This window comes from Frigoribacterium sp. PhB160 (assembly GCF_003751785.1).
Taxonomy (GTDB): Bacteria; Actinomycetota; Actinomycetes; order Actinomycetales; family Microbacteriaceae; genus Frigoribacterium.
In genome coordinates this window covers 228,138-284,200 of the sequence record NZ_RKIE01000002.1, presented here as the reverse complement: position 1 = coordinate 284,200, position 56,063 = coordinate 228,138, and the positions used below count along the sequence as shown (strand labels likewise).

Annotated in this window: 53 protein-coding genes (2 of these 53 cut by a window edge); 29 read left to right on the top strand and 24 right to left on the bottom strand. The window is 73.5% G+C overall.

Features of this window, described 5'->3' with window-relative positions:
* From EDF38_RS10330 to EDF38_RS10315, 4 genes are all read left to right on the top strand, one after another.
* Window positions 1–141, top strand: partial view of a hypothetical protein gene (locus EDF38_RS10330; protein ID WP_123355352.1) — the 3' portion only. It extends 141 nt beyond the left edge of the window; only the last 141 of its 282 coding nucleotides appear in the window; its start codon lies beyond the left edge, outside the window; its stop codon occupies window positions 139–141.
* A gap of 319 nt (window positions 142–460) precedes the next feature.
* Window positions 461–1,423 (top strand): 3-oxoacyl-ACP synthase III, encoded by a 963-nt coding sequence (locus EDF38_RS10325; protein WP_233572437.1) that lies wholly within the window; start codon window positions 461–463, stop codon window positions 1,421–1,423.
* A 5-nt stretch (window positions 1,424–1,428) separates the two neighbouring features.
* Window positions 1,429–4,263, top strand: coding sequence for an alpha/beta fold hydrolase (locus EDF38_RS10320; RefSeq protein ID WP_123355923.1), 2,835 nt, complete (start codon window positions 1,429–1,431; stop codon window positions 4,261–4,263).
* On the top strand, window positions 4,260–5,243 hold the full coding sequence (locus EDF38_RS10315; protein WP_123355350.1) for an NAD-dependent epimerase/dehydratase family protein: 984 nt from the start codon (window positions 4,260–4,262) through the stop codon (window positions 5,241–5,243). Before EDF38_RS10320 ends, EDF38_RS10315 begins: the two co-directional genes overlap by 4 nt.
* Window positions 5,244–5,292: 49 nt before the next feature.
* On the opposite strand, the gene EDF38_RS10310 is transcribed toward EDF38_RS10315, so the two are convergent.
* A complete protein-coding gene (locus EDF38_RS10310) occupies window positions 5,293–8,910 on the bottom strand; it encodes a bifunctional proline dehydrogenase/L-glutamate gamma-semialdehyde dehydrogenase (RefSeq protein WP_123355349.1) in 3,618 nt (1,205 codons plus the stop codon).
* A 169-nt stretch (window positions 8,911–9,079) separates the two neighbouring features.
* On the opposite strand from EDF38_RS10310, the gene EDF38_RS10305 reads away from it, so the two are divergent.
* Both EDF38_RS10305 and EDF38_RS10300 read left to right on the top strand, forming a co-directional pair.
* On the top strand, window positions 9,080–10,123 hold the full coding sequence (locus tag EDF38_RS10305; RefSeq protein ID WP_123355921.1) for an ATP-binding cassette domain-containing protein: 1,044 nt from the start codon (window positions 9,080–9,082) through the stop codon (window positions 10,121–10,123).
* On the top strand, window positions 10,120–10,968 hold the full coding sequence (locus EDF38_RS10300; protein WP_123355348.1) for an ABC transporter permease: 849 nt from the start codon (window positions 10,120–10,122) through the stop codon (window positions 10,966–10,968). The genes EDF38_RS10305 and EDF38_RS10300 overlap by 4 nt, the downstream gene beginning before the upstream one ends.
* On the opposite strand, the gene EDF38_RS15735 is transcribed toward EDF38_RS10300, so the two are convergent.
* Window positions 10,955–11,716, bottom strand: coding sequence for a TetR/AcrR family transcriptional regulator (locus EDF38_RS15735; RefSeq protein WP_158613353.1), 762 nt, complete (start codon window positions 11,714–11,716; stop codon window positions 10,955–10,957). The genes EDF38_RS10300 and EDF38_RS15735 overlap by 14 nt on opposite strands.
* Window positions 11,717–11,771: 55 nt before the next feature.
* On the opposite strand from EDF38_RS15735, the gene EDF38_RS10290 reads away from it, so the two are divergent.
* Window positions 11,772–13,022, top strand: coding sequence for an MFS transporter (locus tag EDF38_RS10290; protein ID WP_123355347.1), 1,251 nt, complete (start codon window positions 11,772–11,774; stop codon window positions 13,020–13,022).
* Window positions 13,023–13,097: 75 nt separating this feature from the next.
* On the opposite strand, the gene EDF38_RS10285 is transcribed toward EDF38_RS10290, so the two are convergent.
* The 4 genes from EDF38_RS10285 to EDF38_RS10270 all read right to left on the bottom strand — a co-directional run bounded on the left by EDF38_RS10285 (window position 13,098) and on the right by EDF38_RS10270 (window position 15,113).
* Complete coding sequence (locus EDF38_RS10285; protein ID WP_123355346.1) at window positions 13,098–13,337, bottom strand: hypothetical protein; 240 nt, start codon at window positions 13,335–13,337, stop codon at window positions 13,098–13,100.
* Between the two features lie 11 nt (window positions 13,338–13,348).
* Window positions 13,349–13,558 (bottom strand): DUF2945 domain-containing protein, encoded by a 210-nt coding sequence (locus tag EDF38_RS10280; RefSeq protein ID WP_123355345.1) that lies wholly within the window; start codon window positions 13,556–13,558, stop codon window positions 13,349–13,351.
* Window positions 13,559–13,631: 73 nt separating this feature from the next.
* Entirely contained in the window at window positions 13,632–14,366 is a 735-nt protein-coding gene (locus tag EDF38_RS10275; protein ID WP_123355344.1) for an SDR family NAD(P)-dependent oxidoreductase, read from the bottom strand.
* A gap of 24 nt (window positions 14,367–14,390) precedes the next feature.
* The gene (locus tag EDF38_RS10270) at window positions 14,391–15,113 is read right to left on the bottom strand and encodes a LysR family transcriptional regulator substrate-binding protein (protein ID WP_123355343.1); all 723 of its coding nucleotides are present in this window, start codon (window positions 15,111–15,113) and stop codon (window positions 14,391–14,393) included.
* 56 nt (window positions 15,114–15,169) lie between these two features.
* On the opposite strand from EDF38_RS10270, the gene EDF38_RS10265 reads away from it, so the two are divergent.
* From EDF38_RS10265 to EDF38_RS10255, 3 genes are all read left to right on the top strand, one after another.
* Entirely contained in the window at window positions 15,170–15,595 is a 426-nt protein-coding gene (locus tag EDF38_RS10265) for a DUF5997 family protein (protein ID WP_123355342.1), read from the top strand.
* Between the two features lie 77 nt (window positions 15,596–15,672).
* The gene (locus EDF38_RS10260) at window positions 15,673–16,569 is read left to right on the top strand and encodes a neutral zinc metallopeptidase (protein ID WP_123355341.1); all 897 of its coding nucleotides are present in this window, start codon (window positions 15,673–15,675) and stop codon (window positions 16,567–16,569) included.
* Window positions 16,570–16,659: 90 nt separating this feature from the next.
* On the top strand, window positions 16,660–17,661 hold the full coding sequence (locus EDF38_RS10255; protein ID WP_123355340.1) for an NADP-dependent oxidoreductase: 1,002 nt from the start codon (window positions 16,660–16,662) through the stop codon (window positions 17,659–17,661).
* A gap of 17 nt (window positions 17,662–17,678) precedes the next feature.
* Here EDF38_RS10255 and EDF38_RS10250 read toward each other — a convergent pair whose 3' ends face one another.
* A complete protein-coding gene (locus EDF38_RS10250) occupies window positions 17,679–18,599 on the bottom strand; it encodes a carbohydrate kinase family protein (protein ID WP_123355339.1) in 921 nt (306 codons plus the stop codon).
* A 54-nt stretch (window positions 18,600–18,653) separates the two neighbouring features.
* On the opposite strand from EDF38_RS10250, the gene EDF38_RS10245 reads away from it, so the two are divergent.
* Together EDF38_RS10245 and EDF38_RS10235 are read left to right on the top strand one after the other, a co-directional pair.
* Window positions 18,654–19,607 (top strand): ROK family protein, encoded by a 954-nt coding sequence (locus EDF38_RS10245; RefSeq protein WP_123355338.1) that lies wholly within the window; start codon window positions 18,654–18,656, stop codon window positions 19,605–19,607.
* 243 nt (window positions 19,608–19,850) lie between these two features.
* The gene (locus EDF38_RS10235) at window positions 19,851–21,314 is read left to right on the top strand and encodes a hypothetical protein (protein WP_148061487.1); all 1,464 of its coding nucleotides are present in this window, start codon (window positions 19,851–19,853) and stop codon (window positions 21,312–21,314) included.
* A gap of 81 nt (window positions 21,315–21,395) precedes the next feature.
* Here the strand turns inward: EDF38_RS10235 and EDF38_RS10230 are convergent, their stop codons facing one another.
* The gene (locus tag EDF38_RS10230; RefSeq protein ID WP_123355335.1) at window positions 21,396–21,908 is read right to left on the bottom strand and encodes a DUF2975 domain-containing protein; all 513 of its coding nucleotides are present in this window, start codon (window positions 21,906–21,908) and stop codon (window positions 21,396–21,398) included.
* 332 nt (window positions 21,909–22,240) lie between these two features.
* A complete protein-coding gene (locus tag EDF38_RS10220; RefSeq protein WP_123355334.1) occupies window positions 22,241–23,077 on the bottom strand; it encodes an ornithine carbamoyltransferase in 837 nt (278 codons plus the stop codon).
* A gap of 284 nt (window positions 23,078–23,361) precedes the next feature.
* On the opposite strand from EDF38_RS10220, the gene EDF38_RS10215 reads away from it, so the two are divergent.
* From EDF38_RS10215 to EDF38_RS10205, 3 genes are all read left to right on the top strand, one after another.
* Window positions 23,362–24,411 carry an NAD(P)-dependent alcohol dehydrogenase gene (locus EDF38_RS10215; protein WP_123355333.1) on the top strand — a complete coding sequence of 350 codons (1,050 nt, stop codon included), beginning with the start codon at window positions 23,362–23,364 and terminating at the stop codon, window positions 24,409–24,411.
* Window positions 24,412–24,577: 166 nt separating this feature from the next.
* On the top strand, window positions 24,578–26,173 hold the full coding sequence (locus tag EDF38_RS10210) for an APC family permease (RefSeq protein ID WP_123355332.1): 1,596 nt from the start codon (window positions 24,578–24,580) through the stop codon (window positions 26,171–26,173).
* The gene (locus EDF38_RS10205; RefSeq protein WP_123355331.1) at window positions 26,170–27,435 is read left to right on the top strand and encodes a saccharopine dehydrogenase family protein; all 1,266 of its coding nucleotides are present in this window, start codon (window positions 26,170–26,172) and stop codon (window positions 27,433–27,435) included. Before EDF38_RS10210 ends, EDF38_RS10205 begins: the two co-directional genes overlap by 4 nt.
* An 18-nt stretch (window positions 27,436–27,453) precedes the next feature.
* Here the strand turns inward: EDF38_RS10205 and EDF38_RS10200 are convergent, their stop codons facing one another.
* The 3 genes from EDF38_RS10200 to EDF38_RS10190 form a co-directional block, all read right to left on the bottom strand.
* A complete protein-coding gene (locus EDF38_RS10200) occupies window positions 27,454–27,963 on the bottom strand; it encodes a MarR family winged helix-turn-helix transcriptional regulator (RefSeq protein WP_123355330.1) in 510 nt (169 codons plus the stop codon).
* Entirely contained in the window at window positions 27,944–29,908 is a 1,965-nt protein-coding gene (locus EDF38_RS10195) for an MDR family MFS transporter (protein ID WP_123355329.1), read from the bottom strand. The genes EDF38_RS10200 and EDF38_RS10195 overlap by 20 nt, the downstream gene beginning before the upstream one ends.
* 290 nt (window positions 29,909–30,198) lie before the next feature.
* Window positions 30,199–31,341, bottom strand: coding sequence for an AI-2E family transporter (locus EDF38_RS10190; protein ID WP_123355328.1), 1,143 nt, complete (start codon window positions 31,339–31,341; stop codon window positions 30,199–30,201).
* Window positions 31,342–31,517: 176 nt separating this feature from the next.
* Between EDF38_RS10190 and EDF38_RS10185 the strand changes: the two genes are divergently transcribed.
* Window positions 31,518–32,108 (top strand): metallophosphoesterase, encoded by a 591-nt coding sequence (locus EDF38_RS10185; RefSeq protein WP_123355327.1) that lies wholly within the window; start codon window positions 31,518–31,520, stop codon window positions 32,106–32,108.
* A gap of 48 nt (window positions 32,109–32,156) precedes the next feature.
* Here EDF38_RS10185 and EDF38_RS10180 read toward each other — a convergent pair whose 3' ends face one another.
* Window positions 32,157–33,140: a thioredoxin domain-containing protein gene (locus EDF38_RS10180; protein WP_123355920.1), complete on the bottom strand. Its 984-nt coding sequence runs from the start codon at window positions 33,138–33,140 to the stop codon at window positions 32,157–32,159.
* A 309-nt stretch (window positions 33,141–33,449) separates the two neighbouring features.
* Here EDF38_RS10180 and EDF38_RS10175 point away from each other — a divergent pair, with 309 nt between their 5' ends.
* Together EDF38_RS10175 and EDF38_RS10170 are read left to right on the top strand one after the other, a co-directional pair.
* Window positions 33,450–34,550 carry an ABC transporter ATP-binding protein gene (locus EDF38_RS10175; RefSeq protein WP_123355918.1) on the top strand — a complete coding sequence of 367 codons (1,101 nt, stop codon included), beginning with the start codon at window positions 33,450–33,452 and terminating at the stop codon, window positions 34,548–34,550.
* A 154-nt stretch (window positions 34,551–34,704) separates the two neighbouring features.
* The gene (locus tag EDF38_RS10170) at window positions 34,705–35,994 is read left to right on the top strand and encodes a DUF4032 domain-containing protein (RefSeq protein WP_123355326.1); all 1,290 of its coding nucleotides are present in this window, start codon (window positions 34,705–34,707) and stop codon (window positions 35,992–35,994) included.
* Window positions 35,995–36,084: 90 nt separating this feature from the next.
* Here the strand turns inward: EDF38_RS10170 and rlmB are convergent, their stop codons facing one another.
* The 4 genes from rlmB to EDF38_RS10150 are packed head-to-tail and all read right to left on the bottom strand — an operon-like array spanning window position 36,085 to window position 40,322.
* A complete protein-coding gene (rlmB, locus tag EDF38_RS10165; RefSeq protein WP_123355325.1) occupies window positions 36,085–37,128 on the bottom strand; it encodes a 23S rRNA (guanosine(2251)-2'-O)-methyltransferase RlmB in 1,044 nt (347 codons plus the stop codon).
* A complete protein-coding gene (gene cysS, locus EDF38_RS10160) occupies window positions 37,125–38,543 on the bottom strand; it encodes a cysteine--tRNA ligase (RefSeq protein WP_123355324.1) in 1,419 nt (472 codons plus the stop codon). Before cysS ends, rlmB begins: the two co-directional genes overlap by 4 nt.
* Complete coding sequence (ispD, locus tag EDF38_RS10155) at window positions 38,540–39,850, bottom strand: 2-C-methyl-D-erythritol 4-phosphate cytidylyltransferase (RefSeq protein ID WP_370275621.1); 1,311 nt, start codon at window positions 39,848–39,850, stop codon at window positions 38,540–38,542. Before ispD ends, cysS begins: the two co-directional genes overlap by 4 nt.
* A complete protein-coding gene (locus tag EDF38_RS10150) occupies window positions 39,840–40,322 on the bottom strand; it encodes a CarD family transcriptional regulator (RefSeq protein ID WP_043597211.1) in 483 nt (160 codons plus the stop codon). Before EDF38_RS10150 ends, ispD begins: the two co-directional genes overlap by 11 nt.
* 132 nt (window positions 40,323–40,454) lie before the next feature.
* On the opposite strand from EDF38_RS10150, the gene EDF38_RS10145 reads away from it, so the two are divergent.
* Window positions 40,455–41,063 carry a hypothetical protein gene (locus EDF38_RS10145; protein ID WP_148061486.1) on the top strand — a complete coding sequence of 203 codons (609 nt, stop codon included), beginning with the start codon at window positions 40,455–40,457 and terminating at the stop codon, window positions 41,061–41,063.
* A 95-nt stretch (window positions 41,064–41,158) separates the two neighbouring features.
* On the opposite strand, the gene EDF38_RS10140 is transcribed toward EDF38_RS10145, so the two are convergent.
* Both EDF38_RS10140 and EDF38_RS10135 read right to left on the bottom strand, forming a co-directional pair.
* Window positions 41,159–41,845 carry a response regulator transcription factor gene (locus EDF38_RS10140; protein WP_123355321.1) on the bottom strand — a complete coding sequence of 229 codons (687 nt, stop codon included), beginning with the start codon at window positions 41,843–41,845 and terminating at the stop codon, window positions 41,159–41,161.
* Window positions 41,842–43,023, bottom strand: a complete 1,182-nt coding sequence (locus tag EDF38_RS10135) for a cell wall metabolism sensor histidine kinase WalK (RefSeq protein WP_123355320.1) — start codon at window positions 43,021–43,023, stop codon at window positions 41,842–41,844. The genes EDF38_RS10140 and EDF38_RS10135 overlap by 4 nt, the downstream gene beginning before the upstream one ends.
* A gap of 205 nt (window positions 43,024–43,228) precedes the next feature.
* Here EDF38_RS10135 and phoU point away from each other — a divergent pair, with 205 nt between their 5' ends.
* Together phoU and EDF38_RS10125 are read left to right on the top strand one after the other, a co-directional pair.
* Entirely contained in the window at window positions 43,229–43,882 is a 654-nt protein-coding gene (gene phoU / locus EDF38_RS10130) for a phosphate signaling complex protein PhoU (RefSeq protein ID WP_123355319.1), read from the top strand.
* A gap of 106 nt (window positions 43,883–43,988) precedes the next feature.
* Window positions 43,989–44,522 (top strand): AAA family ATPase, encoded by a 534-nt coding sequence (locus tag EDF38_RS10125; RefSeq protein WP_123355318.1) that lies wholly within the window; start codon window positions 43,989–43,991, stop codon window positions 44,520–44,522.
* Window positions 44,523–44,583: 61 nt separating this feature from the next.
* Here the strand turns inward: EDF38_RS10125 and EDF38_RS10120 are convergent, their stop codons facing one another.
* Complete coding sequence (locus EDF38_RS10120; RefSeq protein ID WP_123355317.1) at window positions 44,584–45,327, bottom strand: phosphoglyceromutase; 744 nt, start codon at window positions 45,325–45,327, stop codon at window positions 44,584–44,586.
* A gap of 41 nt (window positions 45,328–45,368) precedes the next feature.
* On the opposite strand from EDF38_RS10120, the gene EDF38_RS10115 reads away from it, so the two are divergent.
* Complete coding sequence (locus EDF38_RS10115) at window positions 45,369–46,145, top strand: class I SAM-dependent methyltransferase (RefSeq protein ID WP_123355316.1); 777 nt, start codon at window positions 45,369–45,371, stop codon at window positions 46,143–46,145.
* Window positions 46,146–46,230: 85 nt separating this feature from the next.
* Here the strand turns inward: EDF38_RS10115 and EDF38_RS10110 are convergent, their stop codons facing one another.
* From EDF38_RS10110 to EDF38_RS10095, 4 genes are all read right to left on the bottom strand, one after another.
* Complete coding sequence (locus tag EDF38_RS10110; RefSeq protein ID WP_148061485.1) at window positions 46,231–47,343, bottom strand: aromatic acid exporter family protein; 1,113 nt, start codon at window positions 47,341–47,343, stop codon at window positions 46,231–46,233.
* 6 nt (window positions 47,344–47,349) lie between these two features.
* Window positions 47,350–48,546 carry a folate-binding protein YgfZ gene (locus EDF38_RS10105; RefSeq protein WP_123355314.1) on the bottom strand — a complete coding sequence of 399 codons (1,197 nt, stop codon included), beginning with the start codon at window positions 48,544–48,546 and terminating at the stop codon, window positions 47,350–47,352.
* The gene (locus EDF38_RS10100) at window positions 48,539–49,174 is read right to left on the bottom strand and encodes an FABP family protein (RefSeq protein WP_123355313.1); all 636 of its coding nucleotides are present in this window, start codon (window positions 49,172–49,174) and stop codon (window positions 48,539–48,541) included. The genes EDF38_RS10105 and EDF38_RS10100 overlap by 8 nt, the downstream gene beginning before the upstream one ends.
* A gap of 267 nt (window positions 49,175–49,441) precedes the next feature.
* The gene (locus EDF38_RS10095) at window positions 49,442–49,735 is read right to left on the bottom strand and encodes a hypothetical protein (protein ID WP_123355312.1); all 294 of its coding nucleotides are present in this window, start codon (window positions 49,733–49,735) and stop codon (window positions 49,442–49,444) included.
* Between the two features lie 98 nt (window positions 49,736–49,833).
* Between EDF38_RS10095 and EDF38_RS15905 the strand changes: the two genes are divergently transcribed.
* The 7 genes from EDF38_RS15905 to EDF38_RS10065 all read left to right on the top strand — a co-directional run.
* On the top strand, window positions 49,834–50,517 hold the full coding sequence (locus tag EDF38_RS15905) for a winged helix-turn-helix domain-containing protein (RefSeq protein WP_199734690.1): 684 nt from the start codon (window positions 49,834–49,836) through the stop codon (window positions 50,515–50,517).
* The gene (mshD, locus tag EDF38_RS15900; RefSeq protein ID WP_158613351.1) at window positions 50,514–51,350 is read left to right on the top strand and encodes a mycothiol synthase; all 837 of its coding nucleotides are present in this window, start codon (window positions 50,514–50,516) and stop codon (window positions 51,348–51,350) included. The genes EDF38_RS15905 and mshD overlap by 4 nt, the downstream gene beginning before the upstream one ends.
* A 168-nt stretch (window positions 51,351–51,518) precedes the next feature.
* Window positions 51,519–51,737, top strand: a complete 219-nt coding sequence (locus tag EDF38_RS10085; RefSeq protein WP_123355311.1) for a hypothetical protein — start codon at window positions 51,519–51,521, stop codon at window positions 51,735–51,737.
* Between the two features lie 25 nt (window positions 51,738–51,762).
* Window positions 51,763–52,419 carry a DUF418 domain-containing protein gene (locus EDF38_RS10080; protein ID WP_123355310.1) on the top strand — a complete coding sequence of 219 codons (657 nt, stop codon included), beginning with the start codon at window positions 51,763–51,765 and terminating at the stop codon, window positions 52,417–52,419.
* Between the two features lie 89 nt (window positions 52,420–52,508).
* Window positions 52,509–54,677 carry an RNA degradosome polyphosphate kinase gene (locus EDF38_RS10075; protein WP_123355309.1) on the top strand — a complete coding sequence of 723 codons (2,169 nt, stop codon included), beginning with the start codon at window positions 52,509–52,511 and terminating at the stop codon, window positions 54,675–54,677.
* Window positions 54,674–55,615, top strand: a complete 942-nt coding sequence (locus EDF38_RS10070) for an NUDIX domain-containing protein (protein ID WP_123355308.1) — start codon at window positions 54,674–54,676, stop codon at window positions 55,613–55,615. The genes EDF38_RS10075 and EDF38_RS10070 overlap by 4 nt, the downstream gene beginning before the upstream one ends.
* 234 nt (window positions 55,616–55,849) lie before the next feature.
* Window positions 55,850–56,063 carry the 5' portion of a phosphate ABC transporter substrate-binding protein PstS gene (locus tag EDF38_RS10065; protein ID WP_233572384.1) on the top strand. The gene runs 881 nt beyond the window's last position, so 214 of the gene's 1,095 nt are visible here — the first part of the coding sequence; the start codon lies at window positions 55,850–55,852; its stop codon lies off the right edge, out of view.

Below are 56,063 nucleotides of genomic sequence, written 5' to 3'. Positions count from 1 at the left end.
GGCGGCTCGTTCACCGTGGTCGCGGCGCTGGTCGTGCTGGCCGGCGTGGCGGGCGTCGTGTGGGCGGTCGTGGACCTGGCGTGGTGGTCGCGCGGCGACCGTCGTCGCATCGTGAAGCTGCCCCGCGAGCCCGGTGCGTGAGCTCCGCGGGTCGCCGCCCCGCGCCTCCGGCGCCGGCGCCCCCGTGGGTCGCGCGGCCCGGACGGGGCGACGCATGCCGAGCGGGGCATGGCTGTGCCCCGCCGACCTGGCAACCTGCCAGACGACGGGGCCGTAAACTCGGTAGATGCACCACACCGGTGCCCACGCTCTCCCGGCTCCCGAACGTACGGATCGTTCGGCCGCGCCGGCCCCCGCATCCGAGACAATTCGACAGGGAGTCCCGTTGACCGGACACGCCACGATCGGCAACGCCACGACCCGCCACCAGAACGTGGCGCTGTTGTCGGTCGCCAGCACGATGGCCGAGCGCGTGACGACGTCCGCCAGCATCGACGAGAAGCTCCGCCCGGTGCTCGAGCGCCTCAAGCTGCCGACGGGCCTGCTGCAGCGCGTCGCCGGCGTCATGGAGCGCCGCAACTGGAGCGAGGGCCAGAGCTTCGACGAGGCCGCCATCGACGCGGGCCGTCGCGCGCTCGCCGAGGCGGGCGTCCGCCCCGACCAGGTCGGCCTGCTCATCAACACCTCGGTCACGCGTCCCCACCTCGAGCCGTCGGTCGCCGTGCGCCTGCACCACGGCCTCGGACTGCCGTCGTCGGCCACGAACTTCGACATCGCCAACGCCTGCCTCGGCTTCGTCAACGGCATGACGCTCGCGGCCCAGCTGATCGACGCGGGCCAGATCGAGTACGCCGTCATCATCGACGGCGAGGACGCCGACGACGTGCAGGTCAACACGATCGACCGCCTGCTCACCAAGGGCTACGAGCGCGACGACTTCATGAGCGAGTTCGCGAGCCTCACCCTCGGCTCGGGCGCCGCGGCCGCCGTCATCGGCCGGGCCGACCGCCACCCCGAGGGCCACCGCATCCTCGGCGGCGTCACGCGCGCCGCGACCGAGAACTACGACCTCTGCGTCGGCAGCGTCGACGGCATGTTCACCGACGCCAAGGCCCTGCTCAAGCGCGGCATGGAGCTCGTCGTCTCGGCCTGGAAGGAGGCGAAGCGCGACTGGAACTGGCAGCGCATGGACCGATACATCATGCACCAGGTCAGCGACGTGCACACCGGCGCCTTCGTCAAGGCCGCCGGCATCGACCGCAAGCGCGTCCCCCTCACCTACCCGACGCTCGGCAACGTCGGCCCGGCGTCGATCCCGATCACCCTCGTCGAAGAGTCCGCGAGCCTCTCGAAGGGCGACCGGGTGCTGCTCATGGGCGTCGGCTCGGGCATCAACACCGCGATGATGGAGCTCGCCTGGTGAGTCGGCTGCCCTCGGCCGCGCGGGCGACGTCGCCCGCGACGCTCCCCCCGGCCGGGCTCGACGGCCTCGACCCGAGCTGGTCGCGGCTCGTCACCGTCCCGGCCGGAGGCGCGGAGCCGGTCGACCGCACCTGGCACCTCCTCGACACCGCGGCCGCGCTCGCCGCGCTCGGCGTCGAGCCCGTCGGCACCGTGCTCTGCGTGCACGGCAACCCCACGTGGTCGTACCTCTGGCGCCGCCTCGCGACGCAGGCGACCGAGGCCGCGGCGGCCGGGCGTCCCGCCTGGCGCGTCGTCGCCGTCGACCAGCTCGACATGGGCTTCTCCGAGCGGACCGGCACGACGCGCGGCCTGCCGCAGCGCGTGGCCGACCTCTCGGCGCTCACCGACGAGCTCGGCCTCGAGGGGCCGGTCGTCACCCTCGGCCACGACTGGGGCGGCGTCGTCTCGTCGGGCTGGGCCGTCGACCACCCCGAGGTGCTCGCCGGGCTGATGCTGCTGAACACGGCCGTGCACCAGCCGGCCGACGAGCCGATCCCGGCGCCCCTGCGCCTCACCCTCGCCCGCGGCGTGCTCGGCCGGGCCACCGTCGCGACGACCGGGTTCCTCGACGTGACGCTCGCGCTGGGCCACCCGCGCCTGCCCGCCGCCGTCAAGGCCGGGTACCGGGCCCCGTACCGCACCGCCGAGCGCCGGGGAGGCGTGGGCGGCTTCGTCGCCGACATCCCCGTCGACGAGGCGCACCCCAGCCGGGCCGAGCTCGACCGCATCGCCGGCGGCCTCCGCGAGCTGAGCGTGCCCGCGCTGATGCTCTGGGGCCCCCGCGACCCGATCTTCGGCGACCGGTACCTCGACGACCTCCGCGACCGCCTGCCGCACGCCGACGTCCACCGCTTCGAGGGCGCGGGCCACCTCGTCGCCGAGGACGTCGACACAGCCTCCGCCGTGCTGACCTGGCTGGGCGACCGCCTCGGGTCGGCGACGGGCGTCGACGGGCCGGCCCGCGCCTCCGGTGCGGCGTCCGTCACGGCCGACGAGGGACCGCAGGAGGCGCGGGTCGACCCCGCCGCCCGCCGTCCCCTCTGGTCGCACCTCGACGAGCTCGTCGGCAGTCGCGACACCGCGCTGATCGAGATGGTGCCGTCGGGCTCCCGGGGCTCGGGCGCCGGGCCGCGCCGGGTCTCGTGGGGCCTGCTCTCGCGTCGCGTGACCGAGATCGCGCTCGGGCTGAGGAAGCACGGCGTGCGGCCCGGCGACCGGGTGTCGCTGCTCGTGCAGCCCGGGGCCGACCTGACCGCCGTGCTGTACGCGTGCCTCCGCCTCGGGGCCGTCGTGGTCGTCGCCGACGCCGGGCTCGGCGTCCGCGGGCTGACCCGGGCCGTGCGCGGCTCGTGGCCCGACCACGTCATCGGGCAGCTGCCCGGGCTCACTGCGGCCCGCGCGCTCGGCTGGCCGGGCCGGGTCGTGTCGACGCAGACGCTGTCGCCCGTGCTCGCGCGGGCCCTCGGGGTCGAGGCGTCGCTGCCCGAGATCGCCGCCCTCGGGCGCCGGGCCGCCGCCGCGCTGGCCGAGCTGCCCCCCGTGCCGTCGGAGGACGCCCCGGCCGCGATCCTCTTCACGTCGGGGTCGACGGGCCCCGCCAAGGGCGTCGTCTACCGGCACGGCCAGCTCGAGGCGCTCCGCGACGCCCTCGCGGCGCAGTACGGCATCGGTCCGGGCACCGGGCTCGTCGCCGGGTTCGCGCCGTTCGCCCTGCTCGGGCCCGCCCTCGGCGCCACGAGCGTCACGCCCGACATGGACGTCACGGCGCCCCGCACGCTGACCGCCCGCGCGGTCGCCGCCGCGACCGCCGCCGTCGACGCCACGGTGGTGTTCCTCTCCCCCGCGGCGCTGACGAACGTCGTCGCGACGTCGGCCGCCCTCGACGACGCCGACCGGCGGGCGCTGGCCGGGGTCGAGACGTTCCTGTCGGCGGGGGCTCCGGTGTCGGGGTCGCTGCTCGCCGCGGCCGGCGAGCTCATGCCGAGCGCGACCCCGCACACCCCGTACGGCATGACCGAGGGGCTGCTGATGACCGACGTGACGCTCCAGGGCGTGCGGGCGGCGGCGGTGGACGCGGCGGCCGACACCGCGGCGGACGACGGCAGCACGGCCGGGAGCAGCACCACCGCCGGCAGCACCACCGTCGGCAGCACGGGCCGCGCGGCGGCGGGCGGCGTCTGCGTGGGGCTGCCCACGGCGACCACTCGCGTGCGGATCGCCGGCCTCGACGAGCGGGGCCGCGCCTCCGACGCGTCCACCGACGCCCCCGGCGTCACGGGCGAGATCGTCGTCTCGGCGCCGCACCTCAAGACCGGCTACGACGCCCTGTGGCTGACCGACCGCGAGACGGTGCGCGGCGTCCCCGCCGGCGAGCGGTGGCACCGCACCGGCGACGTCGGCCACCTCGACGCCGCGGGGCGGCTCTGGGTCGAGGGACGCCTGCCGCACGTCGTGACGACGGCCTCGGGTCCGCTCACGCCCGTCGCCCCCGAGCAGGCCGTCGAGCGCGTCTCCGCCGTGGCCCGGGCGGCCGTCGTCGGGGTCGGCCCCGCCGGCACGCAGCAGGTCGTCGTGGTGGTCGAGACGGCGCCTCGCTCGCGTCGGCCCGGGCTCGCGGGGCCCGACCTCGCCGCCGACGTGCGCGACGCCGTGCTCGCCGCGACGGGCCGCCGCGTCGCCGCCGTGCTCGTCGTGCCCGACCTGCCGACCGACGTGCGGCACAACAGCAAGATCGACCGGGCCCGGCTCGCCCGCTGGGCGACGTCGGTGCTCTCGGGCGGGCGGATGGTGCGCCCGTGAGGGTGCTCGTCACGGGGGCCAGCGGTCTGCTCGGCGGAGCCGTCGCGCGGGCCGTCGCCGCCGCGGGGCACGAGGTCACGACGATGCAGCGCCGCCGCTCGGGCGTCGCGGGCGCGACGGACGTGCTCGGCTCGGTGACGAACCCCCGCGCCGTCGCGGCCGCGGTCGCCGGCCAGGACGCGGTCGTGCACCTCGCCGCCAAGGTGTCGCTCGCCGGCGACCGGGCGGACTTCGAGGCGGTCAACGTCGAGGGGACGCGGTCGCTCGTCGCCGAGATGCGGCGGGCCGGGGTGCCGCGGCTCGCGTTCGTGTCGTCGCCGTCGGTGGCCCACTCGGGGTCGTCGATCGTCGGGGCGGACGCCGAGCCCGCCGCCCCCGGCCACGCCCGCGGGCACTACGCCCGCACGAAGGCCGCCGCCGAGCGGATCGCCCTCGGCGCCTCGGACCCCGAGCTGCGGGTCGTCGCGGTGCGCCCGCACCTCGTCTGGGGCCCGGGCGACACGCAGCTCGTCGAGCGCATCGTCGACCGTGCCCGCTCGGGGCGCCTGCCGCTGCTCGACCACGGCGCGGCCCTCATCGACTCGACCTACGTCGACAACGCCGCCGACGGCATCGCCGCCGCCCTCGAGCGCGTCGACGCCGTGGCGGGGAACGCCTACGTCGTCACCAACGGTGAGCCGCGGACCGTCGCCGACCTGATGGGCGGGATCTGCGCCGCCGCCGGGGTCGCGGCCCCGCGCCTCCGGGTGCCGTCGGGGGTCGCGCGCGCGGCGGGGTCGCTCGTCGAGCGGGCCTGGGCCGTGCGGCCGGGGCAGGACGAGCCGCCGATGACGCGCTTCCTGGCAGAGCAGCTCTCGACCGCCCACTGGTTCGACCAGCGGCGGACGCAGCGCGACCTCGAGTGGACCCCCGCGGTCAGCCTCGACGAGGGCCTGCGGCGGCTCGCCGCCTGGTACGCGGCGGGCCAGCCCGCCGTCTGAGCCGCCGCGGCCCGCGCCCGCAGCCGCGGCCCGCAGCCACACCCGCGAGCTAGATGACGCCCTCGCTCCACGGGTCGGGGTTGCCGAAGCGGTGCGCCGTGATGGCGACGGCCTGCTCGCGCAGGAACGGCAGCAGCTCGAGCCGTCCGGCCGGCGTCACCGGCGCCGCGAACACGGCCACCGACGGGTCGCCGCCGAGTGCCGCAGCCAGCCCCGAGGAGGCGCCCCCCGCGTCGCCCTCGCCGGTCACGAGGCGCACGCGCTCGGTCCGCACCGCGCCGGCACGCACCCGGCCGTGCCAGGCCGCGTCGTCCTCGACGACGAGCGAGCCCGAACCCAGGGCGGAGCCCGACGAGCCCGCACCGGCACCGGTACCCGCAACCGCCGGAGCGGCGCCGACCCGCAGCCGCAGCGCCGACGCGAACGCGGCCGGCAGCTCCACCGAGCTCGACACCGTCAGCGGCGCCCCCGAGCGGAGCCCCGCCACGAGCACGCGCACGACGTCGGCCGGGTCGGCCCCGTCGGCCACGCGCACCGTCACCGGCAGCGGCCGGTAGCGCAGCAGGTCGCGCTCGAGCCCGAGCGCGCTGACGTCCCTGGCCACGCCGAACTCGTCGTCCCACGCCTGCTGGTCGGTGGCGGCCGCAGCGGCCACGCGACCGGCCGCGCCCGGCGCCCCGAGCAGCGGCGTCGCCACCTGGAGGGCGGCCGCGACGGCGGCGCCGACCCGCGCCTCCGGCACGCTCGCCAGCTCGGTGGCGCGCCACGACCCGAGGTGCACGAGGTAGTTCGGCCCGCCGGCCTTGGCCCCGGCGCCGACCGACGACTTCTTCCAGCCGCCGAACGGCTGACGCCGCACGATCGCCCCGGTGATGCCGCGGTTGACGTAGAGGTTGCCCGCCTCGACCTGCTCGAGCCAGGTGCCGAGCTCGCCCGCGTCGAGCGTGTGCAGCCCGGCGGTGAGGCCGTAGTCGGTGGCGTTCTGCAGCTCGATCGCCTCCTCGAGGGTGTCGGCGGTCATGACGCCGAGCACGGGCCCGAAGTACTCGGTGAGGTGGAACTCGCTGCCCGGGCGCACGCCGGTGCGGACGCCGGGCGACCAGAGGCGGCCGGCCTCGTCGAGGCGACGCGGCTCGACGAGCCACGACTCGCCCTCGCCGAGGGTCGTCAGGGCGTCGAGCAGCTTGCCCGCGGCCGGCTCGACGATCGGGCCCATCTGCGTCGTGGGGTCGGTCGGCCAGCCGACGCGGAGGCTCGACACGGCGTCGACCAGCTGGCGGCGGAAGCGCTCCGACGTGCCGACCGAGCCGACGAGGATCACGAGGCTCGCCGCCGAGCACTTCTGCCCCGCGTGCCCGAACGCCGACTTGACGACGTCGGAGGCGGCGAGGTCGAGGTCGGCGCTCGGCGTCACGACGAGCGCGTTCTTGCCGCTCGTCTCGGCGAGCAGCGGCAGGTCGTCGCGCCACGAGCGGAAGAGCGCCGCGGTCTCGAACGCGCCGGTGAGGATCACGCGGTCGACCGCGGGGTGCGAGATGAGCCGGCGGCCGAGGTCGCCTTCCTCGACGTCGACGAGGCGCAGCACGTCGCGCGGCACGCCCGCCTCCCACAGGGCCTCGACCAGGACGGCGCCGCAGCGCCTCGCCTGGCCAGCCGGCTTGATGACGACGCTGCTGCCCGCGGCGAGCGCCGACAGCACCGACCCGGCGGGGATCGCGACGGGGAAGTTCCACGGCGGGGTGACGACGGTGAGGCGCACGGGCACGAAGTCGGCCCCGTCGACGCCGTCGAGCTCCTCGGCGAGGTGCGCGTACCAGGTGGCGAAGTCGACGGCCTCGCTCACCTCGACGTCGCCCTCGGCGACGGTCTTGCCGGTCTCGCTCGCGGCGACCTCGATCAGGTCGGCCCGGTGGGCCCGCAGCGAGTCGGCGGCGCGGCGCAGCACCTCGGCCCGGCCCGCGCCCCCGAGGGCGGCCCACGAGGAGGCGCTGGCCACCGCGCCCTCGACCACCGCGTCGAGCGTCGCCTCGTCGGTCACGGCGGCGGCGGTGATCGCCTCGACGCCCAGCGTGCTCGCCTCGGCCCGGCGGAGGATCTCCCGGCCCCAGGCACGGTTCGCGGCGAGGGCGGGGTCGGTGTCGGGCTCGTTCTCGAACGGGTGCCGGGCGAGCGACCCGGCGCCGAGGTGCCCGGCGGTGAGGGCGGTCGGCGCGAGGGGGCCCGCGGACGCGGCCCGCGCCTCCTCGGGTCGGCTCTGGACGCGGTGCGGCGCGGGCACGACGTCGTCGACGTCGGCGAGCGAGGCGAGGAAGCGGCCCTTCTCGCGCTCGTACATGGCCTCGTTCGACGCGAGCTCGAAGACGGCCGACATGAAGTTCTCGCTCGAGGCGTTCTCCTCCAGGCGGCGGATGAGGTAGCTGATGGCGACGTCGAACTCGCGCGGGTGCACGACCGGCGTGTAGAGCAGGAGGCCCCCGACGTCGGCCGCGACGAGGGCGGCCTGCCCCTCGGCCATGCCGAGCAGCATCTCGAACTCGACGCGGTCGTGCACGCCCCGCGCCTCGGCGAGCAGGTGGGCGAACGCGATGTCGAAGAGGTTGTGGCCGGCGACCCCGATCTTCACGGCGCGGGCCCGCTCGGGCGTGAGGGCCCAGGCGAGCACCCGCTTGTAGTTCGTGTCGCTCTGCTGCTTGGTGCCGTAGGTGGCGAGGGGCCACTCGTGCAGGGTCGCGTCGACGGTCTCCATGGCGAGGTTCGCGCCCTTGACGACGCGCACCTTGATCGCGGCGCCGCCCGCGTCGACGCGCTCGGTCGCCCAGGCCGTGAGGTGCTGCAGCGCGCCGAGGGCGTCGGGCAGGTAGGTCTGCAGCACGATGCCGGCCTCGAGGCCGCGCAGCCGGGGCTGGTCGAGGAGGCGCGTGAAGACCTCGACGGTCAGGTCGAGGTCGCGGTACTCCTCCATGTCGAGGTTGATGAACTTGGGCGTCGCGGCCGAGGCGGCGAGCTCGTAGAGCGGCGTGAGCTTCTCGACGACGCGCTCGACGGTCTCGTCGAAGGCCCACATCGAGAGCTGGCTGACGATCGACGACACCTTGATCGAGACGTAGTCGACGTCGTCGCGGGCGAGCAGGGCGCGCGTGCCGGCGAGGCGGTGCTCGGCCTCGGCGTCGCCCAGCACGGCCTCGCCGAGCAGGTTGAGGTTGAGCCGCGTGCGGGTGCCCGACCCGGAGCCCTTCTCCTGGATGGCGCGGATGGCGGAGCCGAGCTTCGCGGGGCGGGCGTCGGCGATGAGGTGGCCGACCATGCCGCGCAGCACGCGGCGGGCGACGGGCACGACGACGCCGGGCAGCACGGGCGCGAGCACGCCGCCGCAGCGCACGGCTGCGCGCATGTACCAGGGCAGGAAGGCCGGCACCTGCGACGCGAGGCCGGCGAGCTCGTGCGCGGCGACGCGCAGGTCCTCCGGGCGGACGACGCGGTCGACGAACCCGATCGTGAAGGCCAGGCCCGACTCGTCCTTGAGCACCTGGGCGAGCAGCTGGGCCGAGCCGGTGCTCGGGGCGCCGGAGGCGTCGTGCGCCCAGCGGCGGGCGAGGGCGACGGCGGCGTCGCCGATTCCGTCGGGGAGGGCGGTGGCCGGGGCGGCCGTCTGCTCGATGTCGGTCATGAGGCTCACGGTACGACCGAACTTGCCACGCGGCAAGGTTTGACATCTGACCGTAACAAGGGGTGCGTGGACAGGACGGTCGCCCCTGGTGCCGGGACCGTGGTGCTGCTACTTTCTGCGCAACCGCACCGTCTGGTCCGGTGACGACGTCGACGGCCCGGAGGCCCTCATGGCGATGATCGAGGCTCGCGGCCTGACCAAGGCCTACCGCTCGAAGTCGGGGCCGGTGCACGCCCTGACGGGGCTCGACCTCACCGTGCCCGAGGGCACCGTGAAGGCCCTGCTCGGGCCCAACGGCTCGGGCAAGACGACGACCGTCAAGATGCTGACGACGCTCGAGCGCCCCGACGAGGGCTCGGCGGCCATCGCCGGCATCGACGTGCTGGCCGACCCGCAGGCCGTCCGCCGCACCATCGGCGTCTCGGGCCAGTACGCGGCCGTCGACGAGAACCTCACCGGGTTCGAGAACCTCGACATGATCGGACGGCTCTACCACCTCGGCGCGAAGGTCTCGCGCGACCGGGCGCGCGAGCTCATCGACGTCTTCGACCTCACGGCCGCGGGCGACCGGCCGGTCAAGGGCTTCTCCGGCGGCATGCGGCGACGCATCGACCTCGCCGGGGCGCTCGTGACGAACCCGCGCGTGCTCTTCCTCGACGAGCCGACGACGGGCCTCGACCCGCGCAGCCGACTCGCGCTCTGGGAGATCATCACCTCGCTCGTCGCCGGCGGCACGACCGTGCTGCTGACGACGCAGTACCTCGAGGAGGCCGACCGGCTCGCCGACGACATCTCCGTCATCGACGAGGGCCGGGTCATCGCCGAGGGCACGGCCGACCAGCTCAAGGCCCAGGTCGGCGGTCACCGCCTCGTCGTCGCGCTGGTCGACGAGGCCCGGGCGGCGCAGGCCCTCGAGATCCTCGGCCGGCACGGCGACGGGCACCCCGTGCTCGGCACCGACGGCCGCCAGGTCGAGGTGGCCGTCACCGACGGGCCGACCGCCCTGCAGCGGTCGCTCGCCGACCTCGGCGCGGCCGGCATCGAGCTGCACGACGCCGGCATGCGGCGCCCCACCCTCGACGACGTCTTCCTGCAGCTCACCGGGCGCAAGGCGGTCGAGGACGCCGACGACGACGACCCCGCCGCCCCGACCGACAAGAAGAAGACGAAGCACAAGACCACGAACGACACGACGGAGGAGGCACGGCGATGACCGCGACCGCGACCGCCCTGACGCAGACCCTCGTCCCCACGACCGACACCGGGCTCGGCACCTGGGCCTCCGACGGCTGGACCGTGACGAAGCGCAACCTGATCAAGGTCAAGCGCTCCCCCGACATGCTGATCTTCGCCGTGCTGCAGCCGATCATGTTCGTGCTGCTGTTCAGCCAGGTCTACGGCGGGGCGATCGCGGTCGAGGGCACCGACTACACGCAGTTCCTCATGGCGGGCATCTTCGCGCAGACCGTCGTCTTCGGCTCCACCTTCTCCGGCGCCGCGATGGCGCAAGACCTGAAGGAGGGCATCATCGACCGCTTCCGCACCCTGCCGATGAGCCCGTCGGCGGTGCTGGTCGGCCGCACCGCGAGCGACCTCGTGCTCAACGGCATCTCGGTGGTGATCATGATGCTGACGGGCCTGCTCGTCGGGTGGCGCGTGAACACGTCGCCGCCCGAGTTCCTCGCCGGCGTCGGCATGCTGCTGCTGTTCAGCTACTCGTTCAGCTGGGTCATGGCCCTGCTCGGCATGAGCGTGGCGACCCCGGAGACGATCAACAACGCCTCCTTCATGATCCTGTTCCCGCTGACGTTCATCTCGAACGCGTTCGTGCCGAGCGACACCCTGCCGACCGTGCTGCGCGTGATCGCCGAGTACAACCCGGTGTCGGCGCTCGTGCAGGCCGTCCGCGAGTCGTTCGGCAACGTCGGCACGACCCCCGTGCCCGACGTCTGGACCCTGCAGAACCCGCACCTCACGGTCGCGATCGGCATCGCGGTGATGCTGGTCGTCTTCGTGCCGCTCTGCGTCCGCAAGTTCCAGCGGATCAGCGCGAAGTAGCACCCGGCACGGGCTCCGCCGTGCCCTCCCCCGCGGGAGGCGCGCCCCGGCCCCGCCCCCCGACCTCGGCCCGCACGGCGGCGTCGAGCTCGTCGGTGGGCACCGTCAGCACGCTCGCCACGACGAGGCGCATCAGCTCGGCCACGTGCACGACGTCGCGGCGGTAGAGCCACTGCAGCTGCAGGCCGTCCTGCACGGCGAGCACCACGCGGGCGGCGGCCTCGGCCGTGAACCCGTCGCGGAGCCAGCCCCGGCGCTCGGCGACGCCGAGGTAGGCCGAGGTCGAGGCGATGATGCGGTCGTAGTACTCGGCGTAGTAGTCGTGCGCGGGGTGGTCGCCCGAGGTCGCCTCGGCCGACGCCGTGATGAACAGCGAGATGACCTGCGGCACGTCGACGTTGTACTCGGCCAGCTTGACCAGCTCGGCGAGGCGCATGCCGCCGACGTCGTCGAAGTGCTGCCGCAGCCGCTCGTCGCGGCGGCGGAGCACGGCCATGAGCAGCTCGTCCTTCGTGGCGAAGTAGTGCATCAGCGACTGGTGCGAGACCCCGCACTGCCGGGCGATCTCGCGCAGCGACGCCCCGTGGAACCCGACCGTGCCGAAGACCGGCAGCGCGGCGTCGAGGATCGCCTCCCGCTTGGCCACGCCCTTGCGGTACCGGCCCGGACGACCGGCCGGCGGGCTCGCGGACGCGCCCCGCGCCTCCTCGGCGGGGGTCGTCGTCGGCTCGGCGGGCTCGTGGGTCATCGGGGCCAGCCTAGGTCGGGGCGGGCCCGCATCGTCACGCGCGTAGGCTGCGCCGGTGAGATGGTCGCTGCTGCGCATCCCGGCGTTCCGTGCGCTGTGGCTCGGTCGGCTGCTGTCCTGGGTCGGCAGCGGGCTCGCCCCGCTCGCCCTCGTCTTCGCCGCGATCGACCTCGGGGCCGACGCGCTCGGGGTCGCCCTCGTCGTCGCGGCCCGCTCGGTGCCGAACGTCGCGCTCGTGCTCGTCGGCGGCGCGCTCTCGGACCGGTGGCCCAAGCGGGTCGTCGCCGTGGCCTCGTCGGCCCTGTCGTCGGCGGCGCTCGTCGTCGCGGCGACCCTGCTGCTGCTCGACCGCGAGACGCTCGCCGCCCTCGCGGCCGCGGCCGCGGTCAACGGCGCGGCGGCGGCCTTCTTCGGACCGGCGACGAGCGCCCTCCTGCGCGACGTCATCCCGCCGAGCGCGATCCGCGACGGCACCGTGCTCGCCCGCACGAGCATGAACGTCGGCCTCATCGTCGGCACCGCGCTCGGCGGCGCGGTCGTCGCGACGCTCGGCACCGGCGTGGGGCTCGCGGTCGGCGCGGCGCTGTTCGCGGCGGCGGGGTTGGTCTTCCGGGGCGTGCCCCGGGGGCTGCCCCGCGCCTCCGCCGGGGGCTCGCTGCTGCGCGACCTCGGGTCGGGGCTCGCGTTCGTCGGCCGCTCGCGCTGGCTGACGGCGACGCTGACGCTGGCCTTCGCCTTCCAGTTCGCGTTCGCGGGCGGGGTGCAGATCCTCGGGCCGCTCGTCGCCGACGAGTCGTTCGGCCGCCTGCTCTGGGGGCTCGCCGGCGCCGTGCAGACCCTCGGGCTCGTGGTCGGCGCGGTCTGGGCGGGTCAGCTGCGCGGGCGCCTGAGGCTCGCCGTCGCGAGCCTCGGGACCACCGCGCTCGTGGCGCCGCTGCTGCTGCTCGCCGGCGCCCACGTCGACGTGCCGGGGGTGCTCGACCCGCCGCTCGTCGACCCGTTGCACTGGTTCTTCTGGCTGAGCGTCGGCCTCTTCGTCGCGAGCGTCGGCCTCGAGGTCTTCACGGTGCCGCTCGACGTGACGATCCAGCTGCAGGTGCCGCCCGCCTACCTCGGCCGCGTCTTCGCGTGCCTGACCCTCGCCTCGCTCGCGGGCATGCCGGCGGGCGAGCTCGTCGTCGGGCCGGTCGCCCGCGCGGTCGGGGCGCCGGTCACGCTGCTCGGGCTCGCGGCGCTCGTCGTCGTCGTGGCCGTCGCGGTGGCGCTCACGCCACGCGTGCGGAAGGTCGACGCGCTGCAGGCCTGACCCGCCCCGCGCCCGGACGCGACGACGCCCCGGCCCCCGCGGAGAGCGGGCGGACGGGGCGTCGGGAGGCGCGGGTCAGGAGTAGTCGCCCCGCACGATGGCCTCGGCGTACTTCCGCACGTCCGGCCCGGGCTCGTAGTCGATGAAGCGGTCCTTGAGCTTCTCGTTGAGGGCCGCGAAGGCGTCCTCCCACGGGGTGCCCTCGGCGGTGCTGCCGGCCACGTCGCGGACGGCCTCCTGCAGCACACGGTCGGCGTCCGTCAGGATCTTGTCTCGGGCCTCGTCGTTCCAGGCCACGTCGGTCAGGTCTGCCACGGTGCTCCCCCCTACTTCTTCGCCGCGGTGAGGGCGGACTCCTTGTGAGCCGCCTCCGCGTCGGACTTGTCGGACTTGACGATGAAGTACGGCTCGTCGCCCGAGGCCTTGAAGGTCTGGCCGTCGAACTCGAACTCCTTCACGCGCTTGTCCTGGACGGTGCCGTGGGTCTCGCCCTGCGGCGTGTTCCACGTCACGTGGTCGCCCTTGCTGAACGTCATCGTGCCTCCTCGGTGATGGGTGCGCTGGACGCTACGCCGCACCCGCCCCGGCCCCGCCGGGAGGGGTACACCGTCAGGAGGAGAAGCCGCCGTCGCTCCCGATCAGCTGGCCCGTCACCCAGCGGCCCTCCGGCGCGAGGAGGAACCGCACGAGCGACGCGGCGTCGCCCGGGGTGCCGAGGCGGCCGGTGGGCTGCATGGCGGTGAGCGTCGCGCGGGTCTCGTCGTCCATCCAGCCGGTGTCGACCGGGCCGGGGTTGATCGCGTTCGACGAGACGCCGAGGGGCGCGAGCTCGCGGGCGGCCGCGATGACGATGCGGTCGAGCGCGCCCTTGCTCGCGCCGTAGGGCAGGTTGCCGACGGTGTGGTCGCTCGTCATCGCGACGACGCGCGCGCCGTCGGCCAGCTCGGCCACGGGCGGCAGGCGCTCGGCGAACGCTTTCATCAGGAGCCAGGCCGCCCGGGTGTTCACCGCGACGTGCCGGTCGAACGACTCGAGCGTCGTGTCGAGGATGGTCGAGTCGGACTGCACCGCGTGCGAGAGCACGAGCGCCGTGACCGGGCCGAGCTCGGCGGTCGCCTCGGCCACGAGGCGCTCGGGGACGGCCGGGTCGGCGAGGTCGCCGACCTGCACGAGGGCACGGCGGCCGCGCTGCTCGATCTCGGCCGCGAGCGCGGCCACGTCGTCGGTCGGCTCGAGCGCGACGATCGCCAGGTCCCAGCCGTCGTCGGCGAGGGCGAGGGCGACGCCGTGGGCGATGGAGGCGGCGCGGCCGACGCCGGTGAGCGAGCACGTCTTCGTGGGCATGCCCGTCAGCGTAGCCCGGGGCGGTCAGCGACCGCGGCGGGGGCGGCTGCGGCCGGTGCCGCGCTGCGGCCCGCGGCCCTTCGTGGGCGTGCGCTTCGCCGGGCCCGAGCCCCGCGGGTCGGGAGCCGACCCCTTGCGGACCGGGGCGGCGGGCGCGTCGTCCTCGCGCCTCCTCGACCGGCTGCTGTTGCGGGTGCGGCCGCGGACCACGCCGATGAAGTCGTCGATGTCGTCGTCGAGGCGCCCCTCGGGCCAGACCAGCGCGATCGTCGTCGGCTCGAGGTCGGAGACGAAGCGGTGGGTCGTGCCCTTCTGCCCGTGCAGGCGGGCGAGCGACTGCGGCATGACGGCGACCCCGGCGCCGGTGGCGACGACCCCGACGGCGTCGGCGAGCGAGAGGGCGGGGTCGAGGTCGTGGCGGGCCTCGTCGGCGAGGTCGGCGACCGAGACCTCCTCCTCTTTCCCGAGGGCGGCGACCGGGTGGTCCTTCGAGACGACGACGACGATGCGCTCCTCGTAGAGCGGGATCGCCGAGAACTCGTCGCCGGTCGGCAGGGGCAGCCGGGCGAGCAGCATCTCGACGGCGCCGTCGCCGCGGAGGGCGTCGAGCGGGGCGGGCCCGTCGACCTCGACGACGTCGAGCGGCAGGTCGGCGCGGCGCTCGTCCCACAGGCGCGACCACTTCGAGAGGGTCACCCCGGGCACGAACCCGATGCGGAAGGAGGCGCGGGCCGGCTCGGTCGTCATCGCCCCAGGCTACCGGTGGCCCGCTCCCGCACCGCGGGGGCCGGTACCCTGGGCGGATGAGCGACGACACCCCGCACGGCAAGACCCCGCAGACCCTCAAGCCCTTCACGGCCGCCAAGAAGCTCGGGGTGCACCTGCCGGCGACGCCCGAGTCGTTCCAGCAGGCACCGATCACGCGCGACGAGTTCGCCGCGCTGCAGTCCGACCCGCCCGAGTGGCTCGCCGAGCTGCGCCGCACCGGCCCCCACCCGCGACCCGTCGTGGCCCAGAAGCTCGGCGTCACGATCTCGGGCCTCGCCCGCGCCGGCGTCGACGACGCCCTGACCACCGCCGAGATCCAGGCGCTGCTCGAGCAGAAGCCCGAGTGGCTCGTCGTCGAGCGCGCGAACATGGCCGAGGTGCGCGACGAAGAGCAGCGCGTGAAGGACCGCGACGCAGGACGCGCCGCCCTGAGGGCCGAGCGCGAGCGCGAGGGCAGCTGAGGCTCGTCGCGACTCCGGCCGCGTCGGTCGTGGGCCGCGCGGACCCCGGGGCGGCCCGGTCGCGTAGGTTCTGAGCCATGTCCTTCAACGACGACGCGCGCCTCGACAGCAGCAAGGTCAAGCGGCGCGGCCGCGGCCGCACGACCGGCATCGCCGCGGGCGGGGTGGGCATCGTCGGCATCATCGTCGTCGCGCTGGTGCAGCAGTTCACCGGCGTGAACCTGAGCGGGCTGCTCGACGGAGGATCGGTCGGCGCGCCCCAGCAGATCGAGTCGACCGCGGTCGCCGGCTGCACGACCGGCGCCGACGCCAACGCCGACGTCGACTGCCGCATGGTCGGCGCGGCGAACTCGCTCGACGCCTACTGGGCGGGCGCGGCGCCCGAGATCGGCGTGGCCGACTACCGCACCCCCGACTTCTTCCTCTTCACCTCGTCGGTCGACACCGGCTGCGGCGGCGCGACCAGCGCGACGGGACCCTTCTACTGCCCGCCCGACCAGGCCCTCTACGTCGACACCGACTTCTTCGAGCAACTGCGGTCGCAGTTCGGCGCGAGCGGCGGGCCCCTCGCCCAGATGTACGTCGTCGGGCACGAATGGGGCCACCACATGCAGCAGCTGAGCGGCGCGTTCGAGGCCGCCGACCGCAGCGGCACCGGGCCGGCGTCCGACACGGTGCGCCTCGAGGTGCAGGCCGACTGCTACGCCGGGGCATGGATCGGGGCGGCGACGACCGTGCGCGACGACGCGGGCACCACGTTCCTCGAGCCGGTGACCCAGGCCCAGGTCGCCGACGCGCTCGACGCCGCCGCGGCGGTGGGCGACGACCGCATCCAGGCCGCCGGCGGCGGACGGGTCGACCCCGACACCTGGACCCACGGCTCTGCCGAGCAGCGGCAGCGCTGGTTCGAGACCGGCCGTGCCGGCGGCCCGACCGCCTGCGACACGTTCGGCGTGCCCGCCTCCGCGCTCTAGCCGAGTCGGAGCGGTCGAACTCACAGCAACCACGCGACCCGCCGCCGCGCCCCGGGAGCAGACTCAGGTCACGCTGCGAGGAGGCACGACATGGCACGAACGGGCAGGGCGGTCGAGTTCGACCGGTACGGGGACGTCGACGAGCTGCACTTCGTGCCGCAGGAGCTGCCGGTGCCGGCCGACGACGAGGTCGTCGTCGAGGTCGTGGCGGCGGGCCTCAACCACATCGAGAACTTCATCCGCCGGGGCGACTTCGCCGAGCTGCTGCCTCGCGAGTTCCCCGCGCGGCAGGGGTCGTGCTTCGCCGGCATCGTCAAGAAGCGCGGCTCGGCCGTGCGCGACCTCGCGGTCGGGGCCGAGGTCATCGGCCACGCGATCGGCGGCGGCGCCCACGCGACGTGGGTGACGGTGCCCGCCACGGCCGTCGTCAAGAAGCCCCCGCACGTCTCGTGGGAGGTCGCGGGCGGCCTCTTCCTCGCCGGGGCCACCGCCTACGACATCGTCCGCGGCCTGCACCTCGGCGCCGAGGACGTCGTCGTCGTCAGCGCCGCGGCCGGCGGCGTCGGCCACATCGAGTGCCAGCTCGCCCTCGCGGCCGGCGCCCGGGTCATCGGCACCTGCAGCGAGCGGAACCACGACTACCTGCGCTCGATCGGCGTCGTCCCCGTCACGTACGGCGAGGGCATCCGCGAGCGCATCGAGGAGGCCGCGAAGGGCCCCGTCACCGCGTTCATCGACAACCACGGCGGCGACAACCCCGCCCTCGCCGACGAGCTGGGCGTGCCCGCGAGCCGCTTCAGCTCGAGCGAGCACCGCCTCGACGTCGAGGTGCGCTTCATCACCGCCGACCGCGACGACGCCGAGCCGGCGATGATCCTCTCGGCCCTGGCGAAGCTCATCGCCGAGCACAAGGTGCGCGTGCTCATCTCGGGCTTCTACCCGTTCGACTACGTGCAGCAGGCGTTCGCCGACCTCGCCGAGAAGCACTCGCGCGGCAAGGTCGTCATCGGCATGCAGCCCGTCGAGACCGGGCCGCGCTCGCACTGGTATCTCTCGGGCAAGGCCCGCAGCTTCGCCGAGTCGCACGACTGACCGGGCCGCGTCGGCCCCTACCCGGCGGGCCGACGCAGCAGGGCCCCGGGGGCCCGCACGGTCGCGGCGGCGACCCGCATGGCGTCGGTGAGTGCCGCCTCCCAGTCGGTGGGGACCGGCGCGGAGGCGCCGGTCGGCCCCGATCCCGCCGACCCCGCGAGCAGCGAGGCGACGATCGAGGCGAAGGTGGCGTCGCCCGCGCCCATCGTGTCGACGACGGGCCCGTCGGCCACGGCGATGTCGCGGTGGAGCACCTCGCCGCCGGCCAGCTGCAGCTCGGCCCCGGCGGAGCCGCGCGTCGCGAGCACTCCCCCGGCACCGGCGGCGAGCAACGCCTCCTGCCAGCCCTCGAGCGAGGTGCCGGCGACGAGGGCCGCGTCGTCCTCGCCGATCTTCACGAGCAGCGAGACCGCGGCCGCCCGGGCGAAGCCCTCGGCGAAGGCGGCCGCGTCGCGGAGGAACCCGGGGCGCGGGTTGGGGTCGACGACGAGCCGCGGGGGCTCGGCGCCGACCTCGGCCAGCAGGCGCTCGGTGAGGCGCGCGTCGTCGAACGGGTACGAGCTGACGGCGACGAGCGGCGCCACGGCGAGCGCCGCCCGCTGCTCGTCCGAGAAGTCGAGGCCGCGGCCGACCGCGGCGTCGCTGAACGCGTAGGTCGGCTCGCCGTCGACGCGTTCGGAGACCGCGCGCCCGGTGCCGAGGGGGTTGACCGTGGCGGCCAGCTCGACGCCGTGCTCGGCGAGGAAGGCCCGGATCGACCGCCCGTCGGCGTCGTCGCCGACCGACGCGAGCAGCACGGTGGGGACGCCCAGCCGGGCGAGCCCGACGGCGACGTTGAGGCCCGCGCCGCCGACGTGGTCGTCGGAGCCGTCGGGGGTGCGGAGTTCGTCGATGAGGGCGTCGCCGATGACGACGACACGGCCCTGTGCCTGGTCCATGCGGGCAGCCTACCGACGCCGCGCCGCCGGGAGGCGCCGCACTACGCTGGCGGCGTGACCCACTACGTACTGGCCGTCGACCTCGGCGGCACGAAGGTCGAGGCCGCGCTCGTCGACGCCGACGGCACCCTCGCCCCCGGCAGCCGCGAGCGCCGTCCGACCGGCGCCGCGTCCACCTCCGAGCAGCTGGCCGAGGCCGTCCGGCACGTCGTCGAGCACGCGCTGGGGAGCCTCGACGTGGCCGGGGGCGACGACCTCGTCGGCGTCGGCGTCGGCAGCGCGGGCCCCGTCGACCTCGAGCACGGCGCCGTCTCTCCGATCAACCTGCCCGCCTGGCGCGGCTGGCCCCTGCGCGACCAGGTCGCCGAGCTCGTCGCGGCCGCGGGCGTGCTGCCCGCGGGCGCCCCGGTCACCCTGCGGCTCGACGGCGTGAGCCTCGCCCTCGCCGAGCACTGGGTCGGCTCGACGCAGGGCGAGCAGAACGCCCTGGCGATCACCGTCTCGACCGGCGTCGGCGGCGGCCTCATCGTCAACGGCCGCCTGCTCTCGGGCGGCACCGGCAACGCGGGCCACATCGGCCAGATCCAGATCGCCGACCGGCCGGCGGGTCAGAACGCCTCCGAGGCGACCCTCGAGGTCATCGCGTCGGGCCCCAACGTCGTCGCGTGGGCGCGTCGGCAGGGCTGGCAGGGCGAGCGCGGCGAGGACCTCGCGGCGGGCTACGTCGCGGGCGACGAGCTCGCGGTCGCGGCGGTCCGTCGGTCGGCGAACGCGGTCGGCGAGGCGATCTCGTCGGTGACGACCCTGCTCGACCTCGACGTCGTGGCGATCGGCGGCGGCTTCTCGCGCGTCAGCACCGACTACCTCGACCTCGTGAGGCAGACCGTCGAGGAGGCGCCCGTCAACGGCTACGCCCGTCGCGTCCGGGTCGTCCCCTCCGGCCTCAGCGACGAGAGCCCGCTCGTCGGGGCCGCCGCCCTCGTGTGGCAGGCGGACCTGCTCGGCTGACCCCGCGCCTCCCCCGGCGGTCTCCCGGCGCCGGCCCTGTCCGGTCGTCGGCGAAGCTGACACGACCTCGAGATGATCTTCTCTCATGCGTCCGGATGACCTTCCGCAACGAATGCGCAACGGAGGGATCGGGGGCCCGGACCGACTCGTACCGTGAGGTCATCGGCCCCACGACGACACGGTCACCGGGGCCCGCGGAGCGAGCGACAGGCTCGCCCGACCGCATCGTCCGAGGGGAAGAACATGAAGAGATCCGTGCTCACCGCGCTGGTCCTGCCGTCCGTGATCGCCGTGACGCTGGGCGGGACGGCACTGTCGGCGCCGACCGCGTCCGCCGCGCCAGCACCGAGCTCCGCCTCCGCGGCGGCGCCCGATGACGGAGGCGCGGTGACCGACCCGACCGCGGCTCCGGTCCCCGACGCGGCCGCGCCCACGCCCGGCGGGACGCCGGCCGAGGCCACGCCCGGCACCACGCCGGCACCGGTCGGGCCGGCGCCCGCCGAGCCCACGCCGGTCGAGGCCACGCCGGTCGAGGCACCCGCCGGGCCAGCGCCCGTCGAGGCGCCCGCCGAGCCCGCGCCGGACGACGCACCGGTGTCGGACGACGCGGCCGACATCGCCGCCGCGACCGAACCCGGCACGGTGGCGATCTCCGGCACGACGGGGATCGACGACGTGCAGACGGCCGTGACCGAGGGATGGCCCGAGGGCACCACGTTCACGTACCAGTGGACGCGTGACGGCGCCGCCGTCGAGGGCGCCACCGCCGAGACCTACGTCCTCGTCCCCGCGGACGCCGGTCGCGTCGTCGAGGTCGCCGTCACGGGCACCGGGCCCGGCGTCGACGACGAGCCGACGACCGTCACGAGCGAGCGGGGCACCGCCGCGGGCGCCGTCCCGGCGTTCACCGCCCAGCCCGGCACGAGCCTCACCGTCGTCGCGGGCGAGCCGTACTCCTTCACGTGGGAGGCGTCGGGCGACCCCGCGCCGTACGTCGCGATCGTGGCCGACCCGAGGACGCTCGTCTCGACCCTGCCCGTGGGCGCCACGGAGACCCACGCCCCCGGCTCCGTCACGATCGCGGGGACCAGCACGTACGCCGAGTCGACGTCCTTCGGCGTCACCCCGATCAACGAGGCGGGCTACGGCCAGCTCCTCGTCGTCGACCTGCAGGTCGTGCCCGCGGCGGCGGCGAGCATCTTCGTCACGGCCGCCACCACCTCCGGCACGGGCGAGCCGACCTTCGTGGGCGCGGTCGCCTCGTCGCTCGACGGCAGCATCCTGCCGGTGAGCCTCGACGACGGCCAGAGCGTCCTGCTGGCGGCCTACGCCGGCGACGCGTTCGGCAACGCCGTGCCGCGCGAGGCCCTTCCCGCGGGGCTGGACGTGCCCGTCTTCACCAGCAGCGGTGACGCCGACGAGGCCGTCGTCCTGGACACCGGGTTCTCCGGCTTCACGGTCCACGGTCCCGGCACCCGTGTCGTGACCGCCTCGCTGGCGGGCTTCACGGCCTCGTTCCCCGTCGAGGTCCGGAGCACCGCGGTCGTCGTCCCGGTCGCGTCCGGCTCCGGACCGGCCTCCACTGCCGACAGCCTCGCCTACACCGGCGCCGAGTCCACCAGCGGCCTCCTCGCCGTCGCCGCCGGCCTCCTCGCCGCCGGCACGGCCCTGACCGTCGTGCGCCTCCGCCGCCGCGCCCAGCGCTGAGCACTCGCGACGGGCCCGTCGCCCTCCCCCTCCGGGAGGGTGACGGGCCCGTCGTCGTCCGCGGCCTCGCGGCTCCCCCGGTCAGTCCACGCCGGAGCCAGCTCGCGACTCCGACGGACCACGTGCGGGGTCCAGGCGCCCGGCCGCCGCCCTGCGCAGCCACGACCGCAGCACCAGGACGAGCAGGGTGGCCGTCGTCGCGGCGAGCGCGACGCCCAGCACCGCCAGGACCAGCGCGGGCGGGCCCGGCAGGAAGGGCAGCGTGGCGACGGCGACGAGCGTCGCGCCCGTCAGCGCCGCCGCGAGGACGTCGACGAGCCTCGACGCGGGCTGGCGCACGATGCTCCCGTCGTGGATCGCTCCGACGATCAGGGCCGTGACGAGCAAGACCGCCTCGACGCACACGCCGAAGGCGAGGACGGCCGCGAGCAGGGGGCCCTGCACGTGGCGGAACTCGGGATGCTCGACGGCGAGCGTGCCCGCGGTCTCGAGCGCGACGGCCCCGCCGACGACGACCCCGAGGGCGAGCAGGCCCAGGCCCGCCCACGACGCGTGGGTGGCGAGGGAGGACGAATGCCGCGGACCGGGGTTCATGTCTCGATGATCGACGCGCGACGATCGTCGGTCAACGCGCCCGGCCCCATCTAGTCCGCACGTCCGACCTGCGCCGGTCACTCCTCATCCGCTGGTCGCGCGAGATCGCGGACCCACGCCACCTCCCGCGCGAGCTGGCCGCTCTCGACGAAGAGTCGCACCTGGTGCGTCTCGGCGAGGACCACGGCCAGCTACGCCCTCCGCGTCGAGACCGGCGAGCGTGAGGTCCGCCTCGGCCAGGAACGCACGGACGTCGTCGACCTCCGCCGGGGCGACTCGCATCGGTGCCATGGCTCAGCCGCTCCGGCGCGACGAACGCGTCCCGGGCTCGATCACGCCGACACGCCTCCTCCGAGGCCGAGGCAGAACGCCATGACCGCCTGCTGGACCGGCAGCAGCGGCGCCTTGAAGGCATGGCCGACGAACGCCCGGTGCTCCACGGCGTCCGCGCTCACCTCGCGCCCACGCAGGAAGGGCGGGCACGGGGCGAGAAGGACCCCCGGCGGCGCCAGGTCGAGCACGTCCGCCGTCACGCGGTAGGGCTCGAGGAGCTCGGCGTGAGCACCAGGACCGTCGGTGAGGATCACGTCGGCCGACCGGACCGCGGCGCGCAGGTCCTCCGTCCAGGTCGCTCCGGGAGCGGCCAGTCCGGCCGGGCAGCACTGCGTCAGGTCCAGCTGCAGGACGCGGGCAGCCTCCTGCCAGGCCCGGGCGATGTTGCCGTCCTCGCCGACGAACAGCAGGCGCAGCGACGAGATGTCGCCGCGCTGCCGCAACGCGTAGAGGTCGGACAGCACCTCGCAGGGGTGGTTCACGTCGGTCATCGCGTTCACGACGGGGAGCGCCTGGGCCGCGGCCAGGCCCTCGACGACGGAGAGGTCCCGGTGGCGAGCCACGATGATGTCGGCCCAGGCGCTGAGGTACCGCGCGACGTCCGCCAGCGCCTCGGGCTTGTCGAGGGTGGTGTCGGGGAAGACGATCGGCTGGAGTCCCATCATCGCCGCACCACGCTCGAAGGTGACCCGCGTGCGGAGGCTGCTCGGCGGGAAGAACAAGATCGCCGAGCCCTCGACGGTCGGCCCTCGGGCCCCGACGTACGCGTCGGCGAGGTCGAACACGGCCTCCACGTCCGCGCGGGTCCAGTCGTCGAGCGTGATGAGGGATCGCATCCCCCCACCGTAGGGACTCCCGACCGTCGGTCGCCGACCGGTCACGACGGGGAGGCACGCGCCCCGTCGTCGGCGACACCGGACCGACCCTGCCACGGTGACGCGGTCGCACGACCGGCCCCGCGCCTCCTGAGAACCGTTCGCGCTTGGATCCGTCCAGCCTCGCGCGCCTAGCCTGGTGGCATCCCCCACGACGACGTCGGCGATCGACGCGCCCGCATCCGGGCCCGTCACCCGGTCGGCCGCCACAGCGGCCGCACCGACAACCCCTCAACACCGGAGGCATGCCCGTGACCACCACCGTCCCCGTCATCCAGACCCCCTCGGCCGGAGCGCCCTTCGAGCGCTCGACGGTCGAGCTCCGCGACGTCGGCCCGAACGACGTCCAGATCGACATCGCGTTCGCCGGCATCTGCCACAGCGACATCCACCAGGCCCGCGAGGAGTGGGGCAAGGCCATCTTCCCGATGGTGCCCGGCCACGAGATCGCCGGCGTCGTCACCCAGGTCGGCTCCGACGTGTCGAAGCACGAGGTCGGCGACCGTGTCGGCATCGGCTGCTTCGTCGACAGCTGCCGCGAGTGCGAGAACTGTCTCGCCGGCGAGCAGCAGTTCTGCGTCAAGGGCAACGTGCCCACCTACAACGGCCGCCAGTACACCGGCGAAGAGACGTACGGCGGCTACGCCAAGCAGATCGTCGCCGATGAGAACTACGTGCTGTCGATCCCCGAGGGCATCGCGCTCGACGAGGCCGCGCCGCTGCTCTGCGCGGGCATCACGACCTACTCGCCCCTGAAGCACTGGGGCGCCGGCCCCGGCAAGAAGGTCGCCGTCGTCGGCATGGGCGGCCTCGGGCACATGGCCGTCAAGATCGCGCACGCCATGGGCGCCGAGGTCACCGTCATCAGCCAGACGCTGTCGAAGCAGGAGGACGGCCTCAAGCTCGGCGCCGACCACTACTACGCCTCGAGCGACCCCGAGACGTTCAAGGCCCTCCGCAGCTCGTTCGACCTGATCATCAACACGATCTCGGCCGACATGGACATCGACGCCTACGCCCGCACCCTGCGCCTCAACGGCACCATGGTCTTCGTCGGCCTGCCCGAGAACCCGCAGTCGTTCAGCGCCGGCTCGCTCATCGGCGGTCGTCGCAGCCTCGCCGGCTCGAACATCGGCGGCATCCCCGAGACGCAGGAGATGCTCGACTTCTGCGCCGAGCACCAGATCGGCGCCGAGATCGAGACGATCAGCGCCGACGACGTCGACGACGCCTACGAGCGCGTCGTCGCCAGCAAGGTCCGCTACCGCTTCGTCATCGACACGGCCACGATCTAGCACCCCCCGCACCGCCCCGAAGGCCCCTCCGCATCCCGCGGCGGGGCCTTCGTCGTCCTCCGCCGACGACGGGCCGCGAGGAGGCGCGCCGTCCCGCCCGCGCACCGCCCCCCGACCGCCTGCCCCGGTCGTTGACACCCTCCCGGCCCCCCACTAGCTTCTGGACATGAGCGCACCCGACGCTGCACCCGGCCCGGCCGAGCGCGTCACGGCCGCGCCCGGCACCACCTCGCCCGGCGGCACGGCGGGCCCCGGCAAGGGCCTCGCCACCGGCACCCTCGGCCTCTGGGGCTCGACCGTCATCGGCCTCGCCAGCACCGCGCCGGTCTACTCGCTCGTCGCGACGCTCGGCTTCGTCGTCGCCGCGGTCGGCGCGCAGGCCCCGATCGCGTTCATCGTCGCGTTCGTCCCGATGCTGTTCATCGCGTTCGCCTACCGCGAGCTGAACCGGGCCGTGCCCGACTGCGGCACCACGTTCACCTGGGTCACGAAGGCGTTCGGCCCCCGCGCCGGGTGGATGGGCGGCTGGGGCGTCGCCATCGCGGGCATCGTCGTGCTCGCCAACCTCTCGCAGATCGCCGGCCAGTACACCTGGCTCATGGTCGGCGACGGCGCGCTGGCCGAGAACGTGCCGCTCGTCACGGCGACCGGCGTCGCCTTCATCGCCCTCATGACCTGGATCAGCTACCGCGGCCTCGAGCTCGGCGAGCGCGTGCAGAACGTGCTGCTCGGCGTGCAGTACGTCGCCCTCGCCCTCTTCGTCGCCGTCGCTCTCTACAAGGTGGCCACGGGCGACGCCCCGAACGCGACCCCGGTCGAATGGAGCTGGTTCGACCCGACCGCGTTCACCGACTGGTCGGGCTTCATCGAGGCCGTGCTGCTCGCCCTCTTCATCTACTGGGGCTGGGATGCCTGCCTCGCGCTCACCGAGGAGACGAAGGACCCGCAGCGCACCCCCGGCCGCGCCGCGGTGCTCTCGACGGCCATCCTGCTCGTCACCTACGTCGGCGTCACCGTCGTGGCGATGTCGTTCGCGGGCCTCGGCTCGACGGGCATCGGCCTCGCGAACGAGGCGAACGCCGACGACGTCTTCCTCGCCCTGAAGGACCCGGTGCTCGGGCCGCTCTCGGTCGTGCTGGTGATCTCGGTGCTCGTCTCGGCGGTCTCGTCGACGCAGACGACCATCCTGCCGACGGCCCGCGGCACCCTCGCCATGGCCGTGTACGGCGCCCTGCCCGCCCGCTTCGGCCGCGTGCACCCGCGCTTCCGCACCCCGTCGTTCTCGACCTTCGTCATGGGCGTCGTCGCGATCGTCTTCTACGTCGGCGTCACCCTCGTCAGCGACAACGTGCTGCAGGACTCGATCCTCTCGCTCGGCCTCGCCATCGCCTTCTACTACGGGCTGACCGGCTTCGCCTGCGTCTGGTACTTCCGCCGCGAGCTGACGTCGTCGTGGCGCGCCTTCGTCTTCAAGGGGCTGCTGCCGCTGCTCGGCGCGCTCATGCTCGCCTACGCGTTCGTGCAGTCGGTCGTCGACATGCTCGACCCCGACTACGGCTACACGGTGCTGCTCGGCATCGGCGGCACCTTCGTCATCGGCATCGGCTCGCTGCTGCTCGGCGCCGTGCTGATGGTCGCCTGGTCGGCCGTCGCCGCGTCGCGGCCGTTCTTCCGCGGCGAGAGCCTGAACCGTGACACCGAGGTGCTCGTCCCCGACGAGCCCGACCTCTACACCCGCTCGATCGACGGAGGACTGGCATGACCGCGACACCACCCCCGACCCCCGGGCCCGTCCCGTCCCGCGTGCTCGTCGTCGGTGCCGGCGGCGTCGGCTCGGCCGCGGTGCGGATCGCCGTGCGACGCGACTTCTTCGAGCTGCTCGTGGTGGCCGACAACGACCCGGCCCGCCCGCAGGCGCTGGTGGACTCGCTGGCCGACCCGCGCCTCCGGGGGGCGACGGTCGACGCGTCGAGCGCCGACTCGGTCGCGGCGCTCATCGCCGAGCACCGCATCACGCACGTGCTCAACGCCGTCGACCCGCGCTTCGTCATGCCGATCTTCGAGGGGGCGTTCGCCGGCGGCGCCGTCTACCTCGACATGGCGATGAGCCTGTCGAGGCCGCACCCCGAGAAGCCGCACGAGCTGACCGGCGTCATGCTGGGCGACGAGCAGTTCGCGCAGGAGGCGCGGTGGCGGTCGGCAGGACGCCTCGCCCTCGTGGGCATCGGCGTCGAGCCCGGCCTCTCGGACGTCTTCGCCCGCTACGCCGAGGACGAGCTCTTCAGCGAGATCGACGAGCTCGGCGTGCGCGACGGCGCCGACATCACCGTCGCCGGCCACGAGTTCGCCCCGTCGTTCTCGATCTGGACCACCATCGAGGAGTGCCTCAACCCGCCCGTGATCTACGAGGAGGAACGCGGCTGGTTCACGACGGCGCCGTTCAGCGAGCCGGAGGTCTTCGACTTCCCGGGCGGCATCGGCCCGGTCGAGTGCGTCAACGTCGAGCACGAGGAGGTGCTGCTCATGCCCCGCTGGACGAAGGCCAAGCGCGTCACCTTCAAATACGGCCTGGGGCAGGAGTTCATCGACGTGCTGCGCACCCTGAACAAGCTCGGCCTCGACAAGACGGCACCGGTCGACGTGAAGGGGGTCTCGGTCTCGCCCCGCGACGTCGTCGCCGCGGTGCTGCCCGACCCCGCCACCCTCGGCGACGCGATGTCGGGCACGACCTGCGCCGGCCTGTGGGTGCGCGGCACGGGCAAGGACGGCCAGCCGAGGTCGACCTACCTCTACCACCTGGCCGACAACGAGACCTCGATGCGCGAGTACGGCTCGCAGGCGGTCGTCTGGCAGACCGCGCTGAACCCCGTCATCGCGCTCGAGCTGCTCGCCACCGGGGCCTGGTCGGGCGAGGGCGTGCTCGGGCCGGAGGCGTTCCCGGCGCGGCCGTTCCTCGACCTGCTCGCGGCGCCTGCGCCCGGCGGCTACGACGCGCCCTGGGGCCTCGAGGAGAAGCCTGTCTGACGGGCGGCCGCGGCCCTGCTACCGCTGACCGGCCGGCGTGTTGAAGCGGTGCAGCCACCCGGCGAACTCCGCGAGCTCGTCGTCGGTCCAGCCCTCGACGTGGCTGCGGAACACCGCGCGGTTCTCGTGCCGCACCTCGAGCATGCGCACCTCGGCGCGCTCGGTGCTGCCGAGCATCATGACGCGGCCGTCGGCGGCGTCGGGGACGACCTCGACGAAGCCCGCCTCGCGCAGCACGGCGACCTGACGGCTGACCGCGCTCTTGTCGATGGCCATCGCCTTGACGATGTCGCCGGCCGTGCAGGGCTGGTGCTTCATCACGTAGCGCAGCACGTAGAAGGCGGTCGGCGGCACGTCGGGGTCGAACCTCGAGGCGGCGGCGGCGATCGTGCGCTTGGCCTCGACCATCATGGAGCCGATCTCGTCGACGACGCCGGCCATGAGGCCCTCGCGGCCCTCGTCGTCCGGCCCGGGGAGGCGCGGCGCGTCCTGCACCGCGCCTCGCGCCTCAGCGTCGACCGGAGACATCCTTCTCCTCGACCAGGGACGAGAAGACGGGGCTCTCGGCCAGCTCGTCGTCGGTCACGGGGTGCCCGGCGACCTCGGCGGCGTTCGTGGCGAGCACCGTGTCGATGGCGCCGGTGGGGGCTGCCGCGTGGGCGTGGTGCACCGGGGAGGCGCGGCCCGCGTCGACCGGGGACATCGGGGCCGGCTGCGGGGCCGGCACCGTGCCTCCGGCGCTCGGCGCCTCGGGGCTGACGTCGCTCGTGGCGCTCGCGTCCGTCGTGGTGCGCTGCCCGGCGCCGACCGCGTCGCCGCCGTCGACCCGCTCGGTGCTCGTCACCGGCGCGCTCGAGACCGCGGGGGCCAGGGCGGCCGTGGCCGAGACGCCCTTCTCGGCGGCCGAGGCGGACGACGCGGCCGAGCCGTCGGTCGACGCGTCGTCGGGGCCGTCGGTCGCGGCGGCGGCACGCTGGATGCCGGTCTTCGTGCCGAGCTCGACGTTCGGCAGCAGGCAGACGAACACGATGGTGATGACGGCGAGCGGCGCCGCGATGAGGAAGACGTCGGCGACGCCCTGGCCGTAGGCCGACTCGATGATGGTGCGGATCGGGCCGGGCACGGTGCTGAGGTCGGGGATGCTCGTCGAGCCGCCGCTGCCGAGCGCGCTCGGGTCGACCCCGGCGTCGGTGAGGCCGTCGGTGATGTAGCCCGAGACCTTGGTGCCGAGAACGGCGCCCATGACCGAGACGCCGATGGTGCCGCCGAGGCTGCGGAAGAACGCGACGCTCGACGAGGCCGCCCCGACGACGCTCACGTCGACCGAGTTCTGCACGACGAGGACGAGGTTCTGCATCACCATGCCGATGCCGAGGCCCATCATCGCCATGAAGACGGAGACGATGGCGAAGTTCGTGTCGTACTCGATGGTCGACATGAGGAACAGGCCGGCGGCGAGCAGCACGGAGCCCACGATCATGTAGGGCTTCCACTTGCCGTACTTCGAGATGAGCGCACCGGCGACCATCGACGAGATGAGCAGGCCGAGGACCATCGGCAGGGTCAGGATGCCCGCCATGGTCGGCGACTGGCCACGGGCCAGCTGCATGTACTGGCCGAGGAAGACGCTCGTGCCGAACATCGCGACGCCGACGCTGAGCGACGCGACGACCGCGAAGGTGAAGGTGCGGTTCTTGAAGAGCGTCAGGGGGATGATCGGCTCCTTCGAGCGGAACTCCACGACGACGGCGAGCGCGAGCAGCACGGCCGCGCCGACGCCCATCAGCCAGCTGGTGGTCGAGTTCCAGTCGAACTGCTTGCCGCCGAGCGACACCCAGACGAGCAGCAGCGAGACGCCGCCGGCGATCAGGCCCGCGCCCCAGTAGTCGACGACGACGGCCTTCTTGGGCTTCGGGGGCAGGTGCAGGGTGCGCTGGATGACGATGAGCGCGGCGACGCCGACGGGCACGCCGACGAAGAAGTTCCAGCGCCAGCCGATCGAGTCGGTGAGGACTCCGCCGAGCAGGGGGCCGCCGATGGTGCCGACGCTCATCACGGCGCCGAGGTAGCCCATGTACCGACCGCGCTCGCGCGGGCTGATGATGTCGCTCATGACGACCTGCACCAGGGCGGTCAGGCCGCCGGCGCCGAGGCCCTGGAAGACGCGGAACGTGATCAGCGTCGCGGTGTTCTGCGAGAACCCGGCCGCGACCGAGGCGAGCACGAACAGGACGAGCGCGACCTGCAGCAGCACCTTGCGGTTCGTGAGGTCGGAGAACTTGCCCCAGAGCGGCGTGCTGACGGTCGTCGCGAGGAGGGTCGCGGTGATGACCCAGGTGTACGAGGTCTGGCTGCCGTTCAGGTCGCTGACGATGCGCGGCAGCGAGGTCGACACGACGGTCGACGAGAGGATCGCCACGAGCATGCCCATCAGCAGGCCCGACAGGGCCGTGAGGACTTCGCGGTGGCTCATGCCGGGGGCTTCGCCCGGTTCGTGGTGGGCCGTGGGCTTCGTGCCCGCGGCGGTGCTGGTCTGCGACAAGGTGGCTCCGTGGTGGTTCAGCGTGAGGGGGCCCGGACGTCGTCGGCCAGGTAGTTGTAGAACCACAACCATACGCGTCAGTTGACGATCCGCAACCACTTTCGTGCAGATCGCGCAGATTTCTTTCGCCCGGCCCGTCCCGATCCCTCGAGGGCGGGCGGACGCCGGAGGCGCGGGGCCCGTCGGACGGACACCGCGCCTCCCGAGGCTGCGAGCGCTGGCTAGCGCACCTCTTCCGGCCTCTTCTGCCGGAACATCTCGGCAGGCTGGTCGGGACCGCGCCAGACCTGCACGATGCCCCAGGCCACCGCGGTGAGCGGCACGGCGATGACCGCGCCGACGATGCCGCCGAGCACGGTGCCCGCGGTCAGGGCGACGAGGATGACGAGGCCGTGGAGCTTCAGCGTGCGACCCATGAGCACGGGCTGCAGCAGGTTGCCCTCGAGCTGGTTGACCAGCACGACGACCGCGACGACCCAGATGGCCGCGACGGGGCCGTTGGCGACCAGGGCGACCAGGGCGGCGAGGATTCCGGCCGCCGTGGCGCCGACCAGCGGGATGAAAGCGGTGAGGAACACGACGACGGCCAGCGGCACGGCGAGGGGCACGCCGATGATGGCGAGGCCGACGCCGATGCCGATCGCGTCGACGGCGGCGACGGTGGCCGTGCCGCGGACGTAGCCGCCCAGCGTCGAGACCGTCTTGTCGCCGATGCGGCGGGCCCGGGCGTACTGCTCGCCGCGGAAGGGACGGAGCATGAACTCCCAGATGGCGGGCCCGTCCTTGAGGAAGAAGAACAGGACGACGATCATCAGCACGAGGCCGGTCGCGAAGCTGCCGACCGCGCTCGCACCGGCGAGGGCGCCGTTGCCGAACGAGGCGCTGGTGATGAAGTTGACGACCGTGTCGCGGACGCTCTCGATCTGCTCGTCGGTGATCGAGAAGGGCAGCGTCGTGATGAAGTCCTGCAGCTGCGTGATGCCCTTCTGCGCCTGCGAGACGAGCTGGCTGGCCTGGTTCTCGACGGCCCAGACGACGAGCCAGCCGACGAGGCCGAGCACGACGAGCACGCCGATCAGGGCGATCAGGGTCGCGAGCAGCGACGGGACGCGGTGCTTGCGGAGGAACGAGACGACGGGGTGCATCGCCGAGGCGAAGATCAAGGCGAGCAGCACGGGGATGGCGACGAGGCTCAGCGTCTGGATCGCGTAGACCAGCCCGATGAGCACGACGACGACGACGATGATCTGGATCGAGCGGGTCGCGAGCCGCCCGAAGCCGTCGCCCCACTGGTTGGCCTGCGTGGCGACGGCGTCGGCCGCCTCCGCCGCCTTCTGGCTCTCATGACTGCGGAATAGTGCCACGCGTGGTCCTCTTTCTCGGTGCGGGCCCGGGGCGCCTGCTGCTGTGGTCGCCGATCTGGTCGTTCGGCAGACCCCCAGCAAACCCCGTCCGGGCCCCCGAGGCCCGGAACCGCGAGGGCGCGCCGCCGCCCGTGCCGTCTCCGGCCACCCGCAGCGCGGACGCCTAGCGTGGGCGCGTGAGCACCTCCGTCGTCGTCGTGTCCGACACCCACGTCCCGCAGAAGGCGCGCGCCGTGCCGCCGCAGCTGTGGCGCGCGGTCGAGAGCGCGGACATGGTCGTGCACGCGGGCGACTGGACCGGCGTGCCGCTTCTCGACGAGTTCGAGGCCCGGTCGCGCCTCGTCGTCGGGGTCTGGGGCAACAACGACGGCGACGACGTGCGCGCACGGCTGCCCGAGGTGGTCGACACCACGGTCGACGGCGTGCGGCTCGTCGTCGTCCACGAGACCGGGCAGAAGGAGGCGCGCGAGACCCGCCTGGACCGCCTCCACCCCGGCGTCGCCCTCCTCGTCTTCGGGCACAGCCACATCCCGTGGGACACGACCACCCCCGGCGGCATGCGCCTGCTCAACCCGGGCTCGCCGACCGAGCGGCGTCGTCAGCCGTTCCCGACCTACCTGACGCTCACGCTCGACGCCGGCGAGGTGCGCGACGTCGTGCTGCACGACCTGCCGGTGCCGACGCCGCGGCGACGCGGCGGGCTGCCGCCGGCGCGCGGCTCACGGGGCCCCGACGAGGTCGTGCCGCACCCGAGGCGCCGCGACTGACGCGCGACGCCGAACGAGGGCGGCCGAGCGCGGACGGGCGCCCGAGCGCTACTGCGCGGGCGTCTCGGCCGGCGCCGGCTCCTCGGCCGGGGCGGGCGTCGCGCTCGGGGCGGGCGTCGCGCTCGGCGTGGCCGACGGGGTCGGCGACGCGCTGCCGGCGTCGGCGTAGCTGTTGCCGGCAGCGGTGATCACGAAGTTGCGGAACTCCTCGTTCGTGAAGGGGAGGCTCGGGTCGTACTGCTGGCCGTTGACGAGGACGGTCGGGGTGCCGGCGAACGTCTCGACGTCGCTGTTGGGCAGCGGGCCGTCGAGCACGCGCTCGGTCGCCGCGGTGACCCACGACGCGAACTCCTGGTCGTCGATGCACTGGCGGATCTGCGACGCCTGCTGCACGCCGTCGACGCCCGTGGCGATGTCGGCGAGGGCCGAGTCGTCGAGGCCGCGCGTGCCCTCCTCGGGCTGCTGCTCGAACATGGCGGTGTTGAAGTCGAAGAACGAGTCGGGCGAGTAGTTCGCGACGCAGGCCGCGGCGTTCGCGGCCCGGTTCGAGTACTTGGTGCCGAGCGAGCTGTTGGTGAGGATGGCGATCGGGTGGTACTCGACCGTCGCGGCGCCGGACGAGACCAGGCCCGAGATGTACTCGTTGTTGGCGGCCTCGAAGGCGCCGCAGATCGGGCAGAGGTAGTCGAGGTAGACGACGATGTCGACGGTGTCGGAGGAGGCCGTCGTCTCGGTGGCCTCGGGCTCCTCGTCGGCGGCGAGCGCGGGGGTCGTCTCGGCGACGAAGTCCTGGCCGATGCGGATGCCGTCGCTCGCCATGTTCGCGGGGCCGGGGCCCGCCGGGCGGATGCTGTTCGTGATGACGAGCACGACGCCGACGACGATGGCCACGACGACGATCGCGAGGCCGCCCTGGATGAACCACTTGCCGGCGCGCTGGCGGCGCTTCTGCTTCTGACGGGCCAGCTGCGCCTTCTGCCGGGCGGCGGCTCGTCGCTGGTTCTTGCTCAGCGGTGCGTCGTTGTCAGTCATGGCGTGAAGTCCTCGATGCGCGACGGGCGTCGCCGTCACGTCGTGCTGGATGCGCGACATGTGTCGCCGTCGCGTCGTGCTGGGGGGAGCCCCGCGAGTGCCAGGGCCCGAGAGAGCTTAAGAGCGCGGGCTGGGAAAAGTCCAAACGATCGCATCGACGTCGCGAGGCCGGGAGCCGCACGACGGGCTCTCCCCCGCCCGTTCGGGTGCCATACTGTGAGGAGTGGTCACCGTAGACCACCTCGGTTGCGAAACCGTCCATCACAACGGATCGTCCGGCACGTACCTGCCGGTGAAGGAGAAATGATCATGGCATCCGTCACGTTCAGCAAGGCCACCCGCCTCTACCCGGGGTCGACCCGACCCGCGGTCGACGGCATCGACCTCGAGGTCGCCGACGGCGAGTTCCTCGTCCTCGTCGGCCCGTCCGGCTGCGGCAAGTCGACCACCCTGCGCATGCTCGCCGGCCTCGAAGAGGTCAACAGCGGCGACATCTTCATCGGCGACCGCAACGTCACCGACGTGCCCCCGAAGGACCGCGACATCGCGATGGTCTTCCAGAACTACGCGCTGTACCCGCACATGACCGTCGCCGAGAACATGGGCTTCGCGCTCAAGATCGCGGGCGTCGGCAAGGAGGAGCGCGCGAGCCGGGTCCTCGAGGCCGCCAAGCTCCTCGACCTCGAGCCCTACCTCTCGCGCAAGCCCAAGGCCCTCTCCGGCGGCCAGCGTCAGCGCGTCGCCATGGGCCGCGCCATCGTGCGTCAGCCCCAGGTCTTCCTCATGGACGAGCCGCTGTCGAACCTCGACGCCAAGCTCCGCGTCCAGACCCGCACCCAGATCGCGTCGCTCCAGCGCCGCCTCGGCGTCACCACGGTCTACGTCACGCACGACCAGACCGAGGCCCTGACGATGGGCGACCGCATCGCGGTGCTCAAGGACGGCGTCCTGCAGCAGGTCGGCACCCCCCGCGACCTCTACGAGAAGCCGCAGAACGTCTTCGTCGCCGGCTTCATCGGCTCCCCCGCGATGAACCTGCTGCCCGCCGACGTCGTCGACGGCGGCATCCAGTTCGGCACGGCGGTCACCTCGGTCGACCGCGACGTCGTGGGCCAGGCCACCGGCTCGAGCGTCACCGTGGGCGTCCGCCCCGAGGACGTCGTCGTCAACACGACGGGCGAGGGCCTCGCGGTCGTCGTCGACGTCGTCGAAGAGCTCGGTGCCGACGGCTACCTCTACGGCCACACCGAGGTCAGCGGACAGCGCGTCGACATCGTCGTGCGCGTCGACGGCCGCAACCACCCGAGCCTCGGCGACACGATCCACATCACGCCGCAGGCCCACCACGTGCACGTCTTCGACACCGAGACCGGTCTGCGTCTCGGCGACAAGGCCGTCGTCAGCGCGTAGCGACACCCTCGGACCGGCCCGTCGGGACCGCTCGGAGCCACCCGGCTCCCCGCGGCCCCGACGGGCCGCTCTCGTCGGCCCGGCCCCCGCCGAACCGCCGCCGCCCCGTCCCGCCGGCACCGCGCCTCCTCGTCCCCGCACCCCGAAGGCCCCCATGAGCGACTCCCTCAACATCACGTCGGCCACGGCCGACCCCGCGCTGCTCGACCTGCCGTGGGCCCTGCCGCTCGACGAGTGGCCCGACGACGCTATCGCGACCCTGCCCAAGGGCATCTCGCGCCACCTCGTGCGCTTCGCCCACCTCAGCGGCTACGTCATCGCCATCAAGGAGACCTCGGGCGAGATGGCCCGGGGCGAGTACGAGATGCTCCGCACGCTGCAGCGCATGGACATCCCCTGCGTCGACCCGCTCGCCGTCATCACGAACCGCCGCGACGTCGACGGCAGCCTGCTGAACCCCGTGCTCGTCACCCGGCACCTCAAGTTCTCGCTGCCCTACCGGGCCCTCTACTCGCAGACGCTGCGACCCGACACCGCCGCGCGGCTCGTCGACGCGCTCGCGCTGCTGCTCGTGCGGCTGCACATCATCGGCTTCTACTGGGGCGACGTCTCGCTGTCGAACACGCTCTTCCGCCGCGACGCCGGCGCCTTCGCCGCGTACCTCGTCGACGCCGAGACCGGCAAGCTCTACCCGGGCGGCCTGTCGAACGGCCAGCGCGAGAACGACCTCGAGGTCGCCCGCGTCAACATCGCCGGGGAGCTGCTCGACCTCGAGGCCGGCGGCCGCCTCGACGACAACCTCGACGCCGTCGACGTGAGCGCCCGCATCGTCGCCAAGTACCGCAGCCTCTGGACCGAGCTGACCGGCAGCGAGACCTTCGACAGCTCCGAGCGCTGGCGCATCACCGACCGCGTCGAGCGCCTCAACGACCTGGGCTTCGACATCGAGGAGCTCGCGATCAAGACGGCCGAGGGCGGCACCCAGGTGCGCATCCAGCCCAAGGTCGTCGACGCCGGCCACCACTCGCGCCGCCTGCTGCGCCTGACCGGCCTCGACGTGGAAGAGAACCAGGCCCGCCGCCTGCTCAACGACCTCGACGCCTACCGCCTCCGCACCGACGCCCTCGAGGCCGACGAGGAGATGGTCGCGCACGAGTGGGCCGCCCGCGTCTTCGAGCCCGTCGTCCGGGCGATCCCGAAGGAGCTGCGCGGCCGTCTCGAGCCCGCCGAGGTCTTCCACCAGCTGCTCGAGCACCGCTGGTACCAGTCGCAGCAGGAGGACCGCGACGTGCCGATCGCCGAGGCCCTCACCTCGTACATCAACGACGTCCTGCGCCACCGCCGCGACGAGCGCACCGTCATCGCGCCCGCGACCGAGTCGATCACCCTCCCCGAGGCCGACCTGCTCGAGGCCGACGAGGACGACTGGCGCGCCAAGGTCTGACCCGCGCCCCGGGGCGCACGACCCCGGACGCACCGGAGGCGCGGTGCCGGACTGACCGGCACCGCGCCTCCTGCAGGGGGTCGCCCTCCGCTACGCGGAGCGCTCGGCGCGCAGCTTCGAGATCTCGTACAGCGTGACGCTCGCGGCCATGCCGGCGTTCAGCGACTCGACGGCGCCCGTGATCGGGATCGAGACGATGGCGTCGCAGGTCTCGGCGACGATGCGCGACAGGCCCTTGCCCTCGCTGCCGACGACGACGACGAGCGGTCGATCGGCGAGCTCGAGGCCGGGCAGCATGACGTCGCCGTCGCCGTCGAGGCCCAGCACGAACACTCCCTGCTCTTTGAACGACTTGAGCGTCTGGGTCAGGTTCGACGCCATCGCCACGGGGATGCGCGCGGCGGCCCCCGCGGACGTCTTCCACGCCGAGGCGGTCAGGCCCACCGACCGACGCTGCGGCACGATGACGCCCTGCCCGCCGAAGGCCGCGACGGACCGGATGATCGCGCCGAGGTTGCGCGGGTCGGTGATGCCGTCGAGGGCGACGAACAGCGGGTTCTGGCGACGCTTGACCGACGCCTCGAGCAGGTCGATCGGGTGCGCGTACTCGTACGGCGGCACCTTGAGGGCGACGCCCTGGTGCACGCTGTCGGGGCCGGTGAGGCGGTCGAGCTCGGGGCGCATGACCTCGAGCACGGGCAGGCCGCGGCGCGTGGCGAGCCCGAGGATCTCCTTCGTGCGGTCGTCCATCTCGATGCGCGCGGCGATGTACAGCGTCGAGGCGGGGATGCGCGTGCGCAGGGCCTCGAGCACCGAGTTGCGGCCGGTGACCATCTCGCTGTCGTCGGACGACTTCGGCTTGCGACGGGGAGCCTCCGCCCCGCCGCGACCGGCGATGGCCGAGCCGGCGCGCGGGCCGTTGCTGCTGCGGCCGCGGGCGGCGTCGAGGCGCTCGCGCGCGGCCTTCGCCTTGCCGGCCGGGTGGTACGGGCGGTCCTCCGCCGCGGGCGTGGGCTTCTTGCCCTCGAGCGCCTGGCGCCCCTGGCCGCCGCTGCCGACCTGCTTGCCCTTGCTGCCCTTGCGGACGGCGCTGCTGCTCGGCCGCCCCTTGTTCGCTCCGCTGGTGTTCTTCACTGTTCGAGGCTCCAATGCGACCCGCTGGGGGTGTCTTCGATGGTGATGCCGGCGGACGCCAGCATCTCGCGTACTCGGTCGGCCTGCGCGAAGTCTCGTGCGGCCCTGGCTTCGTGGCGTGTGGCGAGGAGGGTCTCGACGATGGTACCGAGCGCGCGGTGCGCGTCGCCCTCGTCTTCTCCGCGCCACTCGGGGGCGAGCGGGTCGACGCCGAGCACCGCGACCATGGCCGCGACGTGCTGCCACTCGCGGGCGGCCGTGTCGAGGTCGCCGTCGTCGAGCGCCGAGTTGCCGGCGCGCACGGCGTCGTGCAGCACGGCCAGGGCCTGCGGCACGTTGAGGTCGTCGTCCATCGCCTCGGCGAAGTCGTCGGGCACGACGCGCGAGCCGACGCTGGCGAAGCGGGTGCCGGTGAGGCGCCGCTCGGCCCGCGACAGGAAGGTCTCGACGCGGTCGAGCGCGGCCTCGGCCTCGACGAGCGCGCCGTCGTGGTAGTCGATCGTCGACCGGTAGTGGGCCGCGCTGAGGAACCACCGGACAACGACGGGCCGCGCGGCGGCGAGGAAGTCGGCGGCGAAGATCGAGTTGCCGAGCGACTTCGACATCTTCTGGCCCTCGACGGCGACGAGGCCGTTGTGCATCCAGTACGAGGCGAAGTCGTCGCCCGCGGCGGTCGACTGGGCGAGCTCGTTCTCGTGGTGCGGGAAGCGCAGGTCGAGACCGCCGCCGTGGATGTCGAAGGCCGCGCCGAGGTAGCGCCTCGACATGGCCGAGCACTCGATGTGCCAGCCCGGTCGACCGTCGCCCCACGGCGACGACCACGACGCCGAGGCCGGCTCGTCGGCCTTCGCGCCCTTCCACAGGGCGAAGTCGCGCGGGTCGCGCTTGCCGCGGGGGTCGGCGTCGGCCGCGGGGGCCATGTCGTCGACGCTCTGGTTGGTGAGGGCGCCGTAGGTCGGCCAGCTGGCGGTGTCGAAGTAGACGTCGCCCGACCCGTCGGGGGCGGCGTAGGCGTGCCCGCGCTCGATGAGCCTCGACACGATCTGCTGCATCTCGCTGACGCTCGCCGTGGCCCGCGGCTCGTAGGTCGGCGCGAGGATGCCGAGCGCCTGGTACCCCGCGGTGAACTCGAGCTCGACGCGGTAGGCGCGCGCCCACCACTCTTCGGGCCCGTCGGCGGCGAGGGCGAGGATCTTGTCGTCGATGTCGGTGACGTTGCGCACCAGCGTGACCTCGAGGCCGCGGTAGGTGAACCACCGGCGCCAGAGGTCGTAGACGAGCGCGCTGCGCAGATGGCCGACGTGCGGCGACGACTGGACGGTGGGGCCGCAGACGTACATGCTGACGCGTCCGGGCTCGAGGGGGACGAAGTCGACGAGCGCCTGGGCCCGGGAGTCGTGGAGTCGGATGGTCACGCGGTCAGCCTATTCACCGGGGGCGACACGACCCGGACGAGCGCGGTCGCGATCGCGGTGAGGCCCTCGGCTCGGCCGGTGAAGCCGAGGCCGTCGGTGGTCGTGGCGGAGACGCTGACGGGTGCTCCGACGACCTCCATGAGCCGCGCCTCCATCTCGAGGCGGCGGGCGGCGAGCCGCGGACGGTTGCCGACGACCTGCACCGCGACGTTGACGACGTCGACGCTCGCGTGGGTGAGGTGCTCGAGGGTCGCGGTGAGGAAGACCTCGCCGCTCGCCCCGGCGTAGCGCGGGTCGGCGGTGCCGAAGAGCGACCCGATGTCGCCGAGGCCCGCGGCCGACAGCAGCGCGTCGACGACGGCGTGCGCCACGGCGTCGCCGTCGCTGTGGCCGGCGAGCCCGGCCTCGCCGTCGAAGCTCAGCAGCCCGAGCCGCATCGGCTGGGCCGCGTCGAAGGCGTGGACGTCGACGCCCAGCCCCGTGCGCAGGTCGGACCCCGGGAGGCGCGCGTCGGCGGCCTGCGCCGCCCCCGTCGCCGAGGCGGTCGCCCCCGCCTCGCGCTGGGCGACGATCGTCTCGGCGCGCGCGAGGTCCCACCCCGTCGTGATCTTGAACGCCACCGGGTCGCCCGGCACGACCACGACGTCGTGGCCCTCCGCGGCGAAGAGGGCGGCGTCGTCGGTGTGCTCGGCGGTCGCGCCGGCGTAGGCGGCGTCGAGCGCGGCCCTCGGGAAGCCCTGGGGCGTCTGCATCGCGACGAGCTCGGCGCGGTCGACGGTCTCGACGACCCGACCGCCGCCCGCCGCGTCGACGCGCTTGATCGTGTCGCTGACGGGCAGCCCGGGGACGACCCCGCCGCCCGTGGCCTCGACCGTCGCCGCGACGAGGTCGAACTGGGCCGTGGGCGTGAAGGGACGCGCCGAGTCGTGCACGAGGACGGTGCCCACCGACGGCCGCACCGCGGCGAGCCCGGCGGCGACGGAGGCCTGGCGACTGGCTCCGCCGGCGACGACGCTGACCCAGGGGGCGGCGTGGCCCGCCGTGGCCGCGGCGAGCTCGGAGGCACGCTCGACGAGCTCGGCCGGCACGACGACGACGACCTGCGTCGGCTGCTCGCAGGCGAGGACGCCCTCGAGCGAGCGCTCGAGGATGGTTCGCCCGGCGACCTCGACGAAGGCCTTCGGGACGCCGAGGGCCAGTCGCGTGCCGCTGCCGGCCGCGACGACGACGACCGCCCGACCGACGCCCGTCACGGCCGGGGCCGCGGTGGAGTCGACCGTGCGGTCGTCAGGGGTGCTAGGACGCAAGGACCTCGTCGAGGACGCTCGACGCCTTCTCTTCGTCCGTCTTCTCGGCGAGCGCGAGCTCGCTGATCAGGATCTGCCGCGCCTTGGCGAGCATGCGCTTCTCGCCGGCCGACAGCCCTCTGTCTTGGTCACGGCGCCACAGGTCGCGGACGACCTCGGACACCTTGATCACGTCACCCGACGCGAGCTTCTCCAGGTTCGCCTTGTAGCGGCGCGACCAGTTGGTGGGCTCTTCGGTGAACGGCGCGCGCAGCACGTCGAACACGCGGTCGAGCCCCTCTTTGCCGATGACGTCCCGGACGCCGACCAGGTCGACGTTGTCTGCGGGTACCTCGATGGTCAGATCGCCCTGGGTGACGCGAAGCTTGAGGTACAGCTTCTCTTCACCCTTGATGATCCGCTTCTTGACTTCAGAGATCGTCGCGGCCCCGTGATGGGGGTAGACGACGGTCTCTCCGACCTCGAACTGCATGAATCAGGCTCCGTTCTGCGGCACCCAGGATACCATGAGCCACCCTTGGTAAGGGCCGACGTGACGCCGGACCCTCCGGGCCCCGCTAGGCTGGACGCACCTTTGCCGTGATCTGCATCCTGGAGGACACCCGTGCGAGTCGCTTCCCTGCCTGCCCGTCGAGGCGCCCGTGCGGGCCTCGCTGCCGCCGTGGGCGTCGCCGTGCTGCTCGTCTCGGCCGGCTGCAACTTCATCAGCCCCCAGGCGACGACCAAGCAGTACGACGCGAGCGACGGCCGCAGCCTCACCATCGGCGACCTCGCGGTGCGCAACGCCATCGCGCTCACCGACGACGGCACCGAGGCCAGCCTCGTCATGACCCTGATCAACAGCGGCGGCGACGACATCTCCGTGACGGTGCAGTACCCGACCGCCGACGGCGACGACCAGACGCAGGTCGTGGAGGTGCCCGCCTCGAGCGAGGTGCGCCGCGGCACCCAGCCCGACCAGCCGCAGCTCGTGATGAGCGACGTCGACCTCACGCCCGGCCAGCTCGTCGAGGTGTTCTTCCAGTACGGCACCGAGACCGGCGACACGCTCGGCGTGCCCGTGCTGACCGGCGCGCTGCCCGAGTACTCGACCCTGCTGCCGACGCCGGTGCCGAGCGGCTCGACCGAGGCACCGAGCGGCGAGTCGACCGGCGAGTCGACCACGCTCCCCTCGCCCGAGGACGGCACGCCCTCGGCCACGCCGACGCCGTAGCGCACCGACCACGATGCCCGAGGGGCCCGGCACCGCAGCTGCGGTGCCGGGCCCCTCTGCATGGGTCGGGCCCGCGTGGGTCGGACCTGCGCGGGTCAGGCCTCGATGCGGTAGCCGAGCCCGCGCACCGTCACGAGCGCCTTCGGCTCGGAGGGCACGGGCTCGATCTTCGACCGGATGCGCTTGATGTGGACGTCGAGCGTCTTGGTGTCGCCGAAGTAGTCGGAGCCCCAGACGCGGTCGATCAGCTGGCCGCGCGTGAGGACGCGACCCGCGTTCCGCATGAGCAGCTCGAGCAGCTCGAACTCCTTGAGGGGCATGGCGACGTCCTGGCCCCGCACCGTCACGACGTGGCGCTCGACGTCCATGCGGATCTCGCCCGCCTCGAGCATGCCGTCGCCGAGGTCGTCGCCGTCGTCGGTGCGGCGTCGCAGCACCGCCCGGATGCGCGCGAGCAGCTCACGCGTCGAGTAGGGCTTCGTGACGTAGTCGTCGGCGCCCAGCTCGAGCCCCACGACGATGTCGACCTCGCTGTCCTTCGCGGTCAGCATGACGATCGGCACCTGCGAGCGCGACCGCAGCACGCGGCAGACCTCGGTGCCCGGGATGCCCGGGAGCATGAGGTCGAGCAGGACGAGGTCGGCGCCGCCGCGGTCGAAGGCGGCGATGGCCGAGGGGCCGTCGTCGGCGACGGTGACGCGGTAGCCCTCGCGCTCGAGGATGAAGGCGAGGGGCTCGCTCAGCGACTCCTCGTCCTCGACGATAAGGATGTGCGTGGTCATCGGGTGTCTCCTCGTGGGGTGGCCGGGACGGGGACGCTGCGGGTGTCGGGGCGGGCCTCGAACTCGGGCAGGCGGATGGTGAAGGTCGAGCCGCTGCCGACCTGCGACCAGACGCGCACGTCGCCGCCGTGGTTCTGGACGACGTGCTTGACGATCGAGAGGCCCAGGCCGGTGCCGCCGGTGCGGCGCGATCGGGCCTGGTCGACGCGGTAGAAGCGCTCGAACACGCGGTCGAGCTCGTCGTCGGCGATGCCCCAGCCCTGGTCGGTGACGGCGATCTCGACCGAGCCGCCGTCGGCGTTCGTGCCGATGCCGACCCGCGACCCGTCGGGCGAGTAGGCGATCGCGTTCGCGACGAGGTTGTCGACGGCGGTCACGAGCATGGTCTCGTCGCCGAGCACCTGCGCGTGCTTGCCGCCGCGCACGACCAGCGAGATGCCGCGGGCCTCGGCCCCCACCCGGTTGCGGTCGACGGCGGTGTCGACGACGCTTCGCACGTCGACGGGCTCCGACGACTCGAGCGCGTCGGTCGCCTGCAGGCGCGACAGCTCGATGATGTCCTGCGTGAGGCGGCCGAGGCGGTCGGCCTCCTTCGTGAGGCGGCCGGCGAAGTGGCGGACGCGCGCCGGGTCGGCCGAGGCCGCGTCGAGCGCCTCGGCGAGCAGGCCGACGGCGCCGATCGGGGTCTTGAGCTCGTGGCTGATGTTGGCGACGAAGTCGCGTCGCATGTCGTCGAGCCGTCGGCCCTCGGTGTGGTCCTCCGCGAGCACGAGCACGTACCGTCCGCCGAGGGGCGCCGCACGGACGCCGAGGGCGACCGTGGCCTCGGAACCGGGGAGGCGCGTGAGGGTGAGCTCCGCCTCCTGCGGTTCGCCGTGCCTCCGCGCCTCCGTCACGAGGTGCTCGAGCTCGGGGTGGACGAGGTGCTCCCCGGCCGAGACCAGGCCGAGCTGGCGGGCGAACGGCGAGGCCTTCAGCACGTTGCCCGACGGGTCGACGACGAGGCCGGCCGAGCGGATCGCGTCGAGCACGGCGTCGATGCCGTCGGGGAGGGTCGTCTCGACCAGCGCGGCCACCCGCGCGGCGCGCTGGTGGGCGGCGACCACGACGAGCACGACCGCGGCGCCCACGAGCGCGCCGAAGGCGAGCGCCGACGGCACCAACCAGGCTGGTTCCATGTCGTTCACGATACTGACCCCCGGACGGCGGCCCCGACCGCGGTCGGCTCATGGGCTGTACTTTGGTGATTGTTCAGGCGAGCGGCACCGTTCGTTAACCTTCACCGATGAGAGTCGTCTGGACTGTGCAGGGCGGCTCCGCCCGACAGGCGGGGCGCGCCGCCCCACCCCGGACACCCGGAACGACGAGAGGCCCGATCACCACATGCGCGAGGTATTCCAGCAGGAGCTGCAAGAGGTCCAGGAGCGCCTGGTCGAGATCGCCTCGCTCGTGGCCGTGTCGATCGAGAACGCCACCACCGCCTTCAACGAGTCGAACGTCACGCTGGCCGAGAAGGTCATCGCCGACGACGACAAGATCGACGCGCGCGCCATCGCCCTCGACGAGCTCGCCATCGACATCCTCGCCCGTCAGAACCCGGTCGCCCGCGACCTCCGCATCGTCGTGAGCGCCCTGCGCATCAGCTCGTCGCTCGAGCGCATGGGCGACATGGCCGAGCACATCGCGCAGCTGGCCCGCTACCGCTTCCCCGAGAAGGTCGTGCCGAAGTCGCTGCGCCCGACCTTCCAAGAACTGGGCCGTCTCGACGTCGCCATCGCCAACAAGCTCACCGAGCTGCTGACGACGGAGGACGCCCGCCTCGCGGAGGAGATCCGCAACGACGACGACCGCATCGACGAGCTGCACCTCAGCGTCTTCGACAAGGTGCTCGGCGAGACCTGGAAGGGCGCCGCCGTCGACACGGTCGACTCGACCCTCGCCTCGCGCTACCACGAGCGCTTCGCCGACCACGCGGTCTCGATCGCCAAGAAGGTGCAGTACCTCGCCACCGGCGACTGGGTCGCCCCCGAGGCCTGAGCCCGGCCGAGCGACGCCCGGGAGGCGCGGGTCCCGAGATCGGGGCCCGCGCCTCCGGCGTCCCCGGGCGTCCGGCGGGCCGGGCGTTCTGCGGGAGGATGGGCGGATGGCTTCAGTCGCGATCCTCGTCAACGGTCTGCCCGGGTCGGGCAAGACCACCGTCTCGGCCACCCTCGCGGGCGTGCTGGGCTGCCCGCTGCTCGCCGTCGACCCCGTGCAGGAGGCGCTGGCCGACCTGGCCGGGCCGATGATCGACCCGGCGGCGCTGGCCCGCATCGCGGCCGACACGGTCTGGGCCATGGCGGGCGAGGTCGAGGCCGGCGTCGTCGTCGACTCGTCGTGGGGACGCACGCGCGACCTCGACCGGGTGCGCCAGGGCATCGCCCGGGCGGGCGCGCCCCGCACCCTCGAGGTGTGGTGCGACGTCGACCCCGAGGTCGCCCTCGCCCGGAGCACGGCCCGCGTCGAGGGCGGCGGCCGCCACCCCGCGCACGGCACGGCCGACGAGCTGCGGGCCGCCTGGCCCGACCGCGTGGCCGACGCCGGGCCGCTCGACGCCTGGCCGGTGCTGCGCGTCGACACGAGCGGCCAGGTCGACGTCGACGACCTCGTCGTGCGGATCAGCCAGCACTTCGTCTAGACGGCACGAGGCCCGCACCTGCTCGACGCAGGTGCGGGCCTCGCTGTAGCTCTGGTCGTCGCTACTTCTTGCCCTGGTTCGCGACCGCGGCAGCGCCGGCCGCGGCGGCCTCGGGGTCGAGGTAGCGGCCCGGGCCGATGGGGCGGAAGTCGTCGTCGAGCTCGTAGACGAGCGGGATGCCCGTGGGGATGTTCAGCTCGGAGATCTCGTCGTCGCTGATGCCGTCGAGGTGCTTGACGAGCGCGCGCAGCGAGTTGCCGTGCGCGACCACGAGCGTGACGTCGCCGGCGGCCAGGCTCTCGGTGATGTCGCTCTCCCAGTAGGGGATCATGCGCTCGATGACGAGGGCGAGCGACTCGGTGCGGGGGGCGTCGACGCCGAGCTCGGCGTAGCGCGCGTCGTGCGCCTGCGAGAACTCGCTGTCGTCGTCGAGCGGGGGCGGCGGCACGTCGAACGAGCGGCGCCAGGTCTGGAACTGCTCGGGGCCGTACTGCTCGAGCGTCTGCGCCTTGTCCTTGCCCTGGAGGGCGCCGTAGTGGCGCTCGTTGAGGCGCCACGAGCGCTTGACGTCGATCCAGAGGCGGTCGGCCTCCTCCAGCGCGATGTCGGCGGTCTGGATCGCGCGGGTGAGGCGCGACGTGTAGAGGACGTCGGGCAGCAGGTCGTGCTCGAGCAGCAGCTCGCCGGCGCGCTTCGCCTCGGCGCGCCCCTGCTCGGTGAGCCGCACGTCGACCCAGCCGGTGAAGAGGTTCTTGGCGTTCCATTCGCTGTTGCCGTGTCGCAGGAGGATGAGCGTCGAAGTCATTGCTCCAGCGTATCGCTGCGCCTCGGTGCGAGACTTGGGCCATGCCCGTCGGATCCGTCACCCGCGGCACCACCGGCACCAACCGCCTCCGTCGCGTCGACCGGTGGATCGCCGCCCACCCGGTCCTGCGCCGCGCCGACGACCCGCTCGTCGTCGACCTCGGCTACGGCGCGAGCGCGACCACTCCCCTGGAGCTGCATCAGCGCCTCCGGCGGGTGCGGGCCGACGTCGAGGTGGTCGGCATCGAGATCGAGCCCGAGCGCGTGCGGCTCGCGTCGCTGTCGGCGCGGCCCGGGGTGTCGTTCCGGCTCGGGGGGTTCGAGGTGCCGCTCGACGGCGGCCGTCGCCCCGCCGTGATCCGCGCGCTCAACGTGCTGCGGCAGTACGACGAGTCGCAGGTGGCCGCGTCGTGGCAGCTCATGACGTCACGCCTGCAGCCCGGCGGAGTTCTCGTCGAGGGGACGTGCAACGAGGTCGGACGCGTCGCGAGCTGGGTCGACGTCACGACCGAGGGCCCGCAGTCGTTCACGATCTCGCTGCGGCTCGCGTCGCTCGAGGTCCCGTCGGTCGTCGCCGAGCGACTGCCGAAGGCATTGATCCACCGCAACGTGCCGGGCGAGCGCGTGCACGACCTGCTCGTCGACCTCGACCGGCAGTGGGCGGTGGCCGCCCCGCTCTCGGTCTACGGGCCGGTGCAGCGCTGGCTGGCGACCGTGCAGGGGCTCCGCGACGCGGGGTGGCCCGTGCAGCACGGACGGAGCCGGTGGCGGCTGGGCGAGCTCACGGTGCCGTGGACGGCGGTGGCGCCGCGCGACTGAGGTCGGCGCGGCCCGGCGCAGCGGGGGTCGGCACGGCGGGGTGGGCGCGGCTGAGGTCGACGCGGCTGAGGTCGGCGCGGCCCGGTCAGACGACCGCGAGGCGTGCCCGGGCCTCCGCGTGGTCGAGGCCGGTGGCCATGAGCAGGTCGATCACGAGCGGTCGCAGCATGAGCACGACGATGGCCTCGGTCACCGGGGCGCCCGGCGCGACGACGGCGGGGTCGAGCCGACGGGCCACGGCCGTAAGCGCGTCGCGGGCGACCGGGCCGCGCTCGACGTCGACGACCGAGCGGCCCAGCTCGTCGACGGCCCGGGCGGTGCTCTCGAGCAGGTCGGCGAGGCCCAGGCGGTCGCGGCCGTCGCCGAGCGACGTGTCGACGCGACGGGCGATGACGCGGAGGTTGCGCACGGCCAGGTCGACCTGCTGCCGGAGGTGCTGCTGCTGCCGGAGCGACGGGAGCCTCGACCGGAGGAACGGCGAGAGGCGCGAGATCGACAGCGCCGACTCGAGCGTCGACGCCCAGTCGTCGAGCAGGGGCTGGGTCGAGCGCAGGCGGCGCAGGGCCTCGTCGGCCCGGCGCACGTCGTCGGTGCGCACCCCGGCGACCAGGGCGGCGAAGGCGGCGTCGACCTCGGCGAACAGCCGTCGGGCGTCGGCCCGGGCCAGCCCGATCGGGTCGCGGGGCACGATCGCCGTGACGGCGAGGGCGACCGCTCCCCCGACGGCGCCGTCGACGCTGCGGACGAACGGCCCGCCGTCGGGGTCGGGCAGCAGCATGACGAGCATCGACTGGGTCGCCGCGGCCGCGACGAAGGCGCTGCTCGGCGACGCGAAGCGCGCGACCGTCAGCACGACGGCGAGCACGACCGCCACCTGCCAGATGCCCTTGCCGAGCACGAGCAGCAGCACCTCGCTCAGAGCGATGCCGATGAGCACGCCGACGGCGTTCTCGAGCACGACCCGGGGCCGGGCGTCGCGGGCGAGCCCGAGCGACGAGATGGTGATCGTCACGGCCAGCAGCGGGATCGCGTGGCCGAGCGCCAGGTGCGTGATCGCGTACGACGCCGACGCCGCGACGACGATCTGCACGACCGCCGGGAACGAGCTGATCGTGCGGCTCGTCGCCGCCCGGGGGTCGAACCGGCCGGAGGCGCGGCTCAGCCCCCGACGCAGCGCGCCCGCACGGCCGGTCGCCACCTCGGCCTAGCGGCGGACGGCCCCCAGGCGCGGCAGCCGGGGCACCCCGGCGGCGGCGCCCGCGGAGGCCGGCACGATCGTCTGCTGGGCGGCGGCGACGACGGTGTCGGCCGAGAGCACCGCGAGGGGCGCGGTCTCGTCGGTGGTGCGCTTGACGAGCGCGAGGGCCACGGGGCCGAGCTCGTGGTGGACGGCGACGCTCGTCACGTGGCCGACCGCGGCGACGTCGTCGAGCCCGGGGCCGGTGGCGCCGGTGGCGCCGCTGGCCCCGTCGAGCGCCTCGCGGGCGACGGCCATCGTCACCACGCGGTCGCCCGGCGACGGCAGGACCGAGTCGGAGCCGTCGAGGTGGAGCATCACCAGGCGCCGCGGCGGGTGCCCGATGTTGTGGACCTTGGCCACGGTCTCTTGCCCGCGGTAGCAGCCCTTCGCGAGGTGGACGGCGCTGCGGAGCCAGTCGAGCTCGTGCGGGATGCTGCGCTCGTCGACCTCGGTCGACAGCCGCGGCCGCCAGGCCTCGATGCGGAGGGCCTCGAGCGCGAGCGTGCCCGCGGCCGGGACGTCGGAGTCGGCCAGCGCCGCGAGGTCGCTGCGCAGCACGAGGGTCTCGCGGTAGGTCCAGGCGCGGCCGGGGTGCGTCTCGGGATCGGCGTAGCCGTGGCCGCCGACGGCGACCTCGTGCCACGGGTCGAGCCAGACGACCGGCACGCCGGCAGGGGCCAGCACGGCGACGGGCAGCGGCACCTCGGCGAGCGAGCCCAGGGTCGCGACGTCGGGCGTGCGGTCGGCGACCTCGACCCGGAGCATGAAGCGCATGCGGTCGAGCCACGCGCGGAGCGGCTCGGTCTCGTCGCGGTCGACGAGCAGCCAGGCGGTCTCGCCGTCGTCCACGACGCGGGCCGCGTGCTCGAGCCGGCCGTTCGCGTCGAGCAGCAGGGTCTCGGCGGAGGCGCCGGGCGCGAGCCCGAGGAGCGCCTGGCTCGTCAGCGAGTTCAGCCAGCTCAGGCGGTCGGGGCCGGATACCGTGACGACCCCCCGGTCGGAGAGGTCGACGATCGCGGCGCCCCGGGCCAGCGCCCGCTGCTCGGCCACGGGTTCGCCGTAGTGCCCGGCCACGCCGCTGCCGTCGTCGACGAAGCCGGGACGGCGGGAGAAGGGGCTCGGGGCGACCCGCGCGACGGGCTCGACCGGGGCGTCAGTCAACGCGCGCCAGCCGACCCGACGCGTGGGTGCGGAGCTCCTGCCCGAGGGCCGCGATGTCCCACGCCCAGAGCAGGTGGTTCTCGACCAGGCCGTACATGCGCGTCGCCGCCGAGTACTCTTTCGCGTTGCTCGACCGGAGCACCGCGTCGGTGGACAGGTCGATGCGCGGGCCCTTGACGCGGCCGAGGTAGAGCTCGTTGACGCCGGTCGGGTGGACGACCTGCACCTCGAGGCCGAAGCCGTCGTCGGGACGCCGGAGGATCTCGACCGTCTGCGCCGACGTGAAGGGCTGGACGCCCTGGCCGGGCAGCATGCCCGGGCCGCGGTCGCCGACCTCGGCCGGACGCTCGAGGCGCCAGTAGCCGCTCTCGCTCGCCAGCGGCGTGCGCTCGTCGTCGAGCAGCCACGTGAACGAGCTGTAGTTGAGGTAGGGCAGCCCGTCGTGGCTGAAGCTGATCCGCTGGCCGAACTCGTGGGTGCGGCGGACGGCCGGAGGCGCGCCGTCGATGGGAGCGTCGGGATCGCCGTCGCCGATCTTGTAGTCGACGACGCCGGTGCCCTCCCACACGCCGAGGAGCCACGACAGCGGGACGATCTCGGCCGGCAGGTCGGTGGGGATGTCGATCACGGGTCTAGCGCTGTCCCTTGAACAGCTTGACCAGGACGACGACGGAGACGAAGGCGATCGACAGCGACGCGAGGCCGAGGAGCCCGATGTAGAACATCTCGAGGGCGAGCAAGGAATCCATGGGGAGAGCCTACCTGCGAGCCCCCGTCGGCGACAGCGGGCCGGGGGCGGTTCCCGGCCGGTCGGGAGCGTCGGGCCGGAGTTGCCGGACGGCGTGACGCGTCTGAACGTGAGGGGTCAGCGCGTGAGGGGTCAGCGCGTGAGGGGTCAGCGCGTGAGGGCGAGGACGAGGGTCGTGACGGCGAGGATGACGAGCGAGCCGCAGAGCGCGAGCATCGTGCGCGAGACGAGGCCGTCCTTCTCGCTGGCGGCGAGCTGCAGCACGAAGGTGACGATGATCGACCCGGCGAGCGCCAGGGGCAGGTAGCCCGCCCAGTCGTCGCCGGCGACCACGCCGATGACGACGGCCGCGACGAGCGTCAGCAGCCAGACGGGCGCGATCGTGAGGGGCTTGAGCCGGGCGAGGCTCGTCGGGGTGCTGGCGTCGACCGGTGCAGTCACTGCGTCGTCCTCGCGTCGGGACCGCCCGTCGCGGGGTGGTCGGTGTGGGTGCCGCTCATGTTTTAGACTGCCGGACAGTACATCAACTGGAGGTCCGTGTGGCGCAGCTGTTGGTCCTGACCTCTGCGGGCGGTCCCGAGGTGCTCCCGGCCCTCGCCCTGCTCAGCCACCGTACCCGGCAGATCCCCGCCGAACCCGCACAGCTGGTGAACGCCCCGTCGTCCGACCTCATCTTCGTCGACGCCCGCGCCGACCTCGCCAGCGCCAAGTCGCTGTGCAAGATCCTGCGCACCACCGGCGTCACCGTGCCGCTCGTGCTCGTGCTCACCGAGGGCGGCCTCACCGCGGTCAACTCGGAGTGGGGCGTCGACGACGTCATCCTCGAGACTGCGGGCCCGGCCGAGGTCGACGCGCGCATCCGCCTCGTGACCGGCCGCCTGGCCCAGTCGCAGGCCGGCTCGAAGATCCACGCCTCCGGCGTCGTCATCGACGAGGCCAGCTACTCCGCCAAGGTGCACGGCCGGCCCCTCGACCTCACCTTCAAGGAGTTCGAGCTGCTCCGCTTCTTCGCGACCCACCCGTCGCGCGTCTTCACCCGCGAGCAGCTGCTCAGCGAGGTGTGGGGCTACGACTACTTCGGCGGCACCCGCACGGTCGACGTGCACGTGAGGCGCCTCCGCGCGAAGCTCGGCGACCTCGAGTCGCTGATCGGCACCGTGCGCAACGTCGGCTACCGCTTCAACGTCTACGACGACGACACGACGCCGGGCCTCAGCTCGTGAGCGACCTCGGCGACGACGGCCCGGCGCTCGTCGAGTCGATCGGACGCGCCGCGCAGGCCGCCGACGGCAGCCCCCCGTTCAACGACCAGGCGATCGTCGACGTGCGCGCCGGCCGGGCCCGCGTCGTCGGCGACCGGCACGCCGTCGCCGTGCTGCGCGCCGCCGATGACGGCACCACCGAGGTCGAGCTCGCCGTGCACCCCGACCATCGCCGCCAGGGCCTCGGCGCCCTCCTCGTGCAGCGCGTGGTCGACGACACCGAGGGGCCCCTGGCGTTCTGGTCGCACGGCGACCTGCCCGGGGCGCGCGTGCTCGCCGCACGGTTCGGGCTCGAGGCGACGCGGCGGCTGCTGCAGCAGCGGGCGCCGGTGCAGGCCCGCACGCCGCGCCTCCGCGACGGCGACCGCGTCTCCGCCTTCCGGCCCGGCACCGACGACGCGGCGTGGCTCGACCTCAACGCCCGCGCCTTCGCCGACCACCCCGAGCAGGGCTCGCTGGTGCAGGCCGACCTCGACGCCCGCATGGCCGAGCCCTGGTTCGACGCCGACGACCTGCTGCTGCTGCGGCGCGGCGACGACCTCGTCGCCTCGTGCTGGCTCAAGGTCGACGCCGACCAACCAGCCGAGTTCTACGCCGTCGCGGTCTCCCCCGACCACCAGGGCGAGGGCCTGGGAGGCGCGGTGGTCGACGCCGGCCTCGCCCGCCTCGCCGAGCGCGGCGCCGACGTCGCGGCGCTCTACGTCGAGGGCGACAACGAGCCGGCGCTGCGGCTGTACGCGGCACGCGGCTTCACCGACCACGCGGTCGACGCGCGGTGGGCCCTGCGGCGCTGACTCCGCGGCACGGCGGGGGCGCGCCTCCTCGTGGGGTACAGATCGTCACCCGATCTGCAGGGCAGGCACGGTTCGCCGTGCCCGCTCCCAGCGAACGGGAGTGGATTGAGGCACCACGTCCTCCCGGGACGATGCTGACCAGCCTCACCACCTCTCAAGGAGCACACCATGAACCCCGTCAAGTTCCTCTCCGACCTCGGCCTGCAGAGCAAGCACGCCTACTGGGGCGGCTTCGCCTCCATCGTCATCGCGCTCGTCGCGTGGCTCGCCTCGCAGGGCAAGGACTCGAGCGACAAGGCCCAGTCCGACCGCTGGGGCATCTTCATCGGCCACTGGGCCCCCACCTTCTTCGCGCTCGGCCTCGCGCTGAAGAACGAGGAGAAGTAGCTCCCGCCGCAGCACCGCACCACCCGTGGTCCCCGAGGACGACGTCGCCGACGCGATGTCATCCTCGGGGACCATCGTCGTGCGGGGCTTCGCCCTGGCCGGCGTCCTCTTCGCCGACGTGCCGAGCATGGTGCTGCTCGGCATCGACGCCGACGGCCAGCGATGCAGCGAGGGCATGCGGGCGAGCGTGCTCGACCGCTGGGTGTTCCCGCTGCTGGTCGACTCCCGCTTCGTGCCGACCTTCTGCTTCGTCTTCGGGCTTAGCCTGCAGCTGATCGTCGACTCCGCCCGGCGGCGCGGGGTCAGGCCGTGGTGGCCGCTGCTGCTGCGCCTGGGGTCGCTGCTCGTCGTCGGCGTGCTGCACGGCCTGCTCTGGGGCGGCGACGTGCTGCGGGTCTACGCCGTCGCGGCGCTCGTGCTGCTGCCCCTCGGCCGCATGGCCCTGACGAACCACCTGGGCGCGACCGTCGTCGTCATGGCCTTCGCGCACCTCGTGCCGGCCGTCGGGTGGCGGCAGATGGTCGACTCGCAGGCGGTGGTGCCGCTCGCGGTCGCGGTGCTGGCGGCGCAGTCGCTGCTCAGCCGCCTGCGGCTGCGGCGCTGCTCGCACGGTCCGGTCGGGTGGGCCTGGCGGAGCGTGACCTGGCGCCGGCGCGCGCCGACGCGGGGCGGGGTGCTCTGACTCCTCCCCAGGCGCATCCACGGGCAGCCGTCACGAGGCGTTCACCGGCGGGGACACCAGCGGGCCACCGCGTAGGGCACGATGTAACGATGGACAGCGAACCACGCGTCGACGGCGCCGGCGTCACCCCCGATTTCCTCGACGACTACGACGAGATCGTCAGCTTCGAGGACGGCACCCTGCCGGCCGAGCGGTACCTCGACCGCGAGCTGAGCTGGCTCGCGTTCAACCAGCGCGTGCTCGAGCTCGCAGAAGACCCGACGACGCCGCTGCTCGAGCGGGCGAACTTCCTCGCCATCTTCGCGAGCAACCTCGACGAGTTCTTCATGGTGCGGGTCGCCGGCCTCAAGCGCCGCATCGCCACCGGCCTCGCCGTGCCGACCAACGTCGGGCGGGGCCCGAACGAGGTGCTGGCCGACATCAACGCGAAGGCCCACGACCTGCAGGAGCGCCACGCGCGCGCCTTCCTCGACCTCGTCAAGCCCGACCTCGACGACGCCGGCATCCACGTCGAGAAGTGGTCCGACCTCGAAGAGGCCGACCGGGTCCGCATGCGCGAGATCTTCACCGAGCAGATCTTCCCGGTGCTCATGCCGCTGGCCGTCGACCCGGCGCACCCCTTCCCCTACATCTCGGGCCTCTCGCTCAACCTGTCGATCCGGGTGCGCAACCCGAAGACGATGCGCCAAGAGTTCGCGCGCCTCAAGGTGCCGCAGATGCTGCCGCGATTCGTCCAGCTGCCCGACAACGACAGCGGCCGCGTGCGCTTCATCCCCCTCGAAGACCTCATCGCGAACCACCTGCAAGACCTCTTCCCGGGCATGGAGGTGGTCGAGCACCACGTCTTCCGCGTCACCCGCAACGAGGACGTCGAGGTCGACGAGGACGAGTCGGAGAACCTCATCCAGGCCCTCGAGCGCGAGCTGCTCCGCCGCCGCTTCGGCCCGCCGATCCGCCTCGAGATCACCGACGACATGGACCCGGTCACGCTCGAGCTGCTCGTCCGCGAGCTCGACGTCACCGACCAGGAGGTGTACCGGCTGCCGGCCCCCCTCGACCTCGCCGGGCTCTTCGAGATCACGAAGATGCCGCGCTCCGACCTCAAGTACCCCAAGCACCTGCCGCAGACGGCGCTGCAGCTGCAGCCGACCGAGCCGAACATGAAGCCCGACATGTTCGCGAGCATCGCCCGCCGCGACATCCTCGTGCACCACCCGTACGAGTCGTTCGCGACGAGCGTGCAGGCCTTCCTCGAGCAGGCCGCGGCCGACCCCAATGTGCTCGCCATCAAGCAGACGCTCTACCGCACCAGCGGCGACAGCCCGATCATCGAGGCGCTCATCGACGCCGCCGAGTCGGGCAAGCAGGTGCTCGCCCTCGTCGAGGTCAAGGCGCGCTTCGACGAGCAGAACAACATCACCTGGGCCCGCAAGCTCGAGAAGGCCGGCGTGCACGTGGTCTACGGCCTCGTCGGGCTGAAGACCCACTGCAAGCTCGCGCTGGTCATCCGCCAGGAGAAGGGCACGCTCAAGCACTACACGCACATCGGCACGGGCAACTACAACCCGAAGACGAGCCGCATCTACGAAGACATGGGCCTCTTCACCGCCGACGACCAGGTCGGCAAGGACCTCACGCGGCTGTTCAACGAGCTCTCGGGCTACGCCATCGAGAAGAAGTTCAAGCGGCTGCTCGTCGCGCCGCGCTACCTGCGGCGGGGCCTGCTGAAGCAGATCCAGAACGAGATCGAGCACGCCCAGGCGGGTCGCGCCTCCGGCATCAAGATCAAGATCAACTCGATCGTCGACGAGCAGATCATCGACGCGCTCTACCGCGCGAGCCAGGCCGGCGTGCCGGTCGACGTCTGGGTCCGCGGCATCTGCACCATCAAGCCCGGGCAGCCCGGCCTCAGCGAGACGATCCGCGTGCGGTCGATCCTCGGCCGGTACCTCGAGCACTCGCGGCTGTTCTGGTTCGCGAACGACGGCGACCCTCAGGTGTTCATCGGCAGCGCCGACATGATGCACCGCAACCTCGACCGTCGGGTCGAGGCGCTCGTGCGCCTCACCCAGCCCGACCACCTCGACGAGATCGCCTCGCTCTTCGACAAGGCGATGTCCGACGAGACCGCCTCCTGGTGGCTCAGCGCCGACGGCAGCTGGACCCGTCACGCCCGCGACGAGTCGGACGCCCCGCTCGTCGACCTGCAGAACGCCCTCATGAAGCAGATCACCCAGCGCAAGAAGAGCAGCCGGTGACGGCGGCCTCCACCACCGTCGTCGCGGCCGGGGCCGTGTGCTTCCGCCGCGTGGGCGCCGGCGTCCGCGTGCTGCTCATCCACCGCGACCACCACGGCGACGTCTCGCTGCCGAAGGGCAAGGTCGACCCCGGCGAGTCGACGCCGCAGACGGCCGTACGCGAGATCCACGAGGAGACGGGCTACCGCGTCGCCCTCGGGGCGCCGCTCGGGACGGCGGAGTACGTCATGCCCGGCGGCCGCGACAAGGTCGTGCACTACTGGGCCGCCGAGGTCACCGACGCCGAGTTCGAGGCGGCGGGCAGCTTCACGCCCAACAGCGAGGTCGGCGCCATCGAGTGGGTCGGGCTCGCCGACGCCCGCGCGAAGCTCACCTACGAACGTGACGCCGAGGTGCTCGACCGCTTCGCCGACCGCGTCGCGCGCGGCGCCGACCGCACCTTCGCGCTCGTGGCGCTGCGGCACGCGAAGACGATCTCGCCGCACGACTGGAGCGGCTCCGACGCCACGCGCCCGCTGCTGCCCCAGGGCCGCAAGCAGGCGAAGGCGATCGCCCCCGCCGTCGCCGCCTGGGCGCCGCGTCGCATCGTGAGCAGCACCGCCGCGCGGTGCCTCGCCACCCTCGAGCCCCTCTCCGCCCTCACCCACGTCGGCGTGAAGCAGACCGACGCGCTGAGCCAGGACGCCTTCGAGCGCCACGACGACGACGTGCCCGCCGTCGTGGCGAAGCGCCTCAAGAAGCGGGTGTCGGCGGTGTTCTGCACCCACGGCCCCGTGCTGCCCGAGCTGATCCGACAGATCGCCACGGGAGCGAAGGGCGGGCACCGGCTCGACCTGCGTCGCGCCTCCTCGTTGGGGCCGTCCGAGTACACGGTGCTGCACCTGGCCGTCGACGACCTCAGCCTGGTCGCCGTCGAGACGCACGGGCCGGTCGGCTGACATCGCCCATGCCCGTCCGGGCCCCCGTCGCCGCAACGCGGCACGGGGGCCCGCGTGCGTCCGGCACGTACCCCGGGGGCCCGCCGCCGGGCCGCTGCGCCGGCCGATGTTCCCCGCTCGTTCACCTCCCGTTCACCGAGGCAGACGACCGTGGTTAACCCCCCGACGTAGCGTCACGCAGGGGCCTGCACCGGCCCCTGCACACAGCCACCACACTCCCGAAAAGGAACCTCTGTGAACTTCAAGCGCACCGGCAGCATCTTCGCGATCGCCGCGGTCGGCACCATGCTCCTCGCGTCCTGCGCATCCAACGAAGGCGGCTCCGGCACGGCTTCCGAGGGCTCGTCCGACCTCTCCGGGACGATCGCGGGCATCGGCGCCTCGTCGCAGCAGTCGGCCCAGGAGGCCTGGACCGCCGGCTACCAGACGATCAACGAGGGCGTCACCG

Excerpts from the sequence above, each read along its gene's own strand:
- EDF38_RS10325 (WP_233572437.1), top strand. The coding sequence starts at position 461 with ATGGCCGAGCGCGTGACGACGTCCGCCAGCATCGACGAGAAGCTCCGC.
- EDF38_RS10310 (WP_123355349.1), bottom strand. The coding sequence starts at position 8,910 with ATGACCGACATCGAGCAGACGGCCGCCCCGGCCACCGCCCTCCCCGAC.
- EDF38_RS10305 (WP_123355921.1), top strand. The coding sequence starts at position 9,080 with ATGGCGATGATCGAGGCTCGCGGCCTGACCAAGGCCTACCGCTCGAAG.
- EDF38_RS10300 (WP_123355348.1), top strand. The coding sequence starts at position 10,120 with ATGACCGCGACCGCGACCGCCCTGACGCAGACCCTCGTCCCCACGACC.
- EDF38_RS15735 (WP_158613353.1), bottom strand. The coding sequence starts at position 11,716 with ATGACCCACGAGCCCGCCGAGCCGACGACGACCCCCGCCGAGGAGGCG.
- EDF38_RS10280 (WP_123355345.1), bottom strand. The coding sequence starts at position 13,558 with ATGACGTTCAGCAAGGGCGACCACGTGACGTGGAACACGCCGCAGGGC.
- EDF38_RS10275 (WP_123355344.1), bottom strand. The coding sequence starts at position 14,366 with ATGCCCACGAAGACGTGCTCGCTCACCGGCGTCGGCCGCGCCGCCTCC.
- EDF38_RS10270 (WP_123355343.1), bottom strand. The coding sequence starts at position 15,113 with ATGACGACCGAGCCGGCCCGCGCCTCCTTCCGCATCGGGTTCGTGCCC.
- EDF38_RS10265 (WP_123355342.1), top strand. The coding sequence starts at position 15,170 with ATGAGCGACGACACCCCGCACGGCAAGACCCCGCAGACCCTCAAGCCC.
- EDF38_RS10260 (WP_123355341.1), top strand. The coding sequence starts at position 15,673 with ATGTCCTTCAACGACGACGCGCGCCTCGACAGCAGCAAGGTCAAGCGG.
- EDF38_RS10255 (WP_123355340.1), top strand. The coding sequence starts at position 16,660 with ATGGCACGAACGGGCAGGGCGGTCGAGTTCGACCGGTACGGGGACGTC.
- EDF38_RS10250 (WP_123355339.1), bottom strand. The coding sequence starts at position 18,599 with ATGGACCAGGCACAGGGCCGTGTCGTCGTCATCGGCGACGCCCTCATC.
- EDF38_RS10235 (WP_148061487.1), top strand. The coding sequence starts at position 19,851 with ATGAAGAGATCCGTGCTCACCGCGCTGGTCCTGCCGTCCGTGATCGCC.
- EDF38_RS10230 (WP_123355335.1), bottom strand. The coding sequence starts at position 21,908 with ATGAACCCCGGTCCGCGGCATTCGTCCTCCCTCGCCACCCACGCGTCG.
- EDF38_RS10220 (WP_123355334.1), bottom strand. The coding sequence starts at position 23,077 with ATGCGATCCCTCATCACGCTCGACGACTGGACCCGCGCGGACGTGGAG.
- EDF38_RS10215 (WP_123355333.1), top strand. The coding sequence starts at position 23,362 with ATGCCCGTGACCACCACCGTCCCCGTCATCCAGACCCCCTCGGCCGGA.
- EDF38_RS10210 (WP_123355332.1), top strand. The coding sequence starts at position 24,578 with ATGAGCGCACCCGACGCTGCACCCGGCCCGGCCGAGCGCGTCACGGCC.
- EDF38_RS10205 (WP_123355331.1), top strand. The coding sequence starts at position 26,170 with ATGACCGCGACACCACCCCCGACCCCCGGGCCCGTCCCGTCCCGCGTG.
- EDF38_RS10200 (WP_123355330.1), bottom strand. The coding sequence starts at position 27,963 with ATGTCTCCGGTCGACGCTGAGGCGCGAGGCGCGGTGCAGGACGCGCCG.
- EDF38_RS10195 (WP_123355329.1), bottom strand. The coding sequence starts at position 29,908 with ATGAGCCACCGCGAAGTCCTCACGGCCCTGTCGGGCCTGCTGATGGGC.
- EDF38_RS10180 (WP_123355920.1), bottom strand. The coding sequence starts at position 33,140 with ATGACTGACAACGACGCACCGCTGAGCAAGAACCAGCGACGAGCCGCC.
- EDF38_RS10175 (WP_123355918.1), top strand. The coding sequence starts at position 33,450 with ATGGCATCCGTCACGTTCAGCAAGGCCACCCGCCTCTACCCGGGGTCG.
- EDF38_RS10170 (WP_123355326.1), top strand. The coding sequence starts at position 34,705 with ATGAGCGACTCCCTCAACATCACGTCGGCCACGGCCGACCCCGCGCTG.
- EDF38_RS10150 (WP_043597211.1), bottom strand. The coding sequence starts at position 40,322 with ATGCAGTTCGAGGTCGGAGAGACCGTCGTCTACCCCCATCACGGGGCC.
- EDF38_RS10140 (WP_123355321.1), bottom strand. The coding sequence starts at position 41,845 with ATGACCACGCACATCCTTATCGTCGAGGACGAGGAGTCGCTGAGCGAG.
- EDF38_RS10135 (WP_123355320.1), bottom strand. The coding sequence starts at position 43,023 with ATGGAACCAGCCTGGTTGGTGCCGTCGGCGCTCGCCTTCGGCGCGCTC.
- phoU (WP_123355319.1), top strand. The coding sequence starts at position 43,229 with ATGCGCGAGGTATTCCAGCAGGAGCTGCAAGAGGTCCAGGAGCGCCTG.
- EDF38_RS10125 (WP_123355318.1), top strand. The coding sequence starts at position 43,989 with ATGGCTTCAGTCGCGATCCTCGTCAACGGTCTGCCCGGGTCGGGCAAG.
- EDF38_RS10120 (WP_123355317.1), bottom strand. The coding sequence starts at position 45,327 with ATGACTTCGACGCTCATCCTCCTGCGACACGGCAACAGCGAATGGAAC.
- EDF38_RS10115 (WP_123355316.1), top strand. The coding sequence starts at position 45,369 with ATGCCCGTCGGATCCGTCACCCGCGGCACCACCGGCACCAACCGCCTC.
- EDF38_RS10085 (WP_123355311.1), top strand. The coding sequence starts at position 51,519 with ATGAACCCCGTCAAGTTCCTCTCCGACCTCGGCCTGCAGAGCAAGCAC.
- EDF38_RS10075 (WP_123355309.1), top strand. The coding sequence starts at position 52,509 with ATGGACAGCGAACCACGCGTCGACGGCGCCGGCGTCACCCCCGATTTC.